This window comes from Desulfitibacter alkalitolerans DSM 16504 (assembly GCF_000620305.1).
GTDB classification, from domain to species: domain Bacteria; phylum Bacillota; class DSM-16504; order Desulfitibacterales; family Desulfitibacteraceae; genus Desulfitibacter; species Desulfitibacter alkalitolerans.
This window is the reverse complement of record NZ_KK211100.1, coordinates 614,406-672,076: the sequence shown is the minus strand read 5'-3', so window position 1 is coordinate 672,076 and position 57,671 is coordinate 614,406. Positions and strand designations below refer to the sequence as shown.

Annotated in this window: 52 protein-coding genes and 1 pseudogene (1 of these 53 only partly in view); 44 read left to right on the top strand and 9 right to left on the bottom strand. The window is 39.2% G+C overall.

Going from position 1 to position 57,671, the window contains the following annotated elements:
* From K364_RS0109050 to K364_RS0109035, 4 genes are all read left to right on the top strand, one after another.
* On the top strand, positions 1-936 hold the full coding sequence (locus tag K364_RS0109050) for a 3'-5' exoribonuclease YhaM family protein (protein ID WP_028307765.1): 936 nt from the start codon (positions 1-3) through the stop codon (positions 934-936).
* Positions 937-978: 42 nt separating this feature from the next.
* Positions 979-1,776, top strand: a complete 798-nt coding sequence (locus tag K364_RS0109045) for a tryptophan-rich sensory protein (protein WP_028307764.1) — start codon at positions 979-981, stop codon at positions 1,774-1,776.
* Positions 1,777-1,920: 144 nt separating this feature from the next.
* Entirely contained in the window at positions 1,921-3,354 is a 1,434-nt protein-coding gene (locus K364_RS0109040; protein WP_028307763.1) for a stalk domain-containing protein, read from the top strand.
* Between the two features lie 228 nt (positions 3,355-3,582).
* Complete coding sequence (locus K364_RS0109035; RefSeq protein WP_028307762.1) at positions 3,583-3,855, top strand: DUF2325 domain-containing protein; 273 nt, start codon at positions 3,583-3,585, stop codon at positions 3,853-3,855.
* A 47-nt stretch (positions 3,856-3,902) separates the two neighbouring features.
* On the opposite strand, the gene K364_RS0109030 is transcribed toward K364_RS0109035, so the two are convergent.
* From K364_RS0109030 to K364_RS0109015, 4 genes are all read right to left on the bottom strand, one after another.
* Positions 3,903-5,030: a YibE/F family protein gene (locus K364_RS0109030; RefSeq protein WP_028307761.1), complete on the bottom strand. Its 1,128-nt coding sequence runs from the start codon at positions 5,028-5,030 to the stop codon at positions 3,903-3,905.
* Between the two features lie 157 nt (positions 5,031-5,187).
* The gene (locus K364_RS0109025) at positions 5,188-6,120 is read right to left on the bottom strand and encodes a metal ABC transporter solute-binding protein, Zn/Mn family (RefSeq protein ID WP_035268447.1); all 933 of its coding nucleotides are present in this window, start codon (positions 6,118-6,120) and stop codon (positions 5,188-5,190) included.
* 19 nt (positions 6,121-6,139) lie between these two features.
* Positions 6,140-7,006, bottom strand: coding sequence for a metal ABC transporter permease (locus K364_RS0109020; RefSeq protein ID WP_028307759.1), 867 nt, complete (start codon positions 7,004-7,006; stop codon positions 6,140-6,142).
* Positions 7,007-7,768, bottom strand: coding sequence for a metal ABC transporter ATP-binding protein (locus tag K364_RS0109015; RefSeq protein WP_028307758.1), 762 nt, complete (start codon positions 7,766-7,768; stop codon positions 7,007-7,009).
* A gap of 229 nt (positions 7,769-7,997) precedes the next feature.
* Between K364_RS0109015 and K364_RS23385 the strand changes: the two genes are divergently transcribed.
* The 19 genes from K364_RS23385 (at position 7,998) to K364_RS23365 (ending at position 27,549) form a co-directional block, all read left to right on the top strand.
* On the top strand, positions 7,998-8,594 hold the full coding sequence (locus tag K364_RS23385; protein ID WP_051533907.1) for a DUF2318 domain-containing protein: 597 nt from the start codon (positions 7,998-8,000) through the stop codon (positions 8,592-8,594).
* Between the two features lie 7 nt (positions 8,595-8,601).
* On the top strand, positions 8,602-9,756 hold the full coding sequence (locus tag K364_RS0109005) for an ABC transporter permease (RefSeq protein WP_028307757.1): 1,155 nt from the start codon (positions 8,602-8,604) through the stop codon (positions 9,754-9,756).
* 30 nt (positions 9,757-9,786) lie between these two features.
* Positions 9,787-10,485, top strand: coding sequence for an ABC transporter ATP-binding protein (locus K364_RS0109000; protein WP_035268444.1), 699 nt, complete (start codon positions 9,787-9,789; stop codon positions 10,483-10,485).
* 29 nt (positions 10,486-10,514) lie between these two features.
* Entirely contained in the window at positions 10,515-11,684 is a 1,170-nt protein-coding gene (locus tag K364_RS0108995; protein ID WP_028307755.1) for an ABC transporter permease, read from the top strand.
* 145 nt (positions 11,685-11,829) lie between these two features.
* The gene (locus K364_RS0108990) at positions 11,830-13,470 is read left to right on the top strand and encodes a peptide ABC transporter substrate-binding protein (RefSeq protein ID WP_028307754.1); all 1,641 of its coding nucleotides are present in this window, start codon (positions 11,830-11,832) and stop codon (positions 13,468-13,470) included.
* A gap of 15 nt (positions 13,471-13,485) precedes the next feature.
* On the top strand, positions 13,486-14,418 hold the full coding sequence (locus tag K364_RS0108985; RefSeq protein ID WP_028307753.1) for an ABC transporter permease: 933 nt from the start codon (positions 13,486-13,488) through the stop codon (positions 14,416-14,418).
* Positions 14,415-15,227 carry an ABC transporter permease gene (locus tag K364_RS23380; protein WP_051533906.1) on the top strand — a complete coding sequence of 271 codons (813 nt, stop codon included), beginning with the start codon at positions 14,415-14,417 and terminating at the stop codon, positions 15,225-15,227. The genes K364_RS0108985 and K364_RS23380 overlap by 4 nt, the downstream gene beginning before the upstream one ends.
* Positions 15,228-15,313: 86 nt before the next feature.
* Entirely contained in the window at positions 15,314-15,967 is a 654-nt protein-coding gene (locus tag K364_RS0108975; RefSeq protein ID WP_051533905.1) for a hypothetical protein, read from the top strand.
* 232 nt (positions 15,968-16,199) lie between these two features.
* Complete coding sequence (locus tag K364_RS23375; RefSeq protein ID WP_051533904.1) at positions 16,200-17,501, top strand: HD-GYP domain-containing protein; 1,302 nt, start codon at positions 16,200-16,202, stop codon at positions 17,499-17,501.
* Positions 17,502-17,513: 12 nt separating this feature from the next.
* On the top strand, positions 17,514-18,074 hold the full coding sequence (locus K364_RS0108965; RefSeq protein WP_028307751.1) for a DUF5317 domain-containing protein: 561 nt from the start codon (positions 17,514-17,516) through the stop codon (positions 18,072-18,074).
* Between the two features lie 156 nt (positions 18,075-18,230).
* Positions 18,231-19,172 (top strand): metal-dependent hydrolase, encoded by a 942-nt coding sequence (locus K364_RS0108960; protein WP_028307750.1) that lies wholly within the window; start codon positions 18,231-18,233, stop codon positions 19,170-19,172.
* A 161-nt stretch (positions 19,173-19,333) separates the two neighbouring features.
* Complete coding sequence (locus tag K364_RS23370) at positions 19,334-20,059, top strand: adenosylcobinamide amidohydrolase (protein ID WP_242841688.1); 726 nt, start codon at positions 19,334-19,336, stop codon at positions 20,057-20,059.
* A gap of 14 nt (positions 20,060-20,073) precedes the next feature.
* Positions 20,074-20,976, top strand: coding sequence for an ABC transporter substrate-binding protein (locus K364_RS0108950; protein WP_028307749.1), 903 nt, complete (start codon positions 20,074-20,076; stop codon positions 20,974-20,976).
* A 66-nt stretch (positions 20,977-21,042) separates the two neighbouring features.
* The gene (locus K364_RS0108945; protein WP_242841675.1) at positions 21,043-22,131 is read left to right on the top strand and encodes a FecCD family ABC transporter permease; all 1,089 of its coding nucleotides are present in this window, start codon (positions 21,043-21,045) and stop codon (positions 22,129-22,131) included.
* A gap of 2 nt (positions 22,132-22,133) precedes the next feature.
* Complete coding sequence (locus K364_RS0108940; protein ID WP_028307747.1) at positions 22,134-23,402, top strand: ABC transporter ATP-binding protein; 1,269 nt, start codon at positions 22,134-22,136, stop codon at positions 23,400-23,402.
* 200 nt (positions 23,403-23,602) lie between these two features.
* On the top strand, positions 23,603-26,140 hold the full coding sequence (locus K364_RS0108935) for an FAD-dependent oxidoreductase (RefSeq protein ID WP_207640839.1): 2,538 nt from the start codon (positions 23,603-23,605) through the stop codon (positions 26,138-26,140).
* 114 nt (positions 26,141-26,254) lie between these two features.
* A complete protein-coding gene (locus K364_RS0108930) occupies positions 26,255-26,920 on the top strand; it encodes a YeeE/YedE thiosulfate transporter family protein (RefSeq protein WP_028307745.1) in 666 nt (221 codons plus the stop codon).
* Positions 26,921-26,932: 12 nt separating this feature from the next.
* Positions 26,933-27,160, top strand: coding sequence for a sulfurtransferase TusA family protein (locus tag K364_RS0108925; RefSeq protein ID WP_028307744.1), 228 nt, complete (start codon positions 26,933-26,935; stop codon positions 27,158-27,160).
* A 14-nt stretch (positions 27,161-27,174) separates the two neighbouring features.
* A complete protein-coding gene (locus tag K364_RS23365; RefSeq protein WP_051533902.1) occupies positions 27,175-27,549 on the top strand; it encodes a YeeE/YedE thiosulfate transporter family protein in 375 nt (124 codons plus the stop codon).
* A gap of 148 nt (positions 27,550-27,697) precedes the next feature.
* On the opposite strand, the gene K364_RS0108915 is transcribed toward K364_RS23365, so the two are convergent.
* A complete protein-coding gene (locus K364_RS0108915; protein WP_028306738.1) occupies positions 27,698-28,945 on the bottom strand; it encodes an IS110 family RNA-guided transposase in 1,248 nt (415 codons plus the stop codon).
* 524 nt (positions 28,946-29,469) lie between these two features.
* On the opposite strand from K364_RS0108915, the pseudogene K364_RS26170 reads away from it, so the two are divergent.
* A pseudogene (locus K364_RS26170) lies at positions 29,470-29,670 on the top strand (YeeE/YedE thiosulfate transporter family protein); the annotation flags it as partial.
* 9 nt (positions 29,671-29,679) lie between these two features.
* On the opposite strand, the gene K364_RS0108905 reads toward K364_RS26170, so the two are convergent.
* Complete coding sequence (locus K364_RS0108905) at positions 29,680-30,573, bottom strand: LysR family transcriptional regulator (protein WP_028307743.1); 894 nt, start codon at positions 30,571-30,573, stop codon at positions 29,680-29,682.
* Between the two features lie 262 nt (positions 30,574-30,835).
* On the opposite strand from K364_RS0108905, the gene K364_RS0108900 reads away from it, so the two are divergent.
* The 7 genes from K364_RS0108900 (at position 30,836) to K364_RS0108870 (ending at position 37,717) form a co-directional block, all read left to right on the top strand.
* Positions 30,836-31,768: a sulfurtransferase gene (locus K364_RS0108900; protein ID WP_035268439.1), complete on the top strand. Its 933-nt coding sequence runs from the start codon at positions 30,836-30,838 to the stop codon at positions 31,766-31,768.
* An 82-nt stretch (positions 31,769-31,850) separates the two neighbouring features.
* On the top strand, positions 31,851-32,570 hold the full coding sequence (locus K364_RS0108895; protein ID WP_051533901.1) for a TVP38/TMEM64 family protein: 720 nt from the start codon (positions 31,851-31,853) through the stop codon (positions 32,568-32,570).
* On the top strand, positions 32,563-33,801 hold the full coding sequence (locus tag K364_RS0108890) for an ABC transporter substrate-binding protein (protein WP_028307740.1): 1,239 nt from the start codon (positions 32,563-32,565) through the stop codon (positions 33,799-33,801). Before K364_RS0108895 ends, K364_RS0108890 begins: the two co-directional genes overlap by 8 nt.
* Positions 33,802-33,804: 3 nt before the next feature.
* Complete coding sequence (locus K364_RS23355; protein ID WP_051533899.1) at positions 33,805-34,662, top strand: ABC transporter permease; 858 nt, start codon at positions 33,805-33,807, stop codon at positions 34,660-34,662.
* Between the two features lies 1 nt (position 34,663).
* Complete coding sequence (locus tag K364_RS0108880) at positions 34,664-35,470, top strand: ABC transporter permease (protein WP_028307739.1); 807 nt, start codon at positions 34,664-34,666, stop codon at positions 35,468-35,470.
* A 12-nt stretch (positions 35,471-35,482) separates the two neighbouring features.
* Positions 35,483-36,610, top strand: coding sequence for an ABC transporter ATP-binding protein (locus tag K364_RS23350; protein ID WP_051533898.1), 1,128 nt, complete (start codon positions 35,483-35,485; stop codon positions 36,608-36,610).
* Between the two features lie 81 nt (positions 36,611-36,691).
* Positions 36,692-37,717 (top strand): aminoglycoside phosphotransferase family protein, encoded by a 1,026-nt coding sequence (locus K364_RS0108870; protein ID WP_028307738.1) that lies wholly within the window; start codon positions 36,692-36,694, stop codon positions 37,715-37,717.
* Between the two features lie 21 nt (positions 37,718-37,738).
* Here the strand turns inward: K364_RS0108870 and K364_RS0108865 are convergent, their stop codons facing one another.
* Both K364_RS0108865 and K364_RS0108860 read right to left on the bottom strand, forming a co-directional pair.
* Positions 37,739-38,614: a nucleoside hydrolase gene (locus tag K364_RS0108865; protein ID WP_028307737.1), complete on the bottom strand. Its 876-nt coding sequence runs from the start codon at positions 38,612-38,614 to the stop codon at positions 37,739-37,741.
* A gap of 47 nt (positions 38,615-38,661) precedes the next feature.
* Entirely contained in the window at positions 38,662-39,570 is a 909-nt protein-coding gene (locus K364_RS0108860; protein ID WP_028307736.1) for a LysR family transcriptional regulator, read from the bottom strand.
* Between the two features lie 411 nt (positions 39,571-39,981).
* Between K364_RS0108860 and K364_RS0108855 the strand changes: the two genes are divergently transcribed.
* On the top strand, positions 39,982-41,388 hold the full coding sequence (locus K364_RS0108855) for an aldehyde dehydrogenase family protein (protein WP_028307735.1): 1,407 nt from the start codon (positions 39,982-39,984) through the stop codon (positions 41,386-41,388).
* A 235-nt stretch (positions 41,389-41,623) separates the two neighbouring features.
* Here the strand turns inward: K364_RS0108855 and K364_RS0108850 are convergent, their stop codons facing one another.
* A complete protein-coding gene (locus K364_RS0108850; RefSeq protein ID WP_028306738.1) occupies positions 41,624-42,871 on the bottom strand; it encodes an IS110 family RNA-guided transposase in 1,248 nt (415 codons plus the stop codon).
* Positions 42,872-43,444: 573 nt separating this feature from the next.
* Between K364_RS0108850 and xsc the strand changes: the two genes are divergently transcribed.
* The 12 genes from xsc to K364_RS0108790 all read left to right on the top strand — a co-directional run.
* Complete coding sequence (gene xsc / locus K364_RS0108845; RefSeq protein WP_028307734.1) at positions 43,445-45,181, top strand: sulfoacetaldehyde acetyltransferase; 1,737 nt, start codon at positions 43,445-43,447, stop codon at positions 45,179-45,181.
* A gap of 101 nt (positions 45,182-45,282) precedes the next feature.
* A complete protein-coding gene (sucC, locus tag K364_RS0108840; protein WP_028307733.1) occupies positions 45,283-46,416 on the top strand; it encodes an ADP-forming succinate--CoA ligase subunit beta in 1,134 nt (377 codons plus the stop codon).
* Entirely contained in the window at positions 46,416-47,318 is a 903-nt protein-coding gene (sucD, locus tag K364_RS0108835) for a succinate--CoA ligase subunit alpha (protein ID WP_028307732.1), read from the top strand. Before sucC ends, sucD begins: the two co-directional genes overlap by 1 nt.
* Before the next feature lie 105 nt (positions 47,319-47,423).
* A complete protein-coding gene (locus K364_RS23345) occupies positions 47,424-49,430 on the top strand; it encodes a tripartite tricarboxylate transporter permease (RefSeq protein WP_051533896.1) in 2,007 nt (668 codons plus the stop codon).
* A 291-nt stretch (positions 49,431-49,721) separates the two neighbouring features.
* Positions 49,722-50,735 (top strand): tripartite tricarboxylate transporter substrate binding protein, encoded by a 1,014-nt coding sequence (locus K364_RS0108825; protein WP_051533895.1) that lies wholly within the window; start codon positions 49,722-49,724, stop codon positions 50,733-50,735.
* A gap of 237 nt (positions 50,736-50,972) precedes the next feature.
* On the top strand, positions 50,973-51,710 hold the full coding sequence (locus tag K364_RS0108820; protein WP_028307730.1) for a sulfite exporter TauE/SafE family protein: 738 nt from the start codon (positions 50,973-50,975) through the stop codon (positions 51,708-51,710).
* A 107-nt stretch (positions 51,711-51,817) separates the two neighbouring features.
* Complete coding sequence (gene deoC, locus K364_RS0108815) at positions 51,818-52,507, top strand: deoxyribose-phosphate aldolase (protein ID WP_035268435.1); 690 nt, start codon at positions 51,818-51,820, stop codon at positions 52,505-52,507.
* A 109-nt stretch (positions 52,508-52,616) separates the two neighbouring features.
* Entirely contained in the window at positions 52,617-53,717 is a 1,101-nt protein-coding gene (locus tag K364_RS0108810) for a BMP family lipoprotein (protein ID WP_028307728.1), read from the top strand.
* 114 nt (positions 53,718-53,831) lie between these two features.
* A complete protein-coding gene (locus K364_RS0108805) occupies positions 53,832-55,355 on the top strand; it encodes an ABC transporter ATP-binding protein (RefSeq protein WP_028307727.1) in 1,524 nt (507 codons plus the stop codon).
* A complete protein-coding gene (locus tag K364_RS0108800) occupies positions 55,352-56,410 on the top strand; it encodes an ABC transporter permease (protein WP_028307726.1) in 1,059 nt (352 codons plus the stop codon). The genes K364_RS0108805 and K364_RS0108800 overlap by 4 nt, the downstream gene beginning before the upstream one ends.
* A 1-nt stretch (position 56,411) precedes the next feature.
* Positions 56,412-57,359 (top strand): ABC transporter permease, encoded by a 948-nt coding sequence (locus tag K364_RS0108795; protein ID WP_028307725.1) that lies wholly within the window; start codon positions 56,412-56,414, stop codon positions 57,357-57,359.
* A 137-nt stretch (positions 57,360-57,496) separates the two neighbouring features.
* A protein-coding gene (locus K364_RS0108790) for a CBS domain-containing protein (protein WP_084295628.1) crosses the window boundary here: on the top strand, positions 57,497-57,671 show its start. It continues 239 nt past the right edge of the window; only the first 175 of its 414 coding nucleotides appear in the window; it begins with the start codon at positions 57,497-57,499; its stop codon lies beyond the right edge, outside the window.

Genomic DNA, 57,671 nt, shown 5'->3' with positions numbered 1-57,671 from the left:
ATGACAGTACTAAACTGGAAAAACGAACCATCAGAAGGCATTGTAAAGGGATTTCTTTTAGTAAATGAGGCAAAAATAGGGACTACAAAAAATGATAAACCTTTTTTAGGAATGAAGCTTTCCAATGGAATTGAAGAAATTGATGCAAAAAAATGGGATTATGACGACCAGGTGCCTGTAGTTGGAGATATTATATATATTGAAGGAAAAGTGCAAGAGTATTTGAATTGCCCCCAGTTGATTATTTATAAATTTCGAAGAGCTCTAGAAAAGGAGTATAATGTTTCAGATTTTTTACCTTCACTGTCCTGCAATAGAATTCAGGAGCTGACAGATGAGTTTAATGAGATACAGACTTGTCTTCAGGAAAGGTATAGAGTTTTTATACAAGAGGTCATTGCCAATAGCAGCAATAAATATTTTACAGCTCCCGCTGCAAAAATACATCATCATGCTTATATCGGTGGGCTGCTTGAGCATTCCCTTGCTGTATGTAAAAGATCACTAGCTCTAGCTGAATTATCAATGATAACCATAAATAAAGACCTGCTTGTCATTGGGAGCCTTTTACATGATATTGGAAAAATCTATTCCTATGAATATGACAAGCCTCCTATTCGTATGAGTTCAGAGGGAAAGCTTTTAGATCATATAGTTATAGGATTAAACTTGATTAGTGATGCTTACAAGAACACCATGCCTTTATTAGATAAAGAGGATTATCTTCATTTACAGCATATGATAGCCTCTCACCACGGGAAACTAGAGTGGGGTTCTCCCATAGTCCCTAAAACCATTGAGGCAGAAATCCTACATACAGCTGACAATTTAGATGCCATAGATTTTAAATATAATAAGGCTGTTCAGGATAAATCCGACAACCAAGAGTGGTCTGATTGGATTAAGGGTCTTGGAAAGGAAGTATGGGTTAAATAAGGATCTAATAAAATGCAAACAATAATTATGGAGGTGTGATTGATGAAAGATAAGAAAACTATTCTTCAGGTTGCAAACATAATTGCTTTAATTTTTACAGTTTTTATTAATTATCTGGCCAATGCCTTACCCTTAAATGGGAAAACAACTGCAGAGGTTTCTGGGTTATACCCAACCTTATTTACGCCAGCAGGGGTCACCTTTGCCATCTGGGGTTTAATTTATCTGCTTTTAGCTGCTTTCGTAGTTTACCAGGGCAGAGATCTTTTAACTTATAGAAAAGCAGGCATGCCTTTTTTAAATCAAATAGGCTGGTGGTTTGTAGCAGCATCTTTTTTTAATATTGTCTGGATTATTGCCTGGCATTATGAAGCAATTTTGCTGTCACTGGTAATAATTATTGCATTACTGCTTACCTTAATTATTATCTATTTAAGATTGGGCATTGGAAAAAGTGTAAAAAACAGAATGGAGAAATACCTGGTACACATTCCCTTCAGCATTTATCTAGGCTGGATTACCATTGCCACAGTTGCAAACATAGCTGTTTACCTGGTTAAAATCAATTGGGTTCAATCTGTATCTGCAGAAGTGTTCTGGACAGTAATAGTAATATTATTCAGCACGGCTCTTGCCATAACGGTCTTATTAACCAAAAAGGATATTTTCTATGTTCTTGTTGTTCTGTGGGCATTTGTGGGTATTATTATTAAAAGACTTTCTGTACCTGCAGAACCAAGATGGATAATTGTTTTCGCCCTGGTGATTTGTATCCTCGCTATTTTGGCTGTAGCTTATTCAATATTTAAAAATAATAAAAGCCTCTCCTTTCTAAACTAACAATGGATAAATAACAAGACAGGCAGGAAATATTTGCATCTATATAGTATATAATAAGCACTAAAGTTATCTGCAAATTTATAAATAATGCAAAATTGCTTTAATGTCGTCTAAAACTATCTAAATTAGATGGGGGAGTAATTAGTGGATATTGTAAAAAGGATTCTTTATACTGCTTGTTTAGTTTGTATGCTGCTTATCTTGTTCTTAGGAATGATTTCTAAAGAAAATGCACTGGCTTCCATGCCTGTAAAGGTTGCAGTGGATGGGGTTATCATAAATCCAGGAGACCAGCCTCCTTTTATACACAATGACAGGGTGCTGGTACCCTTGAGGGTTATAACTGATTTTCTCGGAGCTAATACAACATGGAATGATACAAATGGTTCAGTTAGAATTGAAATGGAAAATAAAACAATAGAAATGTGGCCTAACAGCAATTTCGTTAGGGTTAACGGTGCTTCAAGACATGTAGATGCTGCTCCTAGATTGACAAGCAATAATAGAATAGTTGTTCCTTTAAGGTTTATTAGTGAATTATTAGGAGCTCAGGTTGGTTGGGATGGAAAACATTTCATTGCAAGTGTATTTACAAGGGGACAGTCTTCCCAGGAGAGAGCTTCTATTGTCATGGCACTTGCAGATAGAAGCCGCCTGCAGCAGAACAACCTTAAGAGAATAAATATTGGTGCCAGTGAGCATCAGGTTGAATACATTATGGGCAAGCCTAATCGTAAGGAAATTGGGCTTATGGGTCTGGACACATGGACATATCATTATAATTATCATGATTATTATCTCTTTGGGTTTTACAAGGGAGAATTAATGTATATATACACAAAATCAGCTTTAGAGTATGTACTTGGCGTTGGTATTGGTGATACGAAAGATACCGTTGAAAAAAAAGTTAAGACTAGAGATTTTGCACCTCTTGAATATTTAAATGGGAATGTTCTAGTCTATCTAGCCAACAACCACATTAGGAGCAACAGAATCCATACTGTAGCCAACAATAATGTCGTAATCTTTCACATTGATGAATTAAATGGGAACAGGGTGGCAGGAATAGAGATTTATCACAGGGACATGATAGTTTGTGATAATCCAATTATTGACTACAGATATACTTACTTTGGCAGTAAACCCCAGTTAGGTCTGCCACAACCATCTTCCAGGATGCAAACTGAAATTAATAAATCTTTAGAAAGACAAATATTTGATATGACAAATGCAATAAGGGTTAAGGAAGGCTTGGATCCAGTTTTGTGGCATTCTGATGCAGCTAGAGCAGCCTATGCCCATAGTAAGGATATGTCTGACAGAAATTACTTCGACCATATGTCCCCTGAAGGAAAAGGCCCTGGGAACAGGGTAAAGGATGCTAACATTGCCTTCCAAAGTGTTCTTGAGAATATAGCAATGAATACAATTAACAGTGCAGAAACTCTGCATGCCTGGATGAATAGTGAAGGTCATAGAGAAGCCATTCTGCATGATGGTATAACGCACCTTGGAGTTGGGGTTTTTTCAGAAAGAAACATATATTATACACAAGTATTTCTTCAGTTAAGCAACTAGACAACAAAAAATTGAATTAATAAAAGCTAAATCGAACTTATAAGGACATATAGATCAATTTTTTTAGATTGATTTTTAATAAAATTAGTATTGACAAGCTTAAAAAAATCAAAGTATAATGTAAATATGAAAATGAAAATCATTATCAATCATTAGCCTTGAACAAGGCAATTTTTTAAGCAAGTTGCTGATAATGGTTATCAATTACATAATAATGGAGGTGCTAGTATGTCAATTCTAATAGTTGGTGGAGACGGGCTTGAAAAAATTAAGAAAAATTTAAAAAAGGTGGGGGCTACTGATATACAGCATATTTCTGGTCGTAAGCGAGGAGATCTTACAAGAGATCTGCCATCTAATCTGGATATGATATTGATATTAACAGATTATATTAATCACCAGCTTTGTAGTCAGATAAAACAGCAGGCACAGGAAAGGGGTATAAAAACCATATTTTCTAAACGCTCCTGGTCACATATACAGCATGCAATGGAAATGTAGTTATTGGTTATAGATCAATCTAAGCAAAAAAGGCAGAACTGAAATGGTTAAACGGCTGCCTTTTTACTAAGAAAAACTGCAGATATTAATGAAGTAATTGGGATGGTAAAAGTTAAGCCAATACTTCCTGATAGTGCCCTAACCACCTCCGTTGCCACAAATTCAGAATTAGATATTCTAATTCCAGATGTTTCACTAGCTATCAGCAAAAGAAGCATTGGCAGAGAGCTGCCAACGTAGGCCAGTATTAGAGTGTTGGCCATGGTACCCATAATATCTCTTCCAACATTCATGCCTGCCTGAAACAGCTTAATAATGGATAAACGGGTATTAGCCTTTTTCACTTCTTCAATACTAGAGGCAATAGACATTCCCACATCCATTGTAGCACCAAGTGCACCAATTATCATTCCAGCAAACAACAGACCCTTTAGATCAAGGCTGCCTAAGCCGCCCATGAATAACAGGTCCTGGGCACCATCATCAATAAAACCCGTTAGATGAAAAATAGTCCCGGAAAAAAATGCTATGAGTCCTGCTATTATTACCCCGCAAATTGTACCTAGGGTAGCAGACCAGGTTTTTCTGTTTAATCCGCCAATAATGGGCATGGTGATAAGTGTTATGAGGGCAAGAATGATTATAGTAAGAATCAAGGGGTTATGACCATTTAATATGAGGGGAAGCAGTATTACTACAAGGACTAAACAAGTTATGCCAAGTGCCACAATAGCCTTAATGCCCTTTCTGCCTCCAATCATAATGAGCAATATAACATATGAACCGATTAAAATATAAATTGAATTGCTTCTCCCATAATCACTTACGTATGCATTGGTAACCCTGCCCTCTCTTTCTTCAAGGGTTAGTACAACCCTATCCCCAGTATTTAACTTGATGTTTGGCCAGGGGCTGATAAGTAAGCTGTTATTGAGCTGTATAGTATTTCCGCTATATTTTCCCGATAATATCCTGACAGTTACAAGCTGACCTGTTCCCCTTGCTTCACTACTTTTTTCTTGAATAGAACTACCTGTAACCTTACCCTTTACTGTGATGTATAAGGGTTCGTTAGATGTAACAGAAGCTAGTCCTACATTTGTCATGGTAAAAAAAAATGTTAATATGGGTAATAGAATGAAGATTAACATGAGTAATTTAATACAGCTTCTCATATTAATATTGACTCCTTTTTAACAAGATTCCTGAACTCAGGTGAATTTTCCCTATATCATTCAATGACAGCGGCTGCGCATGTTTTGTAAAAAAGACTGGGAGCTGCTAACTCCCAATAAATTAATATAATCTATGAATTGGATTTTCTATTTATGACTAATTACCTAGACCCTTTACAAATATTTCTGTGTTATACTTCATCATATTAATATAGGTATCTGCTCCACTCCCCTTGTGTCCCAGTGCATCTGTATAGACCGCACCTGCGATAGGAACTCCAGTTTCATTGGAGATGGTTTGCATGTATCTTCTATCCACAGTAGTTTCCACAAAAACCGCTGGAAGGCCTTTGTTTGTTACTAAATCCACTACGCTAGATATTTGCCGGGGAGTGCCTTCTTCGTGGGAGTTTAGCTCCCAGATACCTTCGGTTTGAAAGCCATAAGCTTTTCCATAGTACTTAAAGGCATTTTCGCTTATAACTATTACCCTTTTAGCTTGAGGTATAATTGCAACTTGCTCTCTAATCCAAATGTCAAGCTCATTCAGCTGATTTATATATACCTCAGCATTGTGCACATACTCCTGTTCATTACTAGGATCCAATGAAATAAGAGTGTCTCTTATATTCATTACATAGGTTATCACCAGACTTGCATCTAACCACGCATGGGGATCGGGTGCGTCATCACCCACTAAAGGTATGGGAGTAATCCCTTCTGATAAAGAAACAACAGGTGTGTTTGCCACGTTACCAATAATCCTTACCATGCCACCTTCTAGACCGAACCCGTTAATGAAGAATACATCAGCATCTGTAACTTTTTGAAGTTCACTGGGAAGCATTTCGTAATCATGTGGGTTTTCACCTATGGGAACAATATATTCCACAGTGCCCTTATCACCCACAACATTTTCTATTAAGTCAGCCAGGATTGATATACTTGCTGCTATTTTCAAAGTTTGTTGCTCAACATTACTCTGGTTTCCTGTATCATTTTTCACACCGCATCCACCTGTAAAAATAAAAGCAATTATCAAAGCAATTAGCAGAAAGCTTTTCTTTTTAACAATAATTAACTTGCCCATGTCTCCTTAATTCTCCTTTTTAATTGTCTTTTATCTTTTGCGCCAAAACTTTATGAACTAAAATTCCTTGTTTTGGGGAAAACAAGAAGCTTAAGAAAAACAATAGGGAAGCAACTAGTACTATTGAAGCCCCTGTTGCCACATCATAGATGAATGAAAAATAGACCCCTGCCGCAGACGATATAACCCCAAAAAAAACAGATAGCAAAAGCATGGTAGGCAGCCGATAGGTGAGGAGGTAAGCTGTTGCACCAGGTGTTATAAGCATGGCAACAACTAAAACTATGCCTACTGTTTTTAAAGATGCAACTGTTACAAGAGACAAAACAAGCATTAAAGAATAATGGATAAGTCTTGTTGGTAACCCTACTGCCTGGGCCATGGTTGGATCAAAGGTGCTTAAAAGCAGCTGTTTGTAAAATATCACAATGCAAATTACTATTAAAACACCTATGGAAAAGGTCATCCATAAGTCGCCTCTAGAGACTGCCAGGACATTGCCAAATAGTATGTGCCACAGGTCAACACCGGTTCCCCTTCTCATTGTTATCAATACAACTCCCAGGGCGAAGGCTGCAGTAAACATGATGCCAATTGCAGTATCATCCTTTATTTTGCTGTTTTGCGATATGTAGCCAATTCCCAGGGCTGTCAAAACCCCAGTAGCCACGGCTCCCAGGAAAAAACTAAATCCCCACATGTAGGCTATTACTACCCCGGGAAGAACAGCATGGGAAATTGCATCCCCCATTAAAGCCATGCCCCTAAGAATAATAAAACAACCTGTCAAGCCGCATATGATTCCTACCAAAATGCCGGCAAGCATTGCATTTTGAAGGTATTGATATCTAAAGACGGCGTCAAAAAAGAAGGCTAGATTTTCCATTTAACTGTTCACCACCATGAGCTGTTCTTTACCTGGAAAGGTTGCAACTTTGCCATCATAGGCCTCCTTTAACCTGTCAATTTGGAATACTTCATCCTTCTTGCCATAAGCTATGAGCTTATTTTTCAGCAGTATCAAGCTGTCAAAATAGGTTTCAGCTTTACTTAAATCATGGTGTACTACAAAAAGTGTTTTGCCCCTGTCTCGTAAATCCTTTAAAAGCTTCATAATCATGTTTTCTGAAGCCATATCTATGCCTGCGAAGGGCTCATCCAGAAAAAACAATTCTGCCTCCTGAGCCAAAGCTCTAGCAAGAAAGACCCTCTGCTGCTGCCCGCCTGACAGCTGACCAATTTGCCTTTTGCAATAATCAACCATGTCAACCTGCTTCAAACACTCCCTGACCAATTCATAATCTCTTTTGCCGGGAAACTCCCACCATTTTAAATGGGGAAACCTCCCCATAAGTACAACGTCTTCCACTAGTACAGGAAAGTCAAAATCTATAGAGTTTCTTTGGGGAACATAGGCAATTCTCTTGCATGCTTTTGTAAGAGTCTGATTCATAATTTCTACACATCCCTCGTCTGCCTGGACTAACCCCATTATGGCTTTTATTAATGTTGATTTACCTGCCCCATTGGGTCCGATAATACCAATTATTTGCTTAGGAGCAGCAGAAAAGGATATACTTGAAAAGGCAACCTTGCCATTATAGGAAACTGACAAATTACTAACCTTGACAATAGCATCCTGATCCAACAATAATTCCTCCCTTCAAATGATGAATATAATGATAAATATATAGATGCGAATAAAAAAGTTAACCACGTCTAATGTCTTTAAGCTGATAGTATTATATTCCAGGGCTATTTATTGGTGTTTGTCTAATACAATTTTTTTATAAAAGCACACAAAAATATCACAATTATTTGTTATTATTTAATAAGACTTAAATATGGAGTAAAAATAAGGAGATGGAGGAGTTAGCATGTCCCAGAAGAAAAAAGAATTCATGGAAAAGCAAAATAAAAAAATAGGGGGAAACAGGGTTTTCACAGGAGTACTTGTTTTTCTTGTAATATTTGCTGCTGCAGGTGCTTATATCAAGATGACTGGAGAGACCCCAAGTGAAGTTAGATGGGAAGGTGGAAACTATACCTTTGGACAAAGTATGGATTATACTGATAAGGTATTAACCCAAACCAACATAGAACTTATGGTGGAAGATGGAAAGGTCATTATCCCTCTAGAACATGTAAGTGAAAATGGCTTCATATACACTGAATATAACAAGGATGGCTTCCGTTTGCCATTAATGTCATATGTTAATCCATCAGGAAGATTAGTTGCTGCCATTTCCTTTTGTGAACCCTGCCGTTCCCAAAGCTTCCATATAAATGGTGAGCAGCTAATATGCGACAGCTGTAATACAAGATGGGAATTAGCTACAATGAAAGGGATTACAGGTGGATGTATGGATTACCCGCCTGAAGAGATAGACTATGAAGTGGTAGATGGAAACATTATTATTAATGAACTGGATATAAGGTCATGGACGCCAAGGGATTTAAGTGCAGCGAGGTGATAGTTAAATGAGGGTTGATTCCATTGCATTAAAAAATTTAAAACGCCGCCCAATTAAAGCGATTTTTATGGTTCTGGGGATTATCCTTGCTGTAGGAACCATTGTTACACTCTATACTTCTACAGCCACATTAAATGTAGAACTAGCAGATAGATTTGACGAAATAGGTGCCAATGTGATGGTAATACCTGATTCCAAGGATATGAGCTTATCATATGGAGGGGTTAGAGTTAGTGGAGGTCAGGATAAACAGTTTTTAGCTAATGACGATATTATAGCCATCAACACTATTCCTAATAGTGATAATATAGCTACAGTAGCTCCAAAGCTTTTAACGCCTTTAACAATTCAGGGGCAAAAGGCGGTTGTTATGGGTGTGGATTTTCCACAGGAGCTGGCTTTAAAGCCCTGGTGGACCATGGACGGTGAAAGACCCCGGGGGGTACAGGACGTTTTGCTGGGGGCTGATGCAGCCATTATCCTTGGCATTAAACCAGGGGATACCATTGAGATTGAAGGAGAGGCCTTTAATGCTGCTGCTGTACTCCATCCCCAGGGAAGTGAGGAGGATGGATTAGTATTCATGCAGCTGTTAGCTGTACAAAGGTTAGCTGATCTTGATGACAGCTTGTCTTTAATTGAAGTGGCTGCTTACTGTACCACATGTCCAATTGAAGAAATAGTTATGGACATAAATAACGCCCTGCCCCATGCCAGGGCTACTGCCTTAGGTGAAGCAGTAAAGGCCAGGGCTGAGGTCGTGGACAGATTCAATAAATTTTCTGCTGCAGTTGCTTTTGTTGTTTTCTTAATAGGTTCCCTTTTAATACTAGTAACGGTCATTAGTTCAGTTAAAGAAAGAACAAAGGAAATAGGAATCTTTCGTGCAATTGGTTTTAGACAAAGGAATATTATTGAAATATTTTTAACTGAAGCTTTAATACTAGGTTTGGTTGGTGGTATTTTAGGCTATATAGCAGGCAACCTTACAGCCAGCGCTTTGATTTCTAGTGCTGCGGGAATAGAAGTAACCATTGAATGGGACTTTTTCATTGGGGGAATTACAATTGTAATGGCTTTAGTCTTAAGTCTTTTGTCAAGTGCATACCCTGCAGCAAAAGCTGCCAGGCTTGATCCAGTGGAAGCCCTGCGACATATTTAGTGCTGCTTCCAGTATACAAGGAGGTTTATTATGGGAAAAAAGGCTTTAAAAGATCTAATAGAGGTCAGTAATCTTTCAAAGATATACCAAAGTGGAGGCGAACAGGTCAAGGCTTTAAATAACCTTAACCTTACAATAGAAAATGGTGAATTTGTAGCTCTCATGGGACCGTCTGGCTCAGGAAAGAGCACCCTTTTAACAATTCTTGGGGCACTTAATCCGCCAACCCATGGGACGGTTTTCATAGATGGCATAGATATTTACAATCTTTCTACTGAAAGAAGAGCTGATTTTCGAAGCACATATATGGGGTTTGTTTTTCAGCAGTTTCATTTAATTCCCTACTTGTCAGCAGTGGAAAATGTCATGCTTCCACTGGCAATAAGCAGTAAGTCCAGCAGGGAACAGACAGAAAAGGCCCAAGGCCTGTTGGAAAAGGTTGGCCTGGGGAATAAGCTTAAGAGACTGCCAAATGAGCTTTCTGGCGGGGAACAGGAAAGGGTAGCCATAGCCAGGGCCCTTGTAAATGATCCCCCTATTGTTTTTGCAGATGAGCCAACAGGGGCCCTTGATGCAAAAACCAGCTTGGAGATAATGGAACTGTTCCAAAAGGTTAATGAAGAGAATTATACAATAATCATGGTGACTCATAACAAGGAAAATCTGGACTTTGTAAAAAGAGCTGTATTTATAAGAGATGGGGAGATAGAAGCAGAAGAACGCTACTGATATATTAGTGAAGGGCAGGGTCTTATAAATTGAGCCTAATAAATATTGCATTAGCAAATTTAAAGGTTAGAAAAATAAAATATATGTTTCTTATGTTAGGAATGTTAATTGGGACTGCGACTATAGTTGCTTTATTTTCCATTACTGCTGCCATGGAGTCAGAGTTAAAGGAGCATTTTGACAGGGTGGGAACAAGGGTTATAATAACTCAAGACCAGGAAAGGTTCTCCCTTTCCTACAGGGGTATAACTGTAGCTGAGGATATTGGCAAGGAACCAGATTTATTCCCGGCCGAAAAGCTTTATACCATGTCTTATTTGCCGTCCTGGGATCAGGTGGAAACAATTGCCCCAAAGCTAGTGGCTAGCGGCACAACTGCTGAAGGGGATTCTTTACTGGTCCTGGGTATTGATTTTGCTGAAGAAATTAATGTGAAGAACTATTGGCAGGTAACAGGAGCCTATCCTAATTCAGAAAACCAGGCATTACTTGGGTTACAATTGGCCCAAAGACTGGAACTGGAAGTGGGGGACACTCTAGTAATTTTTGATGAGGAGTTTCATGTGGCAGGAATACTAGATGAGCTGGGTTCCCAGGAGGATTATCTGCTCTACCTCTCCCTGGATAAGCTGCAAAGAGCAACAAATAATGAGGGTTTATTAAGCATGGCAGAAGTGGTTATACCAGGCAGCCAGGGAGCTGAGACGGCTGATTTTCTTGTAAATGAGCTTAGACAAAAAGATATTGGTCTGGCAGGTACAAGGGTTCAGGATGCAGCCGAAGGGAGAAGGGTAATAGTTGAGCATTTTGCACGGATTGCCTTTATGGTAACCGTGGTAATCATTGTAATCGGCTCTTTAATTATGGGTACAACCATGATGTCCTCTGTAAAGGAAAGAACCTGGGAAATAGGTATTTTTCGAGCATATGGCTTTAGGAAAAAGCATATCATGTCAATCATCTTTTATGAAGCAGGAATTCTTAGTGCCATGGCTGGAGCTGGCGGATATCTTATTGGTATGATAATAGTTGTCTTTGCAGCACCCATAATAGCTGATATTCAAGGCAATATTACTTGGAGTCCCGTTGTAGGCTTATGGGTGCTAGTTTTAACAGTAATGGTAGGAGTTATGGCAAGTGTATATCCTGCAGTCAGGGCAGCAAATCTAGATCCGGTAAAAGCACTTAATTATTTATAGCCGATACAAAATGTATCGGTTTTTTTTGTGGATAATTATGAAAAAATACATTATATTGTCACAATATACAGGAAAACAGAAAAAAATGCAGAATTGTATATACTAGTTTTATTATATGGGCTGATTAGGGAGGCTAGAAAATTATATGAATAAAAGGCAGATATTGGCAGGCGTTGCTTTGATGTTAATTCTAGTTTTTTCACTAGTTGGGTGTGGATCAGAAAAGCCGTCAGACATAAGTAATAATGCAAATGCAGCTATTTTGACATTTAATCTAAATAGTCCACCAGAAACTATAGACCCTGGCAGAGTGGTGGGTCAGCCTGATATGACGCTTGTCAATGCCGTTATGGAGGGGTTAACTAGATATAATGTTTTTGGTGAACTTGAGCCTGCCATGGCAACCCACTGGGAAATCTCCGAAGACAAAAGCACTTATACCTTTTATATAAGAGAAGAAGCTAAATGGAGCAATGGGGAGCCTGTGACGGCACATGACTTTGAATTTGCCTGGAAGCGTGTACTTGATCCAGAATATGCATCAAGATATGCCTATCAATTATATTACATAGTCAATGCTTTTGAGTACAATAATCTGGAAAATACCAATGTGACAGATCCCGATCTGGTTGGAGTTACTGCCCTTGATGAGCATACCCTAAAAGTCGTTTTAAATGCCCCTGCTCCTCAATTCTTAGGACTTACAGCCTTCCCCACCTATTTTCCTGTACACAGGGAAACTGTAGAAAATAATCCTAACTGGGCTGAGGATATTGAAACATATATAAATAATGGACCTTTCAAAATAGACAAGTGGCAGGAGCAGCAAAGAATTGAGTTAGTAAAGCATGAGATGTACTGGGACAAGGATAATGTCCAGCTGGACAGGTTAGTTTTCACATTAGTTAGCGAGCAAGGCACCAGTTTGGCAATGTACGAAGCTGGCAGTCTTGATGTTTTATACAATATACCATCCCAGGATTTAGAAAGGCTGAAAAGGGAAAGTCAAGAATTAAGATTTGGTGATGATTTATCAGTTTCAAAGTACCTTTTCAATACTACCATTAAACCCTTTGATGATCCAGGGGTAAGAAAGGCACTGGCCATGGCCATTGAAAGACAGGATATTGTAGACTTTGTTACCAGGGCAGGAGAAAGGCCGGCTTATGCCTATGTACCCTATGGTGTTCCAGATATAACTGAAACCAAGGACTTCAGGGAAACAGGCGGAGAATACTTTGCAGAAGACCTTGAATATGCTAGAAATTTACTATCTCAAGCAGGATTTCCTGATGGAATGGATTTTCCAGAGGTAACACTGCTAATAACTGATTCTGAAGACAACCTAAGAATTGCCCAGGCTGTTCAGGAGATGTGGAGAAAAAACCTGGGTATTGATACAATAAAAATACAGCCCAACGAGTGGAGAGTTTATTTGCAGTCAATATTTACCGGCCAGTACCAAATGGCAGGGGCAGCTTGGTCAGCTGACTATGTTGATGCAATGACATTTTTGGATGTGTATGTTTCTGATGGAGGAAATAATGTAACTGGTTGGGGCAATTCAGAATATGACCAATTAATATCCATAGCAAATAATTCATATAACCAGGCTGAGCGTGTCCAGGCCATGCATCGGGCTGAGGAACTGCTTATGGATGAAATGCCTATTATCCCTCTTTTTTATTATACAAAGCCATACTTGATAAAGGACCATGTAAATAATGTTGGAGTGCCTAGTTTTGGGCCGCAAATGGAATTTAAGTGGGCTTATATTAAAAAATAGGCCTGGAGGTTTTTCATGAGATATGTGATTCAAAAGGTGAGCTCTTCAATAGTTACCTTAATAGTGATAATTACACTAACCTTTATATTAATACACTCACTTCCAGGCAGCCCCTTTGATACTGGAAAGAAGATACCAGATGCCATTGCTAAAAATCTCAATTACAAATATAATCTGGATGCACCATTGACTGAGCAATACTTCAGCTATCTTAAGGGCCTATTAAAGGGTAATCTAGGTTTTTCCATGAAACACGACAATAAAACAGTTAACAGTATAATTAGAGAAGGCTTTCCAATTTCTGCACTGCTAGGCCTGTCGTCCATGTTAATTGCAGTGACTTTTGGTATGATGCTGGGCTGTACTGCCGCTATTTATAAGGGTAAGTGGCAGGATATTGGAATAACGTTATTTACCACAATAGGCATATCAATTCCAGGTTTTGTATTTGGAGGGCTTTTGATTCAGGTGTTTGCTGTAAAACTCCAGTGGCTTCCTCCTGCCCAGTGGGAGGGAATGAATTCAATGATTTTGCCCATGGTATCTCTGGCTCTGCTGCCAACAGCAATTATAGCCCGCTTGATAAGGTCAAGCTTGATCCATGTCCTGGGACAAAATTATATACAAACTGCCAGGGCAAAGGGTCTATCTTTTAATATGACAGTGATTAAACATGGACTGCGCAATAGTTTGTTTCCAGTTATCAGCTTTCTGGGTCCGGCCACGGCAGGGATTGTTACTGGAAGCTTTATAATAGAAAGTATTTTTAATATCCCTGGCATGGGAAAATGGTTTGTTACAAGTGTGATTAACAGGGATTATACAGTTGTTGTGGGATTGACTATTTTTTATAGCACATTACTTATATGCATTAACATTTTAGTTGATGTGGCCTATACTCTTATAGATCCCCGTGTCAGGCTTGGGCATAGGGGGATTAGCAGGTGAACAGGGATAGGATAATACTTTATACTGGTTTAACCATTGTAACTCTGCTGTTATTACTGTCACTTATAGGCCCCTATCTGAATAAATGGACTTATTATGAGCAGACATTGCAAAGGGCAAATGAAGCTCCTGGCTGGGAATACTGGTTTGGGACTGATGCCCTTGGAAGAGACTTATTTACCAGGGTCTGGGTTGGCCTGCGTATATCATTTATTATAGGCATAGCTGCAAGTTTAATAAGTGTTGTTGTTGGCACAGTATATGGGGCAATTGCCGGTTACTTCGGGGGTATTCTGGATGAAGTAATGATGAAGCTGGTGGAAATCCTTTATTCCATACCATTTTTAATATACGTAATTCTATTACTATTAATCATGGAGCCAGGCATCAAAACTATTATTATAGCCCTTATAATTGTATGCTGGCTGGGTACCGCCAGGATTGTAAGGGGGGAGATAGTGCGCCTCAAGGAAATGGATTTTGTTTTGGCTGCCCATTCCATTGGAGCCAGCAATTGGAGAATTATCTTTTATCATCTAATTCCAGGAGCTGCAGGATCCATTATTATTATGCTTACAATAACCATCCCTGAGGTAATCCTAGCAGAAGCAATTTTAAGCTTCCTGGGTTTAGGGGTAAGTGCTCCCAAAGCAAGTCTGGGTTATTTGATCAATGATGGATTTCAAAGCATTCGATCTTATCCGTACCAGTTGGTTTTTCCAGCAGCTGTAATTACCCTGGCAATGCTAGGCTTTAACTTGACTGCCGATGGATTGCGCAGTTTTATAGATCCTAATGTAAAGAAATAGAAAAATTTTTTTAACTTTGTTTTTTTTGCAGGAAAATGTTTACTTTTAGTCGAATGTGATTTTATGTATTGGTGAGGGGTGAAGGAATGTCTGCTTTTGATGAAAAGGATAATCAACCGGGACAGAGGCAAATAGAGGATGTTATTAAAAGAATAAAGGGTGTAATATCTTGTAATGTGGTTATTTCTAGCGAGGACGGTAAAATACAAGAGATACATGTCTTGTCTGAGAGTAACAGATTGCCCAAACAATTGGTTAGGGATATTGAATCAGCAGTTATGGCTGAACTGAATATCCCCCTTGATCATAAAAAGATTAGTGTTGCTCAAATTAAACAGTCTGAACCATCTTCTAAATACAGCAGATTAATAATTGATAGTGTAGATATTAATGGAAGCAAAAATTGGTTAACTTCCAGGGTATCAGTAAAATTAGGTGAGTTCACCTTTGATGGACATGCTGAAGGACCAAATTCAAAGTCCAATAGAGATAGGGTCATTGCAGCTGCTACCTGCCAGTCCATAGAAACCGTTCTGGATCAAAAGCTTAGATTTGTAGTTGAAGAGGTTTCCTGGACGAGACTATCAAGCTGTGAAATTGCCACAGTAGTTTTATCATGTGTATCAGAAAGCAGCATTGAAAGGGTAGTAGGCTCATGTCTTTTTACCAATGATAAAGATATTACCATTGTAAAGGCGGTTTTAGATGCGTTAAACAGGAGGATAGATTTAGTTGTATAGAAAAATTTAATAGGGGTCGTATAGAGCGGAGCTGCAAGAGGAGCGGAAAAACCTTGCTGATAGCGGAACAGTAAGAGATCACCGTAAAAGGGGGTTTTTCCAAATGGCAAAATTGTTTAAAGTTTTAACTGCATTGACAGCTTTATTGTTAGCTGGTGGTGCTTCTTGGAGATGGTAGTATTTATATAAAGTACGACCCCTAAAATTATTATGAAAACTGGATGATAATAATATGCCAAAAAACTTTAATTTTTTGACCAAAGTGTATATAGCTATAGTTATTCTTCTTTCCTTAATATTTCTGTATCTTTCTATAGGTACATTTATTTGGAAAGAAATAAATTTTTTTGGTGCAACTCTATTTTTTATTTTTATAATCTTAGCTAATTTATTAACGGTTAAACTTCCAAAAGGTGGTTCAGTTACAGTTACCTATGCTATACATATAGCTGTTATACTCAACTATGGACCATTTATATCTATAGTGGCGGAAATAGTTTCTGCTATAGTAATTGGCATTAGAGAATCAAGGCCTAATAAGATAAAAGAAGTTTTTAATGCAAGCCAATTAATAATATCAATTTATTTGGCTTCTTTAATAATCAATCCTTGGATTAGCGCAACAATATCAATGGATGCGTATCTTGTGGCCAATGTATTTTTAGTAAGTATAGTATATTTCATAGTAAACACTATTCTAGTTACATTAGTTATAAGCCTAAGTGAAAAACTTAACCCCTGGAATATTTGGTTGACAAATTTTAGACTTTTAACTCCTCATTACCTGGCATTGACGCCCTTAGGTTTTGTTGTTGCTGTCGTTTACTATTACATTGGGTCCTTTGGTTTGATAATGTTTTTCCTGCCTTTTCTGCTGGCCCGTCATTCCTTCAAACTCTACATGGACATGCGTGACAATTATTTAAATACTATAGAAACCCTGGTTAAATCCATTGAAGCAAAGGATCAATATACCAAGGGTCATTCTGAAAGGGTTGCTGCCTACAGCGTTGCCATTGGCAGACAAATGTCTTTAGATGCTGCACAGCTTGAACAGCTAAATTATCTGTCACTGCTTCATGACATTGGCAAGGTTGCGGTTAGTGACTCATTGCTGAATAAGGTTGAAAAATTAACTAATGGTGAGTTTGACCTGGTAAGGCAGCATCCAAAGATTGGTGCTGATATTATCAAGGACATCAAACTCCTTAGTGATGAAGAAAAGGTTGTTCTTCATCATCATGAAAGATATGATGGTTCTGGTTATCCTGACGGCCTAAAGGGTGAAGAAATACCCCTTATGGCAAGAATTATTGCAGTTGCAGACTGCTTTGATGCCATGACTAGTAACAGGGCCTATAGAGATGCTACCTCGTACACAAATGCAATTAATGAAATAATTGAATGTGCAGGTCAACAGTTTGATCCCAGGGTAGTAGATGCATTTATTCAATGTTTTTCAGAATTATTCCCTGATGAAAGTGCTGCAGCCATAAAAGAAAGTACAGTTGCCAAAAAGTCATTGGCATATTAAAAAGGTGAGAATATGTTTATTGAGACACTTATATTTAGTATTATTGTTGGACTTATACGTAAGGGTAACATAAAAAATTTCGGGCTAATTCATTTAAGGGGAATTAGCTTTTTATTTGCTGCCTATTTGGTACAGTTTATGTTAAACAGGGTTGATTCAAGCCTTTTGGATATTCCTGCATTAATATCTGCCAATATTGGATCACTAATCCATATAGGCACCTATATGATGCTTTTCTATTTCTTCTGGTTAAATAGATACCAATTTAACTTTCTTTTACCCCTTGGCACCTTCCTAAACTTTGTAGTAATTACCTTAAATGGAGGGGCCATGCCTGTCAAGACAACCTATATACCAGAGGAGAGTATAGTATACCTTGTAGAAAGTATTACCCATGCCATCATGACAGCAGAAACCGTGCTTCCCTTCCTTGGAGACATAATATATGTCAGCTGGCCCATGCAGCAGATGATAAGCATAGGTGATATACTTATGAATATAGGCATATTCATATTTATACAGAAAACCATGGTAAGTCGGCGAAGGCATCACAGCTGTCAGAGTTGGATTTAATCAATGCTGCTGTCTACTCCTTGTAAAACAGCTTTTTAACTAGCATGATTTAACAATGAGATTTACCTGCTTCTTGTGGTATAATTATCTTTGTCACGCAGTTGCGCAAGTTTTACTCTTGCTGGGGGATGTCGGATTTAGAAATGGGGTGTTAATATGGATCCCTTAACTCATGCACTAGCTGGTGCTTTGACAGCTTCTTTTTCAGGAAACCCCATGTCCATAACAGACCCTATTTTTCTGGGCGCTGTTTTAGGATCCATGGCTCCTGATTTAGACATAATATATCAAACTAAAGGGGATGTGGCTTACTTAAAAAACCACAGGGGCTTCTCCCATTCCTTCATAGGATTTGCTGCTGTCTCAGCTGGAATAGCTGGCTTCCTAAGCTTAATGTTTCCTGAAACGGCCTTTTTGACAATATTCTTGTGGACCTTGCTTGGGGCATTAACACATGGGTTTTTGGATTTTCTTAATTCCTATGGTGCTAAACTTTTTTGGCCCCTTATCAAGAAAAAACAAAACCTGGGGATTTTGACCATTTTTGATCCAATTTTAATGTTTATTATGGGTGCTGGCTTGGCAGGACAGGTGTTTTATCCTATGGCCAATACTATTGGAGCAGTTTGTATGGTGGGGTATTTATCATTTAGGCTGTATATGCGAATGAAAGCAGCAGTAGTGGTAAAAAGGAGATACCCTAACTTTAAAAAGGTAGTTGTGATTCCGTCTGTTATAAGTATCTGGAACTGGCATTTTTTGTTGGAAAATGATAATAATATTACAGTTGGGGAGATAAGGTTTTTGTCATGGGCAATGAAAATCAGGAGGAGCTATAGAAAGCAAATAAATCATCCTGTTGTACAGGCAGCCTTAAAAAGTAAGCTTGGCAGGCTGTTTAAGGATTTCACTCCCATATTCCATGTTTCCGTTCAAAGAAAAGATGATAGTCACCTGGTTAGCTTCATCGATTTGAGATACTTTATCAGGGATGATTTTATGCATCATGCCACAGGTATATTAAATGAAGAATTTCAGCTCATGGAAGGTATTTTCCAACCCTATAATAAAAATAGAAAAATAAAAATTGCTGGTTAAATCAGGTGCTTCTTGCAAAATAATAGCCTGTGGTGTAAAGTGCCACAGGTTTTATTCATATATATGCAGGAACAAGGAGCATGTCTGTTGAAATATATTATGATAATGTTTCTATATGACCATGTTTAAAGGAAATAATGGAGGCTGACTAAAATTTGGAAATGTCTAAATCTGAGCTTATTTTTAGAAGCCCTGCTGGGCATGAAATACATAGGCAGGAGGACACAATTTTTATTAACTATAATAAGGAAATGTTTGCTTTTTCAACCTCACAACTAAATGGAGGCATCAATAGAATACAGCACAGCTTTAACCATCAGTTAGCCCAATGGGTGGAAACAGCAGAGGATTTACCAGGTGGGAATTTAAAGAACTATCTTGAATACAACGCCAGAAGGCTTGGATTAGATAGTAAAAGGACAACAGGATTAATTACATCAGCTTCCATGGATAATGCTTCCATTGTTCACCAATCTTATAGAGCAGCATCATTACTTGCTCTGGTCACAGCTGGTGCTGGTGTGAATGCTGTAAGAGCAGGAGAACCTGCCGCATATGATGAAATATATTATGGAAGGTTTGTACCAATAGCAGGCACCATCAATATTATCCTTGTCCTTGAGTTTGCTGTTCCAATTGAGTGCCTTGCTCGCACAGCCATTGTAGTTACAGAGGCAAAAACAGCAGCCCTGCAAGATTTAAATGTTAAAAGCTGTTTTTCTGAAGGGGGAGCTACCGGTACTGGAACAGATGGTTTAATAGTGGCCTGTAATGTAGATGGTGAACACTTGTTTTCAGATGTGGGTACCCAATCAAGGCTGGGGGAGTTAATATGTACAGCCGTTAAAAAAGGGGTTACAGAAGGGTTAATCAAAGATGGACTGTAGGAGGTTTATAGGAAATGAAGAATATTTATCAAGCAGCTTTAATACTCATGGTTTGTGTAATGTTGTTGGCTGGCTGTGGCAGCAAGGCTGACACAACTGTGGGAGAAGATAGTAAGATCTTCAAGGATGTTCTGGGCAGGGAGGTAGAAATCAAGGAAACCCCTAAAAAGATTATATCCTTGACGCCAGCAGTAACGGAAATTTTATTTGAACTAGGACTAGACGAGAGAATTATTGGCGTTACCGAATACTGTAATTATCCTGAAGCTGCGCTAAAAAAACCCAAAATGGGGGATTTTGCCAATCCCAATGTTGAGCTTATAGTAGATGCCGAGCCACAAATTGTTTTTGTAGCGGCTGGGGTACAGATGGAGCTAATTAAAAGGTTAGAACAATTAGGCATTACAGTATTCTGCCTGGATGCTGAAAGTGTTGACCAGGTGATTAAAAATATCCAAATGACAGGTGAAATAATGGGTGTTCCTGAGGCAGCCCAGAAATTAACCAGCGAGATGCAGGCCAAGGTAGATGCTGTTGTCCTCAAGGTAAAGGATCAAGAAAGACCGGTTGTGTTTTTTGAGGTATGGGATGAACCATTAATGTCTGCAGGGCCAGGCACCTTTATCAATAGCTTGATTGAACTTGCTGGTGGACAAAACCTTGCCGGAGACGCAGATACCCGCTATCCACAGTTAAGCATGGAGGTTCTTTTTGAAAGAGATCCTGACGTTTATATAGCAAATGACTTTCATAAGCAAAGTGATATCATGGCAAGGCCGGGATATGAGAATTTAACTGCAGTTAAGACAGACAGAGTTCATACAATAGATGATGATCTGGTAACCCTGCCGGGGCCAAGGGTAGTCTTGGGGCTGGAAGAAATGGCCCGGATAATTCATCCAGAATTGTTCCAGTAAAGTTTTATAATGCTTTTTCATTCCTTCCTGTGAAATGAATTAGAATTGAGGGAAGAGGACTAGACCATGGAGTTTTGTAAAATGGAGTTAGCCAAGGAATCAAACAATATAAAAAAACAAACAAATTCACGATCTATAGGCAAAATAGTTGCTCTAACTATTTTGCTTATATTTGTTTGCCTCACTGCCATTACCATTGGGCCTGCTGATATAACCCTGAACCAGACATGGCGGATTATACTTTCCCAGGTGCCCGTTCTTGGAGAAAGTATTACATTGGATGATGTTAGAATTAGCCAACAAACAATAGTCCTGCAGATAAGACTTCCACGGGTTTTATTAGCTGCCCTGGTGGGTATAGCCCTGGCAACAGTGGGAGCCACCTTTCAGGGGCTGCTTAAAAATCCCATGGCCGACCCCTATATTATAGGGGTGTCATCAGGTGCTGCCCTGGGAGCCACCATAGCCATAGTAACCGGCCTGTCAGCAGCAGCTGGATACCTGGCTGTTCCCTGGATGGCATTTGCTGGTGCATTAATTAGCACGTATACAGTGTATAACATAGCCAGAGTTGGCAACAGGGTTCCTGTTTATACATTACTTTTAGCAGGGGTTGCCTTAAGTGCCTTTATGTCTGCAATCATGTCCTTTCTAATGGTTCTTAATTCTAAGGAGATGCAGCAGGTGGTATTCTGGCTCCTGGGGAGCTTTTCAGCTAGAAACTGGGGACATGTTCAAGCAGCAGCACCCTTGATAATTATAGGTGTGGTTATAATCAACTGCTTTGCACGGGATCTAAATATTATGCTTTTTGGGGATCATACTGCTCAACACCTTGGTATTGATGCAGAAAAGACCAAGAAATTGCTCTTAACCTTGGGTGCCTTTACTGCTGCCGCTGCTGTATCAGTTAGCGGTACCATAGGATTTGTAGGACTTATTGTTCCTCATGGGGTACGCCTTGTGGTAGGTCCAGACCATAGAAGCCTGATGCCCATCTCAGCATTAGTAGGAGGGATTTTTATGGTTGTAACAGATACCTTTGCCAGAACCTTTCTGGGAAGTGTGGAGATACCTGTTGGAATAATAACTGCAATGCTGGGAGGACCCTTCTTCATTTATTTATTAAAAAGAAAACAAAGGGATGAGTTTTAATTATGGTTCAGTTTGGTTCAGATATAAAAGTCAAAAACCTCCAGTTTGGGTATGGAAAAAATATAATTCTTAAAGGTATTAATCTGGAAATCAAGCCGGGAAGCTTTCTTTCCATAATTGGTCCAAATGGCTCAGGCAAATCTACACTCCTTAAAAATATTTCAAAGTCAGTATTGCCACAGAAGGGTGATATAGAGCTTGATTCTATTAATCTTCTTTCAATGAAGCCTCGGCAGATAGCACAAAGGATGGCAGTTGTACCCCAGGATACCACAATTGAATTTTCCTTTAGTGTTTATGAAACTGTATTGATGGGCAGGACTCCCTTTCTAGGAAGATTTGAAAGCGAGGGTCCCAAGGATTTTGCCCTGGCTAGATGGGCAATGGAAATAACTAATATATGGCACTTAAAGGACCGGAGTGTGACAGAAATAAGTGGAGGAGAGAGGCAGAGGGTTGTTGTGGCCAGGGCTTTAGCCCAGGAACCCAGGGTTATTCTTTTAGATGAGCCTACAGCCCACCTTGATATTCAGCACCAGGTTGAACTATTAGAATTGCTTCAGAGCCTTAACAGGACAACTGGCCTTACTGTTGTAGCTGTACTTCATGATTTAAACCTGGCTGCTCAATTTAGTGAACACGTTGTGTTAATGAAGGACGGGAAGATTTTTGCAGAAGGTTCCCCTGACCAGGTATTAACTCCTGCTAATATTAGAAAGGTCTACAGCATGGAGGTTGCTATTACAGATAACCCCCTAACAGGAAGGTTTAATGTGATACCCCTTGGGAGGACTAAATCAGACTCCAAGGGAGGCAAGGGTCTGCATGTTCATCTGATCTGCGGTGGTGGAACAGGGATATTTATCCTGGATAGACTTGTTCAACTTGGCTATAAGGTGAGCTGTGGGATATTAAATATTGGAGATACTGACTGGAGCAGGGCAAAGATGCTGGGGGTAGAGGTTGTGGAAGAGGCTCCCTTTGCCCCTATTGGCGAAAAGAGCTTGTCCATGAACAGGGCGCTAATACAAAAAGCGAATTATATAATTATCACCCCCATACCCTTTGGAAAAGGTAATCTGGCAAATCTCCAGTTAAGTGCAGAGGCCTGCCAGACAGGCAAGCCTGTTTTAATCATGGCAAATGACTTTGAAAAAAGAGATTTTACTGAGGGTCATGCTCAAAGGCTTCTTGAGGAAATGAAGCAGGCCCAAGGAGTATTTGTCAATACCCCACAGGAAATTTTTGAGTTTCTGGAGAAATATAATTAATTTCACCCTATACCTGACATCCCGCGGGTTCTTTTGTCTTATTTTGTTGAGAAAAATCAGCAACAATTAACAACATTAATAGCAGCTATAAATATTCATTATGCGGCATAAACATCTGTTATCCTATTTTATTGGTAATAGAAATTATAATGATATTTAAAGATGTTAAGTACCTTTAAGGTGGAATTGGGGGAATAGTAGTGACACAGTTTAAAAATGATGAACTGCTTCGTCAGAAAATGCAAAAGATAGTTGATGAATGTATGGGGGAATCACCATCTTTTTGTGTTGCAGCATGTCCTTTACACGTGGATGTAAAAGGCTATATTGGAAAAATTGCCGCAGGTGAGTTTAAGGAGTCTTTAGAAATAATTCGTAAAGACCTGCCCTTTCCTGGGATTTTGGGGAGAATATGTGCCCATCCTTGTGAAGAAAAATGCAAACAAAGTGAGGAGGGTCAGCCCCTATCCGTACAGCAGTTAAAGCGGTTTGCTGCCAATTACGATAGCGAATTTGAGTGGGATATTAGCATTGAAGAAAATGAAAAGCCCCAAAAGGTAGCCATTATTGGTGCCGGCCCAGCAGGAGCCATGGCTGCGTATATTTTAAGAAAGAAGGGCTATCAGGTAGCGATTTTTGAAAAGCTCCCCGTGGTGGGGGGGATGATGAGGGTAGGGATACCGGCCTACCGCCTTCCCAGGGATGTGATAGATTTTGAATACAGCATACTGCCCCTCTTGGGCGTGAGCATATATTTAAATACAGAGGTAGGCAAAGACATATCCTTTGCACAGCTGTTAATGGATTATGATGCCGTATTTATTGCTGTAGGTGCCCACAGGAGTTTAATGCTTAATGTTCCTGGAAAGGAGCTTAAAGGAATTGAACCTGGTGTTGATTTTTTAAGGAATGTAAGTTTAAATATTTCGCAGGATTTAGGTAAAAATGTAGTGGTAGTAGGCGGCGGAAATGTAGCAATAGATGTAGCAAGAAGTGCTGTGAGAAAAGGTGCGGAAGACGTTACAATAATATGTCTTGAACAAAGGCATGAAATGCCTGCCCATTCATGGGAAATAGAAGAGGCAGAAGAGGAAGGCGTTAAGATTATTAATGGATATGGTGTTAAACAATTTTTTGGACAAGAAAGAGTGGAGCAGTTAGAGCTGGTAAAATGTCAATCTGTGTTTGATGTCGAAGGCAAATTTAACCCCACATATATTGAAAATGAAAATTTAATGTTTAAGACTGATATGGTTATTTTAGCAATTGGTCAGGGCGTTGAAAGCAGCTTTTTAAAGGACCATTGGGATATATTAGGGTCAAATGGCAGGGTAATTGTAAACCCCGTCACATTGCAAACAAAAGACCCCAAGGTTTTTGCCGGGGGAGACATGATTGGAAGACCCCTTATTGCAATAGAAGCACTTGCCCATGGAAAAAAGGCAGCCATTTCAATAGATAGGTATTTTAGGAATCAAGATATGGCAATAGGTAGAGAAAAAGAAGGAAGCTTTGAAACCACATTAATACGAGAAATAAAAGATGAGGAAAGAGGAACAATTCGAAGCAAGACCAGAAAAATACCTGTTGAAAGAAGAGTAACATCTTTTGATGAAGTGGACCTGGGGTTTACTGAAAAATGTGCTGTGCAGGAGGCAACGAGATGTCTGCAGTGCGAGTGTAAACTATGCATGAAGGAATGTATAATGCTTAATGAATTTTGTGAATATCCTAAACAGCTGATGGAGCAAACTTTGGCAGCATGCTGCATAGACCCACTAATCCCATACTCCTGTAATATGTGCAATCAATGTACTATTAACTGCCCAAAGGAATATAAGTTTAGTGAAATTTTTGCCCAAATGAGAATGGATCTTGTAAAAGACGGCGAAGGCCCATTGCCCCAGCACAAACCAATTCACATGCATCAAAAACTGGGCTTTCATCCAATCTTCAATATAGTTAAGCCTGATGTTAAAGCAGGTTTTACCAAAAGGGCATTTATGCCGGGCTGTAGTTTACCATCTTATTCACCGAAGCTGGTTGGAGAGATATTAAGATATCTTCAAAGGGAGCTGCCTGGCACTGGAGCTGTGCTGAGATGCTGTGGAAAGCCTACAAAGGCCTTAGGACTAGAAAATGATTTTGCACAGCGTTATTCATTGTTAGAAAGTGCCTTTAAGCAGTTGGAAGTTGAGGAAATCATTGTTGCATGTCAGTCTTGTTACAGCATGATCACAACCATGAGTCCCCATTTGAAGGTACGTTCTCTTTATGAGGTATTAAAAGAAGTTGGCATTCCTGAGGAAGTTAAAGGCATAGGAAAGGGAAAGGTCATGGCGTTGCATGATTCCTGTGTAACAAGGGATTGTTCTACCATACATGATTCAGTAAGGTTTTTAATGCGAGAAATGGGCTACAAAATTGAAGAACTCCCCCATAACAGGGAGAATACTCGTTGCTGCGGCTTTGGTGGCATGGTTGTGCCAGCCAATCCAAACCTTGCTAAAAGAATAATGAATCGGAGGGCCTCGGAGGCTAAATCAGAACATATTATTACCTACTGTGCAGCCTGCAGAGAATCCATGACAATGGGGGGGAAAAAAGCGTTACATTTAATGGACTTAATGTTTAATAGGCAATGGGACAAAACAGGTGCACCAGGACTGCAGGGGCCTCTCCAGAACTGGCTGAATAGATATAAGTCTAAAAAAGAAATACAAAGATCTCATATGTAGGTACTAAGGCTTCTGGTGGTTTTGCTAGTTTCAATAATTTGTAAATAGAAGGAAATTAATGCCCCTTTGAAGAATATTCTTTTAGCTGAATTAAAACCTGGGGGTGTTCTTACTATGCAGCTGGAACAGAAGATAGTTCATAAAAAAGTTAAAGTTAAAAAAGATCAAAAGCCTCTATTCTTCATAGTCTTTTTTTTAGCACTTTTATTATTGTATAAGGTTGGTTCTAACAACTTAATTCTTGGGGCTTATTGGGCCTTTGGCATAGCCTTTGGTTTTGTGCTTCAAAAAAGTAGGTTTTGCTTTGCTGCATCTCTTAGGGACCCCATAATAGCAGGGAGCACCTCCATTTTACGAGCCATAATAGTTGCAGTGGCAATAATGACAATAACATTTTCTTTAATACAGTATATTTCCTTAATTCAGGGTGCCTCTCGAATCCCCGGGTTTATTCATCCTGTTGGATTTCATACTGCAGTTGGAGGGTTTTTATTTGGTGTAGGCATGGTAATTGCAGGTGGTTGTGCAACTGGAACCTTAATGAGGATTGGAGAAGGTTTTCTAATGCAGCTTATCGTTCTTATAGGTTTTTTGATTGGTACTCTATTAGGCGCCAGACATTTTCCCTGGTGGGAAAAGAGGTTCATTAGTGATGCTTCAACTATTCACCTTGCAAGCTTTTTGGGGTGGCCAGGTGCGGTATTTTTCCAAGTAGGCATTTTGGTGTTGCTCTTCTATCTTTTGAAAAAATATGATGAAAAGAATAATATTATGCTCTAATGGGGGATTATTATGGCAGAGATAAGATTAGACTGTTTGTATGAGGCCTGTCCTATTCCCTTACTAAAAGCGATTCAACAGTTTAAAAAAATGACAGTTGGCGATGTGCTTGTTATAGAAACTGATCACAGCTGTGCTGCAAAAAATTTTACAGAGTGGACCCAAAAAAATGGCTTGTCATGTGAAATAGTTGAAGTCGCCAATGGCGAATGGGAGATAAGGGTTACTAAAAGTAGATAGGGAGTGGTAAAGAGATGTTGATAAGGGCGGTAAAGGAGCCATGGACCTACTATACTGGGGCCATACTGCTTGCAGTACTAAACACTTTGCTTTTTGTTGTGGCTGGGAGGCCCTGGCAGATAACCTCTGGGTTTACCTATTGGGCTGCTTGGATATGGAAAGCTATGGGCGGAACGCCTGAAAAGTGGGACTATTTTGCTAATCATCCCGGCAGGGCTGAGGCCATTGCACAGGGTTTTTTCACCAATAACCTTTCTTTAATGGATGCAGGTATAATCGTAGGGGCATTACTTGCTGTTTTAGCTGCTTCACAATTTAAATTCAAAAGAGTTAAATCCTTTAAACAGGTGGCAGCAGCCTTGTTAGAGCAGCGGTATGATGTCAAGTAGGTAATTGGAAATTTTTCAAAGAATTCGCTGCACAAAAGGGGGTGCTTGCCTAAAAAAGGCAACACTAAACAAGCCCACCCTATGACAAGTATATTTATTACAAATATAACAATAAATAGGTGGAAGGAATCCTGAGCTTTGGTCTATTCTAATTTAATTGTCGGTTTCCCCCTTTCGGTTGGTAGAGTTGGTTAGACTTCAGCAGAAAAAAGACTAACCGTACCAGTTTACGGGCAGTAAGAGCAAGGGCGCGTTTATGAGCATACTGCTTAGGCTCCGCTTTTTTCATGGCATAATACTCGGCAAAAACAGGGTCGTGCACCCGAACACTGCTTGCCGCCTCAATAAGGTAATACCTTAAAATGCGGTTGCCAGAGCGAATAAGCCTTGTACTACTAGCAGTAAAATCACCAGACTGATTTTGGGTCCAGGCAAGACCAGCTAACTTAGCTACCTGTTTATGGCTGTCAAACTGATGGATATCACCAATTTCAGCAATAATACCAGAAGCAAAAATAGGACCGATACCCGGAACAGAATCTAGAGTTTGAGGAATAGTCTTTAAATGGTCCTCAATAGCCTTTTTCAAAGACTGCAGCTGTTCCTGGATTGTTCTAATAACCCTAATACTAGAGGCCATGGCCAAGTTAACAGAATCAGACATGGCCTTGGGCAACCTGTAAGAAGAACGAGCAGCCTTTTGCAACTGTTTAGCAACAGCCTGAGGATCATCAAAGCGGTTTTTACCATGCTGAATTAAAAACTCCATCAGATCATCCAAAGAAGCATCTGCTAGAGCCTCAGCGGACTCAAACTCTTCCAAAACAGCCAGAGAAGTAGCAGATAACTTGTTAGAAAAGACTAAAGAGTAATCACTACACTTCAGGTACAGGTTAGACATAAGAAAATTAGCTTCACGTACTAGAGCCTGCATGAGGTGGTACCTGGCCCGAGTAAGCCTTTGAAGAGCCATCAAAGGTTCACTCCAAGTAAAAGGATGAGGCAGATAGCCACTTTTAAGCCTAGCAGCAATATACCAGGCATCGAACCTATCATTTTTAGGAGCATCCAAGAAATGAGCCTTTTTAAACTCCTTAATCAGACTAGGGTTAAACATGTAGACCTTAACATCAGGGCAGGCAAAGTCCAAATGGCGATGCAAGTAGATGGCAGCATGGGTAGAGTAGCAACCGGTGTGCTCTAAACCAAAAAGTATTCTATCAAAATCATGTTTACTAACCAACTGGTTGATACGATCCTTAAGCTCAAAAATACCAGGTCTATTATTAAAAACACTAAACCGGCTTATAGGACGCTTTTCATCATCATTAGACAAACAACAAACAACATTGTCCTTGCTGCTTATATCGATACCGACAAACAAAGGGTTAGACATCTTAATCACCTCCTTCACTTTAAAATATATAGATGTCTACAGTCTTGGGATGTCCCTGGGAAACCCATGAACGACAGCCTTGCGAGCTATAGGAATACACCGGATCCCCTCGGTGCACTGGCCTCCGTCTGCTAACAGAGGGAGAGGCAAACCGGGAAACAGTCAGCGTGTAGGTCTATAACATGGGGCCAGGGGAACACTCTAAAAATGGAAGACACCCTATAACGGGGCAACTGGAGGAAATGGAACATTCCCTTGGTAGACACCTTTGGCTATATTTTCCCAAAGACATCCCAGGACTGTAAACCCTTTTTAAAAAAGATAGCATATTAGTTATTGGCTTGTGGATATGCCGCTCATGTGGACTTGTGGACAGCTGCTGCGCACCTGCCCACAGGGTCCACAATCGCTTGGACAATGCTAAAGCATTGCCCACATACCCACAAGCCCTGCTACGATGAATAACTTGTTGTTGTAGTTGTTAAAGATCTACATTAAAAAATGAGCAATGTCCCAACTGGAAATTAACGTCCAAATCGGGGGCTGCTCATAGTATACAAGGAGGTATAATTATGGGGTATGGAACAAGAATTGCTTTAGGATGTAATATTGGTGCATTTTTTAGTGCTATACCATCACTGTCCCTGAGCGGATGGGTATATGCCATCTTTGCATTTTTGGGTGCTTGGCTGGGCAGTAAACTACTAATGAGGTTTTTGTTATAATTAAAGTAATTAACAAAAACCTCTTCTTTTTGACTTAATGAACTCGGCAAAATCCTTTTCCGCACCTTTTAAGACATAGTCAGGGGAGTGCACTAAAAAATAGTCTGCATTAAAATCTACTTCACTTATTTTAACTTCTTTGAGGACACCTGTAGCCAGCTCCTTTTTAATGGCAAGTTGGGAGAAGATAGAATACCCTTTACCGGCCACTACAGCAGATTTAATAGCTTCAGGAGACCCAATTTCCATAATAATATTAGCTTCATTGAGATCTATATTGGCCTGGTTCATTGCTTCTACTACTACCGCTTTTGTACCTGAACCTGATTCCCGAAGAATAATAGGTATCTTCAAAAATTCTTTTACTGATATTTCAGGTTTTTTATAACGTTTGGGCGAGACCACAAGCTTAAGCTTATCACTCGTAACCTTTGTTAATGTGACACTGTTAGTAAAAGGCTTGCCTTCTATAATACCTATTCTAGTAGATCCATCTATGATTTTTTTAATTACATTAGCTGAATTTGTAATATCCAACAATATATTGACATTTGGATTTTTTTCTCTAAAAGTATAGAGACTGCACGGTAGTGCATATGAACCAACGGTAGTGCATGAACTCACTATAATTTCTGTCTGCTTGTTTTTAATACAGTTAAGCTGGCGCTCTATATTATCCTGGATTGCCAGCAGGGAAACTGCGTAGTCATATACAACTTCACCTTCTTCAGTTAATTCCACACCCTTGTTACTCCTGTTTAAAAGATTAACCCCTAGTTCCTTCTCAAGAGATTGAATCTGCATACTAACTCCAGGCTGGGACATGTGTAAAAGCTTGGCTGCCTTTGAAATGCTGTTGCATCTTACTGTGATATAAAATGTCTTGAGATATTCTAAATTCATAGAAATAATCCTCCAATTTGCTGTATAAGGTAAGATTATGAGCATCATAACAAAAGCTTATATAACATAACCAACTGTCATTATAAATTCTAATAGTGCCATATTATAATCTTATTGTAGTAATTAGACAAAGAGAAAGCAAATACCTTCACAAGTCGGCGCTTCTTTTTCAAAAATCTTGTGCAAATTTTCATTAATACCGGCAAGTATTTGCTTCTCTAGGGCGCACAAATCAAGAAAAATAGAGGGGAGAGGTTTGTTAATGTTTGTGAAAAAAAGATTAAACATTCTAGTAGTTCTGCTTTTAGTCTTAAGTCTATTAGCCGTTGGTTGTGGACAGAAACAAGCACCTTCAGTAACAGTTGACGAACAAAACTATGCACGGCCTGAGATGTTAGTTGATGTTGAGGAATTGAAAGGTTTAGTTGATGATCCAAATGTTGCTATATTAGATATTCGTACTCCGGCAAAATACGTTTTAGGACATGTACCAAATGCTATTAATGTGTGGAGACCTGATTATGAAGCTCCAGAAGCTGATTATGGTTTTGGTGGTATGTTGTGTGATAAGGCACGGTGGGAAGAACTATTAGGAAGTCTAGGAATTGACAATGATACCAGAGTGATTATCTATGATGACAATGGAGTATATGACAGTGGACGGGTATGGTGGGCATTCTTTGGTTACGGGCATGAAAATGTTCAAATTCTAAATGGTGGATGGGATGCATGGGTAGCTACAGGAGGTGAAAAATCACTTAAAAATCCTAGTATTACACCTACTACCTATACTGCCAAGGATTTTAATATGGACATATATGCGACTTTAGATGAGGTTAAAGCTGCTGTTGATGATGATAAAGTTGTTATAATTGATACCCGTGCAAAATCTGAATATGATGGAGAAGAATTAAAAAGTGGAGCATTCAGGAAGGGTAGAATACCTGGCTCAATCTGGATTGAATGGAATCAAAACTTAAATGAAGATAAAACAGTAAAGAGTGCAGAAGAACTTAGGGAAATGTATAAAGAATTTGGCATAGACAAGGATACTAAAATTATTGTCTACTGTCAATCTGGTGTTAGATCTGCAGCCTCCTGGTTTAACTTGAGACTCATTGGCTATGACAATGTTCAGAATTACGATGGGTCTTGGATAGAGTGGAGTTTTCATGGAGATCTGCCAATAGAATAAATGTGTACGTATAAAGAAGGGGTAAAGCTTACCCCTTCTTTATACCCACGTTTAAAACTGGGGTTAGAAAGAGGGGAACTTTATGGAAAAGGAAAAAAAACCTACAAATAAAAAGCAGGACAAGGTAAAATTATTTGTAATTGCAGGTATAATTGCAGTAGTTGTTATTTTAATGAAAGTTTTTGGAGTTTTTGAATATATCAGCATAGAGAATATAACAAAGCTTACAGAATGGATAAAGGGTTTTGGTATTATAGGACCTATTGTTTATATTTTATTGTGGATTGCTGCATGTGTATTTTTTCTACCCGGTATACCTGTTGCCCTTTTAGGAGGTTTTGTTTTTGGTCCGTGGTTTGGAGTGATTTATTCTTCCATAGGATCAACCCTTGGAGCAACGGCAGCGTTTTTAGTAGCACGTTATGCAGCACGTTCCATGGTAGAGGGTTGGGTTGCAGGAAATGAGCAGTTTAAAAAAATTGATGAGGGTGTGGAGAACCAGGGATGGCGTATGCTCATGGTAACCCGTCTTGTGCCTGTATTCCCGTTTAATCTTCAAAACTATGCGTATGGCCTAACAAAAATAAAACTTGCAACATATGTACTTGTATCATGGATTTGCATGCTGCCGGGTACCATTGCATTTTCCTTTGCAGGAGGATCTGTGGTAAGTGGTGAGGGTAATCTTGGAAAAACTTTTATGTATCTAGGCGTGGCCGCAGTATTTTTTGTTATTATTTCTCTAATACCAGGTTGGATTCAAAAACGACAAAATGCAGAGGGTGGCAAAAAAGTTGCGTAGACTATTACTAATTTTATTAACCTTGACAATAATGCTTGTTTTTACTGGATGTGGACAAAAAAGTGAGGTTGCAGAAGTAAATCCATTAGAACAGGATTGGGATAGTATAGTGAGCCATTCCCGTGGTACAACAGTTAATTTTTATATGTGGGGTGGAGATGAAAGGATCAATAGTTGGGTGGATAATTATGCAGCCCAAAAGATGAAGGAAAGGTATAACATTACAGTAAATAGAGTTCCCATGGAGGCACCAGAATTTATCAATAAACTCCTAGGAGAAAAGCAGGTAAACAGGCAAAAGGGTTCTATTGATCTGCTTTGGATTAACGGTGAAAATTTTAGAACTGCCAGGCAGGCAGATATGTTGTGGGGGCCATTTGCAGAACATATTCCTAACTTTAATAAGTATGTAGATAAGGATGCTCCAGATATTGCTTTCGATTTTGGTTTTCCAGTGGAAGGCTATGAAGTTCCCTATGGAAAGGCGCAGTTTGTATTTGCCTATGATACTGCTAGAGTAAGCAATCCGCCTAAATCAAGTGGGGAACTGTTTGATTGGGCAAAGGCTAATCCTGGTAGATTCACTTATCCAGAACTGCCTGATTTTACAGGAAGTGTTTTTATAAGGCATTTAATGTATGAATTATGTGGTGGTTATGAGGCCTTCCCCTATGTAGAAGAGGTTAATAAAGAGGAATTAAATCAGCAGTTACAGCCCCTGTGGGATTATCTAAACCAAATTAAACCGTACCTCTGGAGGCAAGGCAGGACATATCCTTCTCAAATAGCACAGCTTGATCAGCTGTTTGCAGATGGAGAAGTAGATTTTAATATGTCTTATCATCCATCAAAATTTTCAGGAATGATAGAACTGGGTGTGCTGCCCAATACTGTGCGAACCTTTGTGTGGGAAAATGGTACAATAGGCAATACTCATTTTCTGGCAATTCCCTTTAATGCACCCAACAAAGGTGGAGCCATGGTTTTAGCTGATTTCCTTTTAAGCCCAGAGGCACAAATCTCAAAATTCGATCCAATTTTATGGGGGGATATGATTGCATTAGATATTGATAAGCTAGAGCCTGGTTATCTGCAGGAGATTGAAGGAATAGATTTGGGTATTGCAACTTTATCAGCTGAGGAATTAGCTAATCACAGATTGCCGGAAATTGCTTCTGCTTATATAGAAGTGATAGAAGATTTATGGAGAGAAAATGTCATCAAGGAGTAAGAAATGAAGTATAAACCGTATCTTTATCTGGCCCCAGCTTTAATAATTCTAAGCATGTTTTTCTTGGGAGGCCTGGCTTTTGCTTTAATGCAGAGCTTTGGATATTTTCCAGTATTAGGCCTTAAGCAGTTTACCCTGGATTATTATGTACAGGTTTTAAGTCAAAAAGAGTTTTTGGCCTCCCTTTCATTTACCTTTTATATAGCCTTTGTATCAACCTTTTTATCAACAATTATAGCTATTTATTTAGCAAACTACATGGTAAATCTAACGCAGAAAAATAGATTGATTGATTTTATGTATAAACTGCCAATAGCTGTTCCACATATTGTAGCAGCATTAATGATAGTATTTTTCATTTCCCAGGGAGGATTTCTAGCTCGCATTTTCATTAACCTTGGTATTATTAGTGAACCCAGCCAGTTTCCCCCTGTTTTTTATTCCAAAAGTGCAGTTGGAATTATAATTATCTACATGTGGAAGGAAATACCTTTTATTACGCTGATGATTTATACTGTTATGAAAAACATTCACGGCAAATTAAATGATGTGGCAGCTACCTTAAAGGCAACTCCAAAGGATATTTTTTATCAGGTTACCCTGCCCCTTAGTATGCCGAGTATAATTTCAGCCTCAGCTATTGTTTTTGCTTTTTCCTTTGGAGCATTTGAAATACCTTATTTGTTAGGAGCTACTTATCCAAAAGCACTACCAGTCTGGGCATATTACAACTACATTTCTCCAGACCTCTATAATAGGCCCATTGCCATGGTAATAACCATTATTTTAACCTCAATATGCATACTGCTGGTAGGAATATACTATCTATTTATGAAAAAATATTTGAGACAGTGGGGTTAATATGGAGGCAAAACAGCTATTTCACAAAACAATGGTACTGATATTTTTCTTCCTTTTAATGTTTCCCTTTCTAATTTTATTGTTATGGGCATTTACCAAACAATGGCCGGCGGGAAATGTTTTACCTTTGGAATGGGGGTTAAGGGGCTGGCAGTATATATTAAGTCCCAATAATAAAATTTTATCAGCCATTGGTACTAGTATTTCTCTCTCGTTAGCAGTAACACTAGCAGCAGTTGTAATAAGTATTCCAGCCGGGAAAGCTTTAGGGCTATATGAATTTCCTGGTAAGGGATTAATTGAAATTCTAGTATTAGCGCCAATAATTATTCCTCCTATAACAATTGGTATGGGAATACATGTTATCTTTATAAAATATGGTCTGGTGGATACCTTTTTGGGTGTACTGTTAATCCATTTGGTTGTAGTTATGCCCTATGGCATAAGAATTTTTGCAAGTGTATATAAAGCAATGGGATTAAAATGGGAAGAGCAGAGCAGGGTCTTGAAGGCTAAAGGATGGCAGAGATTTTTTTATGTAACGCTTCCATTTTTAAGACCAGGACTTATCAGCAGCGGTATTTTAATGTTCAATGTATCCTTTAGTCAATATTTTTTGACCTTCCTAATTGGCGGAGGAAAAATTGTTACCCTGCCCCTTGTCTTATTCCCATATGTCAACAGTGGTGATAGGGTCATAGGTTCGGTTATAAGTCTAATTTTTATACTAATTGCACTTGTTTTCATGCTTGTAATTGAAAAGGTGATCACAGATCCCAAACAACAGTCTCAATTTTATTATTTATAAGGGTGAAATTTAATGGCTAAAGTAGTGCTGAAAAATCTGGTGAAAAGGTTCTCCCAGGAAACTATCATCAAAAATGTTAATCTGGAAATTGAGCACGGAGAATTTGTTGCCCTTGTTGGACCCTCCGGCTGCGGCAAGACAACTACCCTGAAACTGCTCTCTGGACTGCTTATTCCTGAAGAAGGGCAAATTTTATTAGATAAAGAAGAAGTTACTTTTCTGCCTGCAGAAAAAAGGGATGTTGTCATGGTGTTTCAAGACCATCTGCTTTTTCCCCACCTTACAGTTGGTGAAAATGTTGCTTTTGGCCTAAAAATGCTTGGAATATCAAAAAGGGAACGACTTAAAAAGGCCAGGGTCCTGTTGGAATTAGTTCGCCTTCCTGATATAGAACAAAAATATCCTGCCCAGCTGTCGGGGGGCCAACAGCAGCGAGTAGCTTTGGCCAGAGCACTGGCATTAGAGCCAAAGGTATTATTGTTAGATGAGCCGCTGTCTAATCTTGATCCTAATCTTCGTGAGGAAATGAGAGAACTCATATTACAGATTCATAGAAAACTTAACATGACTATTATTTTTGTAACCCATGATCAGAATGAAGCAATGCTTTTAGCTGATAAAATAGCAGTAATGCTGGAAGGTCAAATAATCCAATTTGACACACCATATAATTTATACAACTGTCCCGTAAACAAAAAGATTGCAAGCATGTTTGGTACCTGCAACTTCTTAGATGGAATTATTCAAAATAATCTCTTCCATTTACCTGGCAGAAAAATTCCCATGCCCCATTTCCTTGAAAGTGGAGAAGTAACTGCCTATGTAAGAGCAGAACATATTGAAATTTGCTTGCCACCGCAAAAGGAATATTTTTCAGGAATTATTACAGATAAAAAATTTTCTGCAGGGCAAAGTATCATCAAAATCTCTACTGATATGGGCGAATTAACAGCAGTAGTAAATAATCATATAGATACTGCTTTGAATACAAGAGTTTACTTTAAAATTGAGTGGAACAGAGTTTGGTTTCAAAAAAGAGGTAAAAGTGATGAAGGTGTCTGTCATAATTCCTACTTTGAACGAAGCCAACAATATCTTGTCAGTATTAAAAATGATAAAACAGCTAGTGGGCAGTACTAGGAAACAGCCAAGAGAATAATTTTTCATATAATACATATGCCGTTTTAAAGTCACTAAGAGCTGAGGAGAGGGTAAAATAAGATGCTTGCAGAACAATTATTGTCTAGAGTACGGGAATATGTAAATAAGTCATCCTTAAAACAGCACCTGGGTATTGAGCCTAAGGAAGAAGTAAGGGTGGATTACCTAGCCCAAGGAGAATACAATCTAAACTATATAATAGAAACTGATGCTTCAAGGAAATTTGTTTTTAGAGTGAACACGGGAAGTCAAATGCAGCTGCAGAATCAAATTAAATATGAATTTCAGGCATTAAACCTACTGAAGAATTCTAGTGTAACTCCAAGGCCCTATTATTTGGATGACAGCATGAAAAGCCTTCCCTATGGGATTCTCATTATGGAATTTCTTCCTGGTGAACCACTGGATTATAGGTATGACTTGGATAAAGCGGCTGGGACTTTTGCAGTAATTCACGGATTAGAATTTTCAGAGCTTGATACAAATTTCTTAGTAAAGGAACCAGGGCCTTTCACCGGTATTTATAATGAAGCATCTAGACTGCTTGATATATATTTTAGGTGTACCAAGGCTAGTATTGAAACAGCCGAGTTGTTGGAAAAAATTATATTACAGGCAGAAAAAAGAAAAAGTCAGGAAAAAATGCTTTTAGCTAATTCGTGGCTGAGGGTAATTAACACAGAGGTTAATTCTCATAACTTCATTGTAAATAAAGAAAAGGAGACGTGCCATTTAATTGATTGGGAAAAACCTATCCTGGGAGAACCTGCTCAAGACTTGAGCCATTTTGTAATTGCAACAACTACCCTTTGGAAAAGGGATTATGTTTTATCTGTTGAAGAAGAAAATTATTTTATTAAAACCTATTTAGATAAGCTTCCTGCTTGCCCACAAAAAAATACATTTAAAGAACGCCTTGAAATGTTTAAGTTCTTCAACTATCTAAGGGCGGTGTCCTGGTGCGCCATGGCATGGACAGAATATATTGAGCCGTGTCGCCTTTTAAGTAATAAAGATACTTTTGAGAAAATCCAGGCTTACATAGAACCTCAGTTTTTGAAGAAGATTTTTAGAAACTACTTGTAGTAATATTAAGTATAGAGAATTTCAGCCTAGGTTTAGATTAAGCCATGCTCCGTAGACATCATCGGTGAATTTCTTTAAATCAGCTATGACAGGAAGATTTATTTGACAGGCCCAATCGCTTTGAGTTTTAACAGTCAGATATCCCTTTTCAAGATCATTCAGGTTAGGAGTTATCTCGTAGAGCATGTTTTTAAATAGTGAAGGTTCTGCTAAATAGGCTGCAGCCACAACATCCCAATTATGAAAACCGTCTATATTAAAAATAGACATCATGTTTTCAAACCAATACCAGCATTTCCTGGCAATATACTGTGCGGAAGCACTATCACTGGATAAAAGTCTTTCTTCAAAATCTTTTTTGGTAAAAAAGGCATCAAGACAGTTGTTTCCTGTAATTACTGATAAATTTTTACCATTTGCTAGCACACATTGGGCAGCAGCTGGATCACATGAAAAGTTCAGCTCATTGAGAACTTTGCCATTTATAATTAAATCCTCAGTAATGCCTCCCATAATGACTATCTGAGAAATTTTTTCAAAGACTTTATTGTCCAATAGATAAGCAGCATATAAATTTGTCAGAGAACCCGTGGCTAAAATAGAGATGTTATTTTGATTGGCATTTACAGTATCAACTATAAAATGTGCAGCCTCACTATCTAAGGTATGTTTATCTGGACAACCTTTTAACAAAGGAATATGAGTCATAGAAATGTCCTTAAGTAATTGCTGAGTTGTCATATGTACTGCCTGCAGATTGCTGTTTCCAAAGGTGGTAGTGATTCCGCAGATTTGAACACTTCCCTTCCCCAACAGGTAAAGCAAAGCCAGTCCATCATCCACATCGCATCCTTCAACACCCAAAGTATTATCGCAGTCAAATATTAGTCTTTCCATCTTAACCTCCATTTAGAAAACAATGGTTTGTTCTCGAATGAATTATTTTATCCAATCTCCATGGTATGGACGGTTTTCTTAACAAAGGAAATAAATTTTTTATAAATTTCAGGCAGGTGGTTAAAATTTCGATATACAGCGTTGACTGGCCTTTTAAATGACATGCCCTTGATGTCAACCTCCACTAATGAACCACTCTTAAGTTCCTTGTTTACTGCATATTTAGAAAGTATGGAGCATCCTGAGTTGCCCTCCACAGTAGATTTAATAGTTTCAATACTTCCAAACTCAAGGAAAAACTTATTTTTGCTCAATTCAATTCCAAGTTGCTTAAATTGCTGTTCTATGAAAAGGCAAGTTCCGGAGCCAGGCTCCCTAAGGATAAGCCTGTCAATTAATATATCAACGGGCTCAATCGCTTTGGTTTTTGCCCATGGGTGCTTGTTAGATACAACTAATATCATTTCATCCCAGAAGATTTCTTCTATGGTTAGCTTATCATTAACATAATGGCCTGCAATAAAACCCAGGTGAACCTGATTATTAATAACCTTGTCTACCACATCATTATTATTGCCCACAAGTATAGTTGCATTAATGTATTCATAAATATTTTTAAATTCTTTAACTAAACATGGAAGAATATACTGCCCGACCGTTGGGCTGCCTACAATCTCTAATCTGGAATCAAATATATTACTGTGCAGACGAACCTCTTTAATGGTTTGTTCCCAGAGATCATTAATAAGACGTGCATTTTTATACAGGGTTTCACCAGCTCTAGTAAGGGTAACTCCCTTACGATCACGTTTAAACAACTGTACCCCAATGTATTCCTCCAGGCTCTGGATACGTGCACTAATGGCCGGCTGGGTTATGTGTAAAGCCTCAGCAGCGGCTGAAAAAGAGCCTTTTTCTACTACAGCAATAAATATTGAAAGACGAATGTCATGCATAACTTTAATTATCCCCCTGCACTAACCATAATGGTTTATATATAGGATTATACTATATCTATTTCCATAAAAAAGACTTATATCCTTTTATTTTTAGACAAATTTTTAAAACCTTTATTACCATAGCTTTTAAATACTCAAGAAAGTTTGTAAATATTTTCACATAAGTTTTATTTATGGGCTAATAAAAAACTGTTGTTTTACGTCTTTAATGATAAAATGTATACTGAAATTAACAGGATAGTAATTGTTTATGAATGATATTTAAAAAGCCAATACACAGGAAGGGAGCGAGAAAGTATAAACTGAATATAGTTTATTTTGGCTGGCAGTATTTTTTACATTATTAATGCCCATACCATGGCATTGGGATATAAGTGAAATGAAGAACTATTAGTAAGGAGTGAAACCATGACAGAAAGCCAAGCTGTTATAAAGGAATTAGTAGATAAGGCAAGAGCAGCGCAGCAGCAGGTTGCAAATTACACCCAAGAGCAAATTGATGAGGTCTGCCTATCTGTTAGCTGGCAGATGTACAATGATGAAATTATATCAATACTAGCGAAAAATGCTGTGGAAGAAACTAAGATGGGTGTTTACGAAGACAAGATAAAAAAGCACAAGGGAAAAGTACTTGGGTTAATGAGAGATCTTGTTGGTGCAAAATCAGTTGGGCTTATTGAACGTGATGAGAGAAAGGGAATTTCAAAGTATGCAAAACCTGTTGGTGTAGTAGGCGCATTGACTCCTGTAACCAACCCTACAGCTACCCCAGCCAGCAATGCATTAAGTATCTTAAAGGGCAGGAACGCTGTAATATTTGCTCCACACCCTGCATCTAAAAATAGCTCCAAGCTTGCAGTAGATTATATGAGAGAAGGTCTAAAAAAGGTAGGTGCTCCCGAGGATTTAATTCAAATTATTGAAGAGCCTTCAATTGAATTAACTGGTGAGCTTATGAAACAGGTGGATCTTGTTTTAGCAACTGGCGGTAGTGCCATGGTCAAGGCGGCCTACTCAAGTGGAACTCCAGCATACGGTGTTGGACCAGGAAACTCTGTACAGATTATTGCAGAAGATGCTGATATAGTTGATGCAGCAGCAAAGATTGCCATGAGCAAGCAATTTGACAACGCAACATCTTGTTCATCAGAAAACTCTTTAATAGTCCATGAAGACATTTATGATGGTTTTTTAGAAGAGTTAAAGAAAAACAATGGATATTTATGTGATGGTGCGGAAAAGGAAAAGCTAAAAGCGTGGATGTGGGTACCCAATAAGAAGGGGTATGTAGGATTAAATCCTCAAATAATTGCCAGATCAGCAGTGAAAATTGCCGGTGATGCAGGTTTTCAGGTAGATGAAAATGTCAAAATGCTCATGGTAGAAGGCAAGCTTCCTGTTGAAACTGAACAGTTTTCTCAGGAAAAAATTTCACCGGTCCTAACTATTTTTAAATACTCTACTTTTGAAGAAGCTGTTAAAATTCTTACAGATCTAACTGACATGGTAGGAACCGGACATTCATGTGGTATTCATACATTTAACAAGGAATATATAGAATTTTTGGGTCAGACAATGAAAACTAGTAGAATCTTGGTAAGACAGCCCCAGGCACAAGGAAACGGTGGAAACTTCTTTAATGGAATGCCATCAACTGTTACCCTTGGTTGTGGAACCTGGGGAGGAAATATAACTACTGAAAACATTAATTACCGTCATTTTATTAATGTAACCTGGGTATCAGAGCCCCTACCACCTACCAAGCCTACAGATGAGGAAATGTGGGGAAATTTTTGGGCAAAGTACGGTAAGTAACTGCTGACAAATGACTAGCTTTAGTATTTAATTAAAGCAGTCAAATTTAAAACGATATTTTTAGAGCAGCGGTATGATGTCAAGTAGGTAATTGGAAATTTTTCAAAGAATTCGCTGCACAAAAGGGGGTGCTTGCCTAAAAAAGGCAACACTAAACAAGCCCACCCTATGACAAGTATATTTATTACAAATATAACAATAAATAGGTGGAAGGAATCCTGAGCTTTGGTCTATTCTAATTTAATTGTCGGTTTCCCCCTTTCGGTTGGTAGAGTTGGTTAGACTTCAGCAGAAAAAAGACTAACCGTACCAGTTTACGGGCAGTAAGAGCAAGGGCGCGTTTATGAGCATACTGCTTAGGCTCCGCTTTTTTCATGGCATAATACTCGGCAAAAACAGGGTCGTGCACCCGAACACTGCTTGCCGCCTCAATAAGGTAATACCTTAAAATGCGGTTGCCAGAGCGAATAAGCCTTGTACTACTAGCAGTAAAATCACCAGACTGATTTTGGGTCCAGGCAAGACCAGCTAACTTAGCTACCTGTTTATGGCTGTCAAACTGATGGATATCACCAATTTCAGCAATAATACCAGAAGCAAAAATAGGACCGATACCCGGAACAGAATCTAGAGTTTGAGGAATAGTCTTTAAATGGTCCTCAATAGCCTTTTTCAAAGACTGCAGCTGTTCCTGGATTGTTCTAATAACCCTAATACTAGAGGCCATGGCCAAGTTAACAGAATCAGACATGGCCTTGGGCAACCTGTAAGAAGAACGAGCAGCCTTTTGCAACTGTTTAGCAACAGCCTGAGGATCATCAAAGCGGTTTTTACCATGCTGAATTAAAAACTCCATCAGATCATCCAAAGAAGCATCTGCTAGAGCCTCAGCGGACTCAAACTCTTCCAAAACAGCCAGAGAAGTAGCAGATAACTTGTTAGAAAAGACTAAAGAGTAATCACTACACTTCAGGTACAGGTTAGACATAAGAAAATTAGCTTCACGTACTAGAGCCTGCATGAGGTGGTACCTGGCCCGAGTAAGCCTTTGAAGAGCCATCAAAGGTTCACTCCAAGTAAAAGGATGAGGCAGATAGCCACTTTTAAGCCTAGCAGCAATATACCAGGCATCGAACCTATCATTTTTAGGAGCATCCAAGAAATGAGCCTTTTTAAACTCCTTAATCAGACTAGGGTTAAACATGTAGACCTTAACATCAGGGCAGGCAAAGTCCAAATGGCGATGCAAGTAGATGGCAGCATGGGTAGAGTAGCAACCGGTGTGCTCTAAACCAAAAAGTATTCTATCAAAATCATGTTTACTAACCAACTGGTTGATACGATCCTTAAGCTCAAAAATACCAGGTCTATTATTAAAAACACTAAACCGGCTTATAGGACGCTTTTCATCATCATTAGACAAACAACAAACAACATTGTCCTTGCTGCTTATATCGATACCGACAAACAAAGGGTTAGACATCTTAATCACCTCCTTCACTTTAAAATATATAGATGTCTACAGTCTTGGGATGTCCCTGGGAAACCCATGAACGACAGCCTTGCGAGCTATAGGAATACACCGGATCCCCTCGGTGCACTGGCCTCCGTCTGCTAACAGAGGGAGAGGCAAACCGGGAAACAGTCAGCGTGTAGGTCTATAACATGGGGCCAGGGGAACACTCTAAAAATGGAAGACACCCTATAACGGGGCAACTGGAGGAAATGGAACATTCCCTTGGTAGACACCTTTGGCTATATTTTCCCAAAGACATCCCAGGACTGTAAACCCTTTTTAAAAAAGATAGCATATTAGTTATTGGCTTGTGGATATGCCGCTCATGTGGACTTGTGGACAGCTGCTGCGCACCTGCCCACAGGGTCCACAATCGCTTGGACAATGCTAAAGCATTGCCCACATACCCACAAGCCCTGCTACGATGAATAACTTGTTGTTGTAGTTGTTAAAGATCTACATTAAAAAATGAGCAATGTCCCAACTGGAAATTAACGTCCAAATCGGGGGCTGCTCATAGTATACAAGGAGGAATAAAAAATGGCAAAAGTTAAAATGACACCTAGCGAAGCTATAGTAGAACAATTGTTAGCTGAAGGAGTAGAGTATTGTGTTGGTATAGTAGGATCAGCCTTCATGGACATGCTGGACCTATTTCCAGCGGCAGGGATTAAATTCATTCCAGTAAGAGATGAGCATACAGCAGGACATATGATGGATGCTTACGGAAGAATATCAGGTAAGGTTGGAGTATGTATAGGACAAAATGGTCCTGGAGTTACAAACCTTGTTACTAGTGTGGCAACAGCAAACCTTGCCCATACACCTATGCTAGTACTTGGCCCATCAGCTGGCACACCAACAATTGGTTGGGATGGTTTTCAGGAATGTGATCAGGTGCCAATCTTTAAGCCAATTACAAAAGCATCCTTTGGCATTCCACATCCAAGCAGAGCAGCAGACTGTGTAAGAACAGCATTTAGAATAATGCATGCAGATAGAGGACCAGTGTACTTAGACATACCAAGAAACTACTTTTATGGTGAATTAGAAGATGAAATATTACCACCAGAAAAGTATCGTCCCACAACTAAGCTTATACCTGATGTAGAAATCTTAAAGCAGGCAGCAAAAGTATTATCAGAAGCTAAGAATCCAGTAATCCTATCAGGAAGAGGCGCAGTAGACGCGGGAGCCTTAGATGTAGTAGCAGAACTAGCAAAATACCTAACAGCACCAGTAGCAGTATCATATCTGCACAATGATGCATTCCCAGCAGATAATCCATACTGGGTAGGCCCAATAGGCTACATGGGTTCAAAAGCAGCAATGCATTCAATCAAAGAAGCAGATGTAATCCTGGCAGTAGGAACAAGATTGTCAGTGTTTGGCACACTGCCACAATATGATATCACCTACTTCACAGGGGAACAAAAGATAATTCAAATAGACATTAATCCAAAACAAATTGGAAGAAGACACCCAGTAGAAGTAGGAATAGTAGGGGACGCAAAAATCGCAGCACAAGAAATATTAAACATCTTAAAGAGCCAGGAAGACAGACCAGTAGATGAAGCAAGAATGGCTAAAATCAAAGAGAAGCAAGAAGCATGGGACAAAGAAATCTATGAATTAGCAATGAAAGATGGCAACCCAATTAACCCAAGAAGAGCGCTTTATGAAATAGCAAAGTTTAAGCCAGCAGACACAATCGTAACAACAGATATTGGAAACGTATCCTCAACAGCAAACAGCTACATGAGATTTACAAAGCCAAAAACCCATGTGGCATGCTTGACCTTTGGAAATACAGGTTTTGCTTTACAAGCTGCATTAGGAGCAAAATTAGCAAAGCCAGAAAGTCCAGTATTAGCAATAGTTGGAGATGGAGCTTGGGGAATGAGCTTCTACGAAATCATGACAGCTGTAGAGCAAGACCTGCCAGTAATTGCTTGCGTATTCAACAATAGAGCATGGGCAGCAGAGAAGAAGAACCAGGTAGACTTCTACAATAACAGATTTGTAGGTGCTGACATCAAAGCTCCAAGCTGGGCAAAGCTAGGCGAAGTAATGGGAGCAAAAGGCATCAAAATTGAAAAGCCAGAAGAAATTCAGGGAGCATTAGAAGAAGCATTCACTGCAGCTGCAAAAGTTCCAGTAGTATTAGAATTCATGGTTGATGGAACACAGCTTGCACCTCCCTTTAGAAAAGATGCTCTAGCTTTACCAACACGTTTCCTTCCAAAATACGCACACACTGACCATAGAAATTGGTAAGACCTTTAAAAAATGTATACTACCTTCTTCTGCTCGGAAGAAGGTAGTATATTTAAACAATTGGTACTGTTAAATTTACAAAACGGGGGAGAAAAGAATCCATGAAACTTTATGAGTTTGAGGGTAAGAAGCTTTTTGCTGAAGAAGGCATTCCAACTCCACAGGGTTTTGTTGCCTATTCACCCGAAGAAGTGGAAAGCAATGCAGCCAAAATTGGCAGTTCTGTAGTTATAAAATCTCAGATTCTCCAGGGAGGAAGAGGCAAGGCCGGTGGAATTAAATTTGCAGATACTCCTGGGGAAGCTAAAGAGTTAAGCAAAGAAATATTTGGTATGAAATTACGTGATTATACAGTTGACAAAGTATTGGTAGAAGAAAAGTTAAATATTGCAAAGGAATACTACCTATCAGTTACCATTGATGCTGAAAAAGGCAGTCCTCTTATAATGGCCAGTACAGCCGGTGGAGTGGATATTGAAGAAGTTGCTAAAGAAACTCCTGAAAAAATAGTAATGGAAACGGTAGATATTTTTAAAGGATTGCTGCCCTACCAGGCACGCAGAATTAGCTATAAAATGGGTTTAACCGGCAAGGAAGCCCTTGAAACAGCTGAGGTAATGCTTAAGGTTTATAGTTTATTTAGAAAATATGATGCCGATTTAGTAGAAATAAACCCATTAATTGTAACTGGTGAAGGTAATATAATAGCAGCAGATTCAAAGGTTAATATTTATGATAATGCTTTATATCGTCAGCCTAAATTTACAAAAACAAAAGATCAATATGATAGTGAAATCGAGTACGAAGCATCACAGGTAGGTCTTGGTTATATTAAGCTTGATGGCTATATTGGGCTTTGCTGTGCAGGTGCAGGGTTAACGATGATGACTTTGGATCTTGTCAACCATTATGGTGGTAAAGCATCCAACTTTTTAGAATTTGGTGGCGCCCAATACAGAAACGCATATAATGCTTTGGATTTAGTTTTAAGAGATCCTGAGGTGAAAGTTGTTTTAGTAAATGTTTTTGGACTTATTGCTAGAGCTGATGTTATTGCACAAGGGCTTGCAGAAGCTATAAAGGCATTGCAGCCGAGAGTTCCAGTTGTGGTTTCATTAAGAGGAACAGGCGAAGAAGAAGGTCACAGAATCCTTAAGGAAGAAATAGGGCTTACAGCTTTTTGGAGTGCAGAAGAAGCTGTTAAGGAAGCAATTAGGTTAGGGGGAAGTAACTAATGGCTATTCTATTACACTCAGATACTAAGGTAATTGTTCAGGGTATAACTGGTAAGGAAGGTATGTTTTGGGCTGAACGTATGTTGGAAAATAATACAAATGTAGTAGCTGGTGTTACTCCTGGAAAAGAAGGACAGACGGCACTTGGTTTACCCGTGTATAATACAGTGTCTGCTGCAGCCCATAAGCATGGAGCAGAAGCCTCAGTGGTATTTGTGCCCCCACGATTAACCAAGGATGCTGCTTTTGAAGCTCTCGATGCAGGTCTAAAGCTGGTGGTTTTATTGGCAGATGGTGTGCCTGTTCAGGATTGTATGGAAATAAGAACCTTTGCAAAGGAAAAAAATGCAGTAGTATTAGGACCTAATACTGCAGGTATGGCAACTCCAGGTCAAGGCATGCTTGGTTTTGTACCAGTATGGTTGGAAGATGTGTATAAGCCGGGTAAAATTGGATTTATCACTAAAAGTGGGAGCTTAACAAATGAAGTTGCATCCCATGTTGTAGCCGCAGGTTTTGGTATATCCAGTTCTGTAGGTCTAGGTGGAGACCCTGTTCCTTGCACAAGAACTGTTGAAGTGTTGAGAATGTTTGAAGCAGATCCAGACACTGAAGGTGTTGTTATAGTAGGCGAGATTGGCGGCAGTATGGAGGAAGAGGCTGCTGAGCTGATGCAAAGCGGAGGCTTTACTAAACCTTTAGTTGCCTATATTGCTGGTTGTTCAGCGCCTCCTGGAAAAAGCATGGGTCATGCAGGCGCAATAGTAACAATGGGCAAAGGCACTTATGAAGGAAAAGCAAAGGCCATAACTGAGGCCGGAGGTCTTGTAGCTAAAAGGCCATCAGAAGCAGGAGAATTGCTCAAGAAAAAATTCTTTGAACATTATGGTAGAGAAAACTAATTTTATTTTCACACCTCAAGACAACATTATTAGATGAAATTCCTGTGCGCACAGGTTATATCACAAAGATTTAATTCAAATATTTAAAGTGAGGTGAAATTTTTAATGCTAGAACATTTGTTATATGGATTTAGTCATTTGGCAGATTTATCGCTAATCCTGCTCATACTAGTATCCATTGCAGGCGGTATAGTAATTGGGGCCTTACCGGGCTTTAGCCCGACAATGGGTGTTGCCCTACTAGTTCCCTTTACCTTTACAATGACTCCTGTTGAAGGACTTACAGTGTTAGCCGGCGTATATACTGGAGCAGTTTATGGTGGGTCAATATCGGCTATTCTTTTAAATATTCCCGGTGCCCCTGCCAATATAGCCACTTTATTTGATGGCTATCCAATGGCTCAAAAGGGTGAAGGCAGAAGGGCGCTTTTAGCATCTGCCATGGCTTCAGCCCATGGTGGTGTAATAAGTGCAATAGCCTTGTTGATATTTGCTCCCTTATTAGCGGTTTTTGCGCTAAAATTCGGGGCTGCTGAAAAGTTCTGGGTGGCAGTTTTTGGCTTAGTAATAATCGCAAGTTTGGGAACCGGTAAAGAACTTATTAAAGGTTTGATAAGCGGTGGTTTTGGTGTATGGCTTGGAATAATTGGTATATCACCAACCACAGGTGAGCCAAGGTTTACCTTTGGAATAATGGATTTATGGGGTGGTATAAACCTAATTCCCGCACTAGTAGGCTTTTTCGCATTTTCACAAGTACTGATTTACTTTGAAAATGTTATGAGAGAAGGGGAAAAACAGATAATACAGGCTCCAAAGCATAAAGGGGATATATTCTCTTTGTACAAGGAGATGTGGACTAAATTTAAAGGAATACAACTGTTTGCAGGTGTGCTGGGTACAATACTTGGTATTGTACCAGGAGCAGGGGGACAGGTAGGGGGTATCGTTGCCTATGACCAGGTGAAAAGATACTCAAAGAACCCTGAAGAATATGGTAAGGGTAAAGTGGAAGGAGTTATTGCACCAGAAGCAGCAAATAACGCTACAGTGGGTGGATCCTTAATACCTTTATTTACCCTGGGTATTCCTGGCAGCCCAACAGCAGCTGTACTATTAGGAGGTCTTTTGATCCATGGCTTATGGCCAGGCCCTCTATTGTTTTCAATCAATGCTGAAATAACCTATACCTTTATGGCAGCATTTCTATTGGCACAGGTTGCCCTGCTAGTTGTTGCAGTAGCTATATTAAATTATGCTTCCCATCTTCTAAAGGTAAAGGAGTTTTATCTGGGACCAACAGTTATTGCCTTATGTCTTTTTGGTTCCTTTGCAGTAAACAGCAACTTTTTTGATGTTTATGTTATGGTGGCTTTAGGAATAGTAGGATATTTCTTATTAAAACTGGGCATATCGCCTGCTCCTGCAGTATTAGGCTTGATACTTGGTCCAATTGCAGAAGAAAATTTCCTTTTGGGTTACAGGATTGCCATGGCTAGAGATGGTATCTTCGACTATTTCTTTACACGACCAATTTCAATTGGTGTAATTCTTGTTATTGTTGCAGTGATTGCTAGTACAATTTGGCTTGAGAGAAAAAGAATGATCAAGGAAGCTGCAGAAAAAAAGAAAAACCCTCAGGCTGCGGAAGACTTAAAGTACAAGGGTATTTTCTCTACTGATGCTATATTGGGTATGGTGATAATTGCATTATGCATTATAGTCTGGAGGGTATATCTAGATCCTCTGTCTCATGAAGCTTCAATGTTCCCAACAGTAGTATTTCTTATAATTGCATTAGTAGGTGCTTTCCAGGTGTTTTATGCAACCATGTTCCATAGCGACAGGGTTAAATGGATACCCTGGCGAATTGTTGCAGAAATTTCCATTGCTACTAGTTTGGCTGTAGTTTTGGCAAAAACAATAGGTTTTTATACTGCAACCTTCATATTAATGATGTTTGTTGGTGCAAGAATGATAGCAGTAAGTGGAAATAATCCCATTAAATATCTGCCCAAGCTAATTATTTTTGGTATTGGTGCTATTGCAGTATTGTATCTTGCATTTGGCGTATTCTTATATCTGCCAACACCAAGGGGAATGCTATTCTAATTTGTTATCTTAGCAATAGAGCTTGTATAAGGGACACTAGGCTAAGTATGCCTAGAACTATAAGAAAAACTTATGGCAGCCATAACAAACCAATATTTCTGCAAAAAACCAGTTAACAATACCCTTAAATTTTGTTAAGATATTCACAAGCTCTATTGTCCTTATATTTTAAAAGAAAGGGTGTGGGCTGAGAAATACAGAGGACTGTTTAATGGAGGAGCTTGAATTAAAGTTTTGAAGAAAATGGAATTTCACGCCAGATAAACACAAAACATTGAGGAGGTTTGGTTTATGTTAAAAAGCAAGTCATCAAAAATTTTGATTGGTATCCTTGTTTTACTGTTAAGCATTGCATTAATAGCTGGTTGTGGAGGCAGCAAACCTGATAGTGGCGGCGGTTCAGCTGAACAGCCAAAAAGAGAAGGTTTCCCAGAAAAACCAGTACAAATGATAGTATCCTACAGTGCAGGAGCTGCAACTGATGCCCAGGCTCGTCCCTTGTTAAAATACTTCCAGCAGGAATTTGGCCAGCCGCTAGTTATTGTTAACATTGCAGGTGCTGGTGGAACAACTGGTTGGAATCAGTTTGTACAGCAGGTTCCAGATGGATATCAAATGACTGTTTATAACTTACCTCACATTATAGCTAAATCAATGCTTGAAGACACATTATATTCATGGGAAGACTTCATTCCAGTTGCACATTGGGGATTTGACCCAGTTGCCATTGGTGTACTTCCAAACAGTCCGTTTAACTCAATTCAAGACGTGGTTGATTATGCAAAAGCAAATCCTAAAGCTTTAACAGCTGGAACAGCCGGATTATTTGTTGGACAGCATTTAGCAATTCTTCAGCTGGAAAAAGAGGCAGGTATTGAGTTAACAACTCTTCCCTTCCCAGGAGCAGCTGATGCACAAGCAGCAATAATGGGTGGACAGATAGACTTAAACTTTGGCAACCTCTCAGACATGTACAGATTAGGGGATCAAATCAAGATATTAGGTGTGACCTCAGCAGAACGTCACGAATACATTCCTGATGTTCCTACCCTTATAGAGCAAGGTTATGATGTAATAATGAGTACTGACAGGGGAATTGCAGTACAAAAAGACACTCCACAAGAAGTTATTGACATTTTAGAAGCAGGCTTCATGAAAATTATGAGCAATCCTGAGTATTTAGCAGACATGGAAAAATTAGGAGCACCTATGGGTGTAATGAATAGTAAAGAAGCAAAAGAACATATTGCTAACTATGCAAAAACTGTGGAAGAGATTTTAAGAGCTGTTGGTGAAATTCAATAATTTATAAAGCCAACTTAACTACAAGATACTGCCAGTAACCAAATGGTTTGCTGGCAGTATTTTTTAATATTATAATATAGTAATAATAGGTGAAGACCTGGGATATTAGTAATATAAGGGGATATTCGTTCCGGAGTTGTTCCTGCAATTTTGGGCTTCATTGAAGCGTAAAAGATGGACTAAGATATAAGACACTAACATATATGATATCATATTCACAGTTAGAAGGTGTGTGTGTTGGATATAACTACATGGATACTAAGTGCTTGTGTGGTAGTTCTCGCATCTGCTACACAAGCATTGACAGGATTTGGGTTTCCTCTAGTTGCTGTACCCTTTTTTATATTAATGTTTGATCCAAAATGGGCAGTGGCTTTAAGTATGGTATTGTCATTACTTTCTTTAGGGACACTATTATATACAATTCGGCAGGATACAGATTGGCAAATGGTAAAGCAGATGTTATTTGGAGCTTTATTTGGAGTACCTGTTGGTGTTTATGTTTTTTCAATAATTAATGTAATCCTTTTAAAAATATTTGTCAGTATAGTAGTGGTGTTCATGTGTATGATAACCTTGAAAAACTATACGTTACCTATCACAGATGACAACAGGGTGCGGTGGTTTAAGGTAAGTGGAAGCCTTTCGGGATTCTTAACGGCTACCATTGGTATGCCTGGTCCTCCAATTATTTTGGTATTGACCAACTTTGATATTGATAAAAATGCTTATCGGGCTACAGGAGTGGCATATTTTTTCTTAATTTACTGTTTTACATTTCCAATAATGTTTTTGTCCGGCGTTATTTCTATGGAAATATTTAAGATTATTTTATATCTTGTACCTTTTCCTATTATAGGAATGTTTTTGGGGAAATTTTTATTTAAGCTGGTTCCTAACGAGCTGTTTAAAAAAGTTGTCATTATCCTTTTATTAATAGTTGCTGGTTATTCAATAGCAACAAGCCTACTCTAAGCTTTTCACACAGCTGCTATTAATTGATATGAAAAAGGATTTATATAAAAAATGCAGAATAACTATATGATTATCAAGTATTAGTAATCAAATATTGGAGGACGGATATGGAGCGAAAAGGTCTTAATGCCAGAGATATAGCAAAGATGATAGATCATCCTATATTAAAGCCTGAAATGACAGATTGGGATGTTATTGAGCAATGCAGAGTTGCTAGAAAGTACAATGTGGCAACAGTCTGTGTAAGGCCCTATGACGTTGCTGTTTGTAATAAACTACTGGAGAACTCAGAGGTTCTTGTTAGTGCTGTCATAGGCTTTCCCCATGGAAACAGCACTACTGATGTAAAGGTTTTTGAAGCCATTAAGGCAATAGAAGATGGGGCAGTTGAACTTGATCTTGTTATGCCCATTGGCAGGGTTCGTTCAGGGGACTGGGATTATGTAAAAGAAGATGTTCGGGCAGTAACTGAGGCTTGTCATGAAAGGAAGGTTCTAATTAAAGTAATTTTTGAAAATGCTTTTCTTGCACATGAGGAAATCATCAAATGCTGCCAGATATGCGAGGAATTAAATGTGGATTTTGTTAAGACCTCAACGGGCTTTGCAAATATAGGTGCAACCCTTGAACATGTTAAATTAATGAGAGCAAACTGTGGACCGCAGGTAGCAATTAAAGCATCAGGTGGAATTCGCAATCTAGATCAACTCCTTGAGTTATATAAGGCTGGGGCTGCCAGATTTGGTACAAGCTCAACACAAAATATTATGGAAGAAATCATTAAGGAATCTAACTAAATCTAGTCAATTTGCTTGAAATATTGCAATTTTGCTAGTACACAAAAAACATTAATGATGGTAAAATGGGTTTGGTTGTTTTGAAAAAAACATTGAGGAGGATGGAGTAATGTTTAAAAAAGGAGTTGGGTTGTTTGTAGTTTTATTATTCATGTTAGCAGCTGCTGTTGGTTGTGGAGGCACAACTGATAAACCTGCTGACAAGCCTGCTGATGAAGCCAAGGGTTTTAAAGTTGGTATGGTTACAGATGCTGGTACAATTGATGACAAATCCTTTAATCAGGGGACCTGGGAAGGCGTACTAAAAGCAGCAGCAGACTTTGGTGTGGAGACAAGATATTTAAGGCCTGCCGGTGAAACTGAAGCACATTATATTACAGAGATCGGAAACCTGTATGATGCTGGATTTAGATTTATTGTGACTCCTGGGTTTAAATTTGAAACAGCAATATTTGCAGCACAAGAAAGGTATCCAGAAGCAAAATTTGTATTATTAGATGGATATCCCCATTCAGGTGACTGGGCACCGGTTGTTGGAGACAATACAGTCTCAATTTTCTTTGCAGAGCACGAATCAGGCTTTTTAGCAGGTGTTGCAACTGCCCTGCAGTTACAAGAAGGTGAAGCTGGTTTTATTGGTGGTATGGAGATACCTCCAGTTCAGAAGTTTAACTGGGGCTTCCAGCAGGGAATCCAGTACGCAAATGATAACTTTGGCACTAATATGGTTATAAAACCAGAAAACGTGATTTACCAGGGAACCTTTGACAACGTTGCTGCAGGTCAGCAATTAGCAGCACAGATGTACGATAAGGGAATAGACGTTATCTTTGCTGCTGCCGGTGGCGTGGGTGTTGGTGCTATCAACGAGGCTAAAACCAGGGCAAGAGCCGGTGCTGAAGTCTGGATTGTTGGAGTTGACGTTGACCAGTATGCTGAAGGTATTTATGAGGGAGATAAATCAATTATCCTAACATCAGCCATGAAGCGTATTGACCAGGCTGCTTATGACATGATCAAGGCAGAAAAGGAAGGCAGCTTCCCTGGTGGAGAGATACTCACATTTAGTGCACAAAATGATGGTGTTGGTATTCCTGCCAAAAATCCAAACCTAAGTGCCGAGGTTGAAAGTAAAGTTGCTGAGGTATTTGCTCAGCTAAAGGCAGGAAGTCTTGTAGTATCAGATGAACAAGGTGACTTGATCAAGTAAAAGTAACCAATGGATTAATTATAAAAGAAAGGGACGGTTAATCCGCCCCTTTCTTTTTGAACAATTTTCATTAATATGGCAAATAAAAGCAGGGTGACAAGGGGAGGGGTAGCTATGGAGTATGTTGTTGAAATGCAAAAAATTCGCAAGGAATTTCCTGGTGTAGTTGCCTGTGATGATATTACCCTCCAGTTAAAAAAGGGAGAAATTCATGCGCTGTTGGGGGAAAATGGTGCAGGAAAGTCTACTTTGATGAGTATTCTTTTTGGCCTTTATCAGCCTGATAGTGGAAGTATTAAGGTCCGGGGCAATAAGGTTAATATTCTCAATCCCAATGTAGCTAATGATCTTGGTATTGGAATGGTTCATCAGCATTTTAAGCTGGTTCACAATTTTACTGTAACAGAAAACATTATTTTGGGAATAGAACCAAGAAGGGGATTGGTTGTTGATAAAGCTTCAGCAGCAAAAAAGATAAAAGAGCTTTCTGAGCAGTATAAGCTTAATGTAAATCCCTATGCAAAGGTTTTTGATATTTCTGTTGGCATGCAGCAGCGAGTAGAGATACTTAAGATGCTTTATCGCAAGGCGGATATTCTCATATTTGATGAACCAACAGCTGTATTAACCCCTCAGGAAGTACAAGAATTAATGAAAATCATGGGCGGCCTTATTGGGGAAGGAAAGTCTATTATTCTTATAACCCATAAACTAAAAGAAATCAAGGCTATTGCTGACCGCTGTACAGTTATCCGCCGGGGTAAGTATGTGGGCACAGTAAATGTAGCATCAACTTCCCAGGAGCAGCTGGCAGAAATGATGGTTGGTAGAAAGGTTTCCTTTAAGGTAGATAAGGAAAAAAGAGAGCCTGGTGAAGCTATTTTGAGGTTGGAAAACCTGTCAGTTAGAAATAGCCAAGGGGTTCTTGGTTTAAAGGATTTTTCATTAGAGGTACGCCGCGGAGAAATACTTGGCATTGCTGGTGTTGATGGCAACGGCCAATCAGAAATAGTACAAGCCTTAATAGGCCTTAAAAGAGTTGAAAAAGGCAAAATATTTTTTAAAGACAGGGACATTACCAATCTGCCTATTCGGGAAAGGATTAATATGGGCTTTTCCCATATTCCAGAGGATAGGCATAAGCACGGACTTATTCTTGACTATACCCTGGAAGAAAATATGATTTTAATGCTGTATTATCAACAGCCCTTTGCCAAAAATGGCCTTATAAACTGGGACAAGGTCCACCAATATGGAGAAAAAATTGCTGCCGAATTTGATGTACGTGCTGGACAGGGAGGTTCCTCTTTGGTCCGTTCGCTTTCTGGTGGAAATCAACAAAAGGCTATTGTTGGTCGTGAAATTGACAGGGATCCGGACCTTTTAATTGCTGTTCAGCCCACCAGAGGACTGGATGTTGGTGCTATAGAATATATTCACAAGCGCCTGGTAGAGCAGAGAAACAGGGGCAAGGCCGTTCTTTTAATATCCCTGGAGCTTGACGAAATTCTGGATATTTCAGATAGAATCGCCTGCATCAATAATGGGGAGTTAGTTGACATTGTCAATGCTGATGAAACCAACGAATATGAGATTGGTCTCATGATGGCAGGAGTGAAAAGAGGTGCTACAGCTTGAAATTAAAGGTTAACAATGAATATATACTGTCTTTGGTTGCTGTAGTACTGGGGCTTATAGCTGGCGGTATTCTCATGCTGGTTGCTAAGAATAACCCCATTGAAGGGTATATATACCTATTTCGTGGTGGGCTGATGAATATCGAAAGAATAGGCAACACTTTGGCAACTGCTACTCCTCTGATTTTTACCGGTCTTTCAGTAGCCTTTGCTTTTAAAACTGGATTATTCAATATTGGTGCAGCGGGACAAATGCTTATAGGTGGCCTTTGTGCTATAGCCATTGGTCTAACCTTTGCCTGGCCAAAGCCTATTCTTCTTACAGTAATGCTCTTTGCCGCCATGCTGGGTGGAGGTCTGTGGGCTGCACTGCCTGGTTGGCTTAAGGCAAGGTTTAATGTTCACGAGGTTGTTTCCACCATTATGATGAACTGGATTGCTTACTGGACTGTTTACTATACAATTCCAGCCTATTTTAAAGGGCAGTTCCTGGAAACCGAGTCTAGAAGAATTCCCTATGAAGCATCACTAAAGGTGCCATGGCTTACTGATTTGTTTAATGGATCTTATATAAATCTAGGCTTATTTGTTGCTGTTATCTTTGTAATTATCATTGCTTTCATTCTTAACAAGACAACCTTGGGCTATGAGCTAAAGGCTGTGGGCTATAATAGACATGCGGCTGAAACTGCAGGAATAAATGTTAATCGTAGTGTCATTCTTTCCATGGTTATAGCAGGTGCCCTGGCCGGCCTTGGCGGTGCAACGTTTTATGTGGGATATGCATCAAATATGCAGATTGGAGTTCTGCCATCACAGGGCTTTGATGGTATTGCAGTAGCACTTTTAGGAGCAAATTCGCCAGCAGGTGTTTTGGGCGCGGCTCTATTTTTTGGTCTGCTTCATACTGGTAAGGGCTTTATGAATGCCATGACAGCCATACCTCCTGAAATAGCCAACACAATAATTGCCGTTATTATTTATTTCGCAGCTACCAGCATCCTGATACAAAGGTACTGGGAAAAGCTCAGGAAAAAGCTGGGGGGTGCCAAGTAATATGTTAGAAACAATAGTGTTAATTTTTCCCTATGCTATTGCCTTTACTATCCCCTTGTTGATTACTTCCCTTGGGGGATTATACAGCGAAAGAAGTGGTGTAGTTAACATTGGTCTTGAGGGACTTATGGTAATGGGCATGTTTACTGGAGCTATAGTTATTTCACGTTTGGAATTTATATATCCCGGTACTGCTATTTGGATTGGTCTTTTGGCAGCTTGCATTGCCGGCGCCCTGTTTGCCCTGCTCCATGCCTTTGCCTGCATTACCTTGAATGCAAATCAGGTTATTAGTGGTATTGCAATTAATATGATTGCCGGAGCTCTTACAACCTTTCTGGCCAGAAACATTACCGGCAGCGGCAACATCCAGATTGTATATGGAATGGCAAGAAAAAACATTAATGTTCTTTCTGATATTCCCATAATAGGCAAGCTTTTTTTCACCATGAGCTATCCTACAACATGGCTGGTATTAGCAATATTACTGGTATCATGGTTTGTACTTTATAAAACGGCTTTTGGATTAAGATTAAGGGCATGTGGAGAGCACCCTCATGCTGCCGATTCTGCTGGTATCAATGTGTATGTAATGCGCTATATTGCTGTTATGATATCTGGCGCCCTTGCAGGTCTTGGTGGAGCAATTGTTATTGTTACCTATTCAGGTGAGTTTAATGGGACAGCTGCAGGTCTAGGGTTTCTTGCCCTTGCAGCGTTGATTTTTGGTCAATGGAAGCCTCTTGGCATACTAGGTGCTACATTGTTTTTTGGTTTCGCCAGCACCATAGCCAATGTATCCCAGGTAATCCCGGCCTTTGCCGTTATTCCAGGGATAGTCTTAAAAACCTTTCCCTATATCTTTACCCTTATAGCTCTGGTGATTTTTTCAAAATCATCCCAGGCTCCAAAAGCCCTTGGGGAACCATATGACAAGGGTAAACGTTAGAAAGCTTAAAGCCCAGACTTTTTAGTGTTATGGGCTTTTCTTTTCCCATGGTGTTTGCAGGAATTTCGAAAATTAACTAGAAATGTTTATGTTAAAACTGTTATTTAATTCACATAATAGCTCCCCGGGAGGCATTAATGATGACTTTGGTAAGGGACTTCATGGAAAGGAATTTTCAGACACTAGCCCCAAAGAATACACTGCTTTGGGCTTTAAAGCTGCTTAGAACTAATCGTATTAGATACATTCCAGTTGTAGAGAATGATATTTTTGTTGGTCTTATTTCTGAAAGAGACTTGAGAGATATACTTC

What these genes read in the sequence shown, in the direction of transcription:
- K364_RS0109050 (WP_028307765.1), top strand. Translation starts at nt 1, where the DNA reads ATGACAGTACTAAACTGGAAAAACGAACCATCAGAAGGCATTGTAAAG.
- K364_RS0109045 (WP_028307764.1), top strand. Translation starts at nt 979, where the DNA reads ATGAAAGATAAGAAAACTATTCTTCAGGTTGCAAACATAATTGCTTTA.
- K364_RS0109035 (WP_028307762.1), top strand. Translation starts at nt 3,583, where the DNA reads ATGTCAATTCTAATAGTTGGTGGAGACGGGCTTGAAAAAATTAAGAAA.
- K364_RS0109030 (WP_028307761.1), bottom strand. Translation starts at nt 5,030, where the DNA reads ATGAGAAGCTGTATTAAATTACTCATGTTAATCTTCATTCTATTACCC.
- K364_RS0109025 (WP_035268447.1), bottom strand. Translation starts at nt 6,120, where the DNA reads ATGGGCAAGTTAATTATTGTTAAAAAGAAAAGCTTTCTGCTAATTGCT.
- K364_RS0109020 (WP_028307759.1), bottom strand. Translation starts at nt 7,006, where the DNA reads ATGGAAAATCTAGCCTTCTTTTTTGACGCCGTCTTTAGATATCAATAC.
- K364_RS23385 (WP_051533907.1), top strand. Translation starts at nt 7,998, where the DNA reads ATGTCCCAGAAGAAAAAAGAATTCATGGAAAAGCAAAATAAAAAAATA.
- K364_RS0109005 (WP_028307757.1), top strand. Translation starts at nt 8,602, where the DNA reads ATGAGGGTTGATTCCATTGCATTAAAAAATTTAAAACGCCGCCCAATT.
- K364_RS0109000 (WP_035268444.1), top strand. Translation starts at nt 9,787, where the DNA reads ATGGGAAAAAAGGCTTTAAAAGATCTAATAGAGGTCAGTAATCTTTCA.
- K364_RS0108990 (WP_028307754.1), top strand. Translation starts at nt 11,830, where the DNA reads ATGAATAAAAGGCAGATATTGGCAGGCGTTGCTTTGATGTTAATTCTA.
- K364_RS0108985 (WP_028307753.1), top strand. Translation starts at nt 13,486, where the DNA reads ATGAGATATGTGATTCAAAAGGTGAGCTCTTCAATAGTTACCTTAATA.
- K364_RS0108975 (WP_051533905.1), top strand. Translation starts at nt 15,314, where the DNA reads ATGTCTGCTTTTGATGAAAAGGATAATCAACCGGGACAGAGGCAAATA.
- K364_RS23375 (WP_051533904.1), top strand. Translation starts at nt 16,200, where the DNA reads ATGCCAAAAAACTTTAATTTTTTGACCAAAGTGTATATAGCTATAGTT.
- K364_RS0108965 (WP_028307751.1), top strand. Translation starts at nt 17,514, where the DNA reads ATGTTTATTGAGACACTTATATTTAGTATTATTGTTGGACTTATACGT.
- K364_RS0108960 (WP_028307750.1), top strand. Translation starts at nt 18,231, where the DNA reads ATGGATCCCTTAACTCATGCACTAGCTGGTGCTTTGACAGCTTCTTTT.
- K364_RS23370 (WP_242841688.1), top strand. Translation starts at nt 19,334, where the DNA reads ATGTCTAAATCTGAGCTTATTTTTAGAAGCCCTGCTGGGCATGAAATA.
- K364_RS0108950 (WP_028307749.1), top strand. Translation starts at nt 20,074, where the DNA reads ATGAAGAATATTTATCAAGCAGCTTTAATACTCATGGTTTGTGTAATG.
- K364_RS0108945 (WP_242841675.1), top strand. Translation starts at nt 21,043, where the DNA reads ATGGAGTTTTGTAAAATGGAGTTAGCCAAGGAATCAAACAATATAAAA.
- K364_RS0108940 (WP_028307747.1), top strand. Translation starts at nt 22,134, where the DNA reads ATGGTTCAGTTTGGTTCAGATATAAAAGTCAAAAACCTCCAGTTTGGG.
- K364_RS0108930 (WP_028307745.1), top strand. Translation starts at nt 26,255, where the DNA reads ATGCAGCTGGAACAGAAGATAGTTCATAAAAAAGTTAAAGTTAAAAAA.
- K364_RS0108925 (WP_028307744.1), top strand. Translation starts at nt 26,933, where the DNA reads ATGGCAGAGATAAGATTAGACTGTTTGTATGAGGCCTGTCCTATTCCC.
- K364_RS23365 (WP_051533902.1), top strand. Translation starts at nt 27,175, where the DNA reads ATGTTGATAAGGGCGGTAAAGGAGCCATGGACCTACTATACTGGGGCC.
- K364_RS0108915 (WP_028306738.1), bottom strand. Translation starts at nt 28,945, where the DNA reads ATGTCTAACCCTTTGTTTGTCGGTATCGATATAAGCAGCAAGGACAAT.
- K364_RS0108905 (WP_028307743.1), bottom strand. Translation starts at nt 30,573, where the DNA reads ATGAATTTAGAATATCTCAAGACATTTTATATCACAGTAAGATGCAAC.
- K364_RS0108900 (WP_035268439.1), top strand. Translation starts at nt 30,836, where the DNA reads ATGTTTGTGAAAAAAAGATTAAACATTCTAGTAGTTCTGCTTTTAGTC.
- K364_RS0108895 (WP_051533901.1), top strand. Translation starts at nt 31,851, where the DNA reads ATGGAAAAGGAAAAAAAACCTACAAATAAAAAGCAGGACAAGGTAAAA.
- K364_RS23355 (WP_051533899.1), top strand. Translation starts at nt 33,805, where the DNA reads ATGAAGTATAAACCGTATCTTTATCTGGCCCCAGCTTTAATAATTCTA.
- K364_RS0108880 (WP_028307739.1), top strand. Translation starts at nt 34,664, where the DNA reads ATGGAGGCAAAACAGCTATTTCACAAAACAATGGTACTGATATTTTTC.
- K364_RS23350 (WP_051533898.1), top strand. Translation starts at nt 35,483, where the DNA reads ATGGCTAAAGTAGTGCTGAAAAATCTGGTGAAAAGGTTCTCCCAGGAA.
- K364_RS0108870 (WP_028307738.1), top strand. Translation starts at nt 36,692, where the DNA reads ATGCTTGCAGAACAATTATTGTCTAGAGTACGGGAATATGTAAATAAG.
- K364_RS0108865 (WP_028307737.1), bottom strand. Translation starts at nt 38,614, where the DNA reads ATGGAAAGACTAATATTTGACTGCGATAATACTTTGGGTGTTGAAGGA.
- K364_RS0108860 (WP_028307736.1), bottom strand. Translation starts at nt 39,570, where the DNA reads ATGCATGACATTCGTCTTTCAATATTTATTGCTGTAGTAGAAAAAGGC.
- K364_RS0108855 (WP_028307735.1), top strand. Translation starts at nt 39,982, where the DNA reads ATGACAGAAAGCCAAGCTGTTATAAAGGAATTAGTAGATAAGGCAAGA.
- K364_RS0108850 (WP_028306738.1), bottom strand. Translation starts at nt 42,871, where the DNA reads ATGTCTAACCCTTTGTTTGTCGGTATCGATATAAGCAGCAAGGACAAT.
- xsc (WP_028307734.1), top strand. Translation starts at nt 43,445, where the DNA reads ATGGCAAAAGTTAAAATGACACCTAGCGAAGCTATAGTAGAACAATTG.
- sucC (WP_028307733.1), top strand. Translation starts at nt 45,283, where the DNA reads ATGAAACTTTATGAGTTTGAGGGTAAGAAGCTTTTTGCTGAAGAAGGC.
- sucD (WP_028307732.1), top strand. Translation starts at nt 46,416, where the DNA reads ATGGCTATTCTATTACACTCAGATACTAAGGTAATTGTTCAGGGTATA.
- K364_RS23345 (WP_051533896.1), top strand. Translation starts at nt 47,424, where the DNA reads ATGCTAGAACATTTGTTATATGGATTTAGTCATTTGGCAGATTTATCG.
- K364_RS0108825 (WP_051533895.1), top strand. Translation starts at nt 49,722, where the DNA reads ATGTTAAAAAGCAAGTCATCAAAAATTTTGATTGGTATCCTTGTTTTA.
- deoC (WP_035268435.1), top strand. Translation starts at nt 51,818, where the DNA reads ATGGAGCGAAAAGGTCTTAATGCCAGAGATATAGCAAAGATGATAGAT.
- K364_RS0108810 (WP_028307728.1), top strand. Translation starts at nt 52,617, where the DNA reads ATGTTTAAAAAAGGAGTTGGGTTGTTTGTAGTTTTATTATTCATGTTA.
- K364_RS0108805 (WP_028307727.1), top strand. Translation starts at nt 53,832, where the DNA reads ATGGAGTATGTTGTTGAAATGCAAAAAATTCGCAAGGAATTTCCTGGT.
- K364_RS0108795 (WP_028307725.1), top strand. Translation starts at nt 56,412, where the DNA reads ATGTTAGAAACAATAGTGTTAATTTTTCCCTATGCTATTGCCTTTACT.